Source organism: Veillonella parvula (genome assembly GCF_047241225.1).
GTDB classification, from domain to species: domain Bacteria; phylum Bacillota; class Negativicutes; order Veillonellales; family Veillonellaceae; genus Veillonella; species Veillonella parvula_O.
Genome location: NZ_JBKTIE010000002.1, coordinates 288,358 through 346,028 on the forward strand (window position 1 = coordinate 288,358; position 57,671 = coordinate 346,028).

A 57,671-nucleotide genomic window follows, 5' to 3' on the forward strand; every position below is an offset into this window, starting at 1 on the left:
AGGAGCCACGATTGTAGATGCCGCCATCTGAGCCGATACTTGTGCGATTTGTGCCTCAATGGCTGCCGTATTGATGCCTCCGCCACCACCGGTTGTAACTGTTGTAGTTTGTGGTTGAGATCGTTCCAAAATACGATCATATTCTTTTTGTGTGATTATGCCCGCTTCACGCATGCGTTGAGCCTGTTCCAGTTGAGTACTGTCTATAGATGCTGCAGTCGTAGTCGTCACAGCTGTGGCATATGATTGTGATTGGGCTTGCGCTAATTGTCCTTGCAAGGATGCTAGCTGTTGTTGTAAAGCCGATGTATCTACAGTTGCCACAGTTTGACCTTGCTGTACTTGATCGCCTACTTTCACGGCATACACGACCTGCCCCGTCAAGGTCGGCGTTATCGTCGCTTTATTAAGGGCCGTTACATTGGCATCATTATGAATCTGCAACGGCATATCCTTGTACGTTACCTCTGCGACGGATACGGTTTTCGTACCACATCCCGCAATAGCGAGTGTCATAATCATAACACCAAGGATAGCAATTACAGAGCAAAAACGATTTATTTGCATTCTGTCACTTCCTATCATATTGATTTTTATCAATACCTTAGTATATCATAAAATCAGTTAGAATTGTATGAAAGCTAATTCCTTTAATTTATGGATATAACGGAGGTTCTCATGGAAGAACGGATGGACTTTAGGATTTTAAATAATGGTAGCTTCATTCCCTCCATCGGTTATGGTACCTATAAAACAGGTACCGAAGGAGAGACTGAACAAGCTGTTGCTAATGCACTTAGCGTAGGCTATCGTTTACTCGATACGGCCGCCTATTATGGCAATGAAGAAGCCGTGGCTAAAGGAATCAGAGCATCTGGTATCAAACGAACAGATATAATCATCACTACTAAAATTTGGCACACCGATGCAGGCTACGATAATACGATGCGTGCTGTTGAAAGCTCCTTAAAGAAACTAGATACCAATTATATTGACATCATGCTCGTTCACCAACCTTTGGGCGATTACTACGGCTCTTGGCGCGCCATGGAGGAGTTATACGACCAAAATATATTGCGTGGGTTAGGTCTTTCTAACTTTTATGAAGACCGATTAATCGACTTGCTATATCACTGTAATGTAAAACCTGTAGTGAACCAAATTGAATGTCACCCATTCAACCAACGCCAAGCTCTTATACAATTGATGAGAAAGCATCAAGTTGTAGGCATGGCATGGTCTCCATTTACCCGTGATCGCCAACCGATTTTTGATCATCCTATCATCAAAAGCTTGGCTGAAAAATACGGTGTAACAAAGCATCAAATCATCTTGCGTTGGCATATTCAACGAGGCATCATTCCATTACCAAAGGCAAATAATGTAAGCCATATGGAAGCTAACTTTGATGTATTCGATTTCAAACTCACTAACATCGACATGGATGTTATGGAATTATTAGATCAACAAGACTTCTTAGAGGACCACCACACTGCACTAGGTCTTGAAAGATTATTACAACTTAAATAGAACATAAAAACAAAACCACTTATATCCTCCTTTAGGAATAGATATAAGTGGTTTATTTTAGTGCTCTTTATTTTATTATAGTTTATGTTAGTATACTTTATTTTATTTAGGTATATTAAATACGGCTTGAACAAGTATCATGTATACTACAGTGCCGGCTCCAATAGACATAAACATATTTCGTTTCCATACATGCATGCCAACGGTCACTAATAAAGCAATAAGTTCCGGTACTCCATATGGATAGGATAACACAATTGTATCTTTAAAGGTATACACAACAAGCATCCCCATAACCGCTGCAGGTAATGCCTTGCCTAAATACTGTACAAAATCTGGGGCCTTCTTACCAGGTGGGAAAATAAGAAAAGCAGAGAAACGTGTAAGTAATGTGCCCGCTACAACAATGGCAATGGTAATGACTATTTCAAAACTAGTCAAGATGTACACCTCCCCACTTATACGCTATATAACATACTACGAGCATACACCCCATAGAAGCAAGCATAAATAAGGATTTTCCCGTTAATAGAAGCATTGCTAGTGCTACAACGGCTCCAACAGCACCTAAGCCTCGAATATTATTACTTTTAGCATTAAATAACATTTCAAGGAATATAACAATAAATAAGCCAGGTAATACAAAACCAATACCTCGCAAATCTACAGATGCTAATAAATCACCGAACAATCCCCCTACAAGAGTACTCACCACCCAGAAGATATAATTAAGCCACGATACATGGAAGTAGAACCATTTTTCATCTACATCATCGGGTAACTTCGTAGATACATTAATTGCAAAGCTTTCATCACACATCCACGCAACTGTAGGAAACCATTTCCATCCCATATGCACATATCGCTGTAGTGCAGATAGACCATAGAAGAAATGGCGCCCATTGACAAACAAGGTCAACATAAAAGTATTCACTGAATCAAAGCCTGCCATTAACAGCCCAATAGTTACGAACTCCATGGAGCCTGCAAATATGGTACTAGCTAAAACAGGAGCGGTCCACCAAGGAAACCCTTGACTGGTAGCATACAAACCAAAGCCTACTCCAAGAAAAAGGAAACTAAGCCCCATGGGAATCATAATAGGAAGTGCAAAAGAAAATGCACTTCTATTTTTTATTTTATTTATAGGGAGCGCCTCCTTTCCATATCATACAAGTTTACACTGTTAATCCCCTTAATTATAAGGCACGCGTTAAAATCTCGCGAGCTACTTCTGGTGTTACATCACCATTTTCACCAAGTTGTGTCATGCCATGGTCCTCTAATTGTTTCACAATTTTATCAACTGCTTCTTCACCAAGACCATAGTCTTTCAAATGCGTAGATACGCCAAGGGACTCGAAGAATTCACGAGTTTTAGCGATAGCCTTGTCCGCTTTTTCTTCGTTTGTACCTTCTGTAATATGCCATACCCGTGTAGCATATTGTGCCAATTTTTCAAGTTTGTCTGCTTTTTTCACTTCTAACAATGCAGGTAATACGATAGCCAATGTAATACCATGGTCAAGATGGTACGCCGCAGTTAACTCATGTCCAATCAGATGAGTTGCCCAGTCTTGTGGCACGCCGGCACCAATTAAACCATTTAATGCCAATGTAGAGGCCCACACGTGGTTAGCACGAATATCGTAGTTTTCTGGATTTTCTACTGTTTCTTTGCCGATTTCAATCATAGTTTTTAAAATACCTTCGCTGAAACGATCTTGAATACGACCTTCTACAGGGTATGTTAAATACTGCTCTGTGGTATGCACAAAGGTATCGATAACGCCATTCTTAACTTGTCTTTCAGGCAAGGTGAAAGTCAATGTTGGATCAAGCATGGAGAACTTAGGGAATACTAAGCTACTGAATACAGGGTATTTACCGTCACCATAAGTAATAACTGCACCATTGTTCATTTCGGAACCAGTTGCAGGTAGTGTCATAACTGTGCCAAATGGTAATGGATTTGGTACCATGTCTACCGGAACCTCTGGCACACCAACTTTCATTACCTCAATAACGGGACCATCATAGGTAGCACCCATAACGATAAGTTTTGTAGCATCTACTACAGAACCGCCGCCTACAGCGAGAACGAAATCTACGCCATGTTCTTTAATGAAAGCTACCGCACGTTCACAAGTTTCAAGAGATGGGTTTGGCTCAATACCACCAAACTGCTCAACTTTGCGGTTACCAAGAGCTTTCACAATGCGATCAATAAGACCACTGTGCACAGCGGAGCCACCACCATAAGTAATGAGCACCTTTGCATCCTTTGGTACCAATGTATCTAATTCATCTAAACGGTCTTTACCAAATACGATATGTGTAGGGTTATAAAAATCAAAATTATACATACATCCTCCATTAATCCGACATATAGATATATGAATCCATATTAGAATTATACAAAAATATTTAAAATATAAATTTACTACCTAGCGATCACACATTCAATATAACACATTAATCAATATATTATATTGAATTGTATTATAAATGAGCTAGAATTTCACCATAGTTTTAATCTATAGCTAACTGATATGCTTTTATCATATACAAATCCCCTTCATCCATGATAGGATATAACCATTATAAGACTTGAAAGGGATGATTATATGAAATTAAAAACATTGTTAGCACCATTACTTATCGGTGCTCTTGCATTTACTATCGCTGGTTGTGGTAGTACATCAAATCAATCAACACAAACACAAAAAGAAATCAAAATAGGTGCTACATCTGGTCCTCATGCACAAGTAGCTGAAGCTGTAGCAAAAGAAGCTAAAAAACAAGGAATCGATCTTAAAGTAGTTGAATTCTCAGACTATGTAACACCTGATAAAGCCCTTGCAGATGGCGATATTCAACTGAATGCTTATCAACATGTACCATTTATGGAAAACTTTAACAAACAAAATGGTTCCAACTTAGTAGCAATCGGTAAAACAATTTTGGTGCGTATGGGCTTATATAGTAATAGCGTACACAGCGTACAAGATGTACCTGAAGGCGCTACTGTTTCTATCCCAAATGACCCTACTAATGGTGGTCGTGCATTAGCATTATTAGCTAAAGCTGGATTAATTACGTTAAAAGATGGTGTCGGCTTCAAAGCAACAGTTGCAGATATCACATCTAACCCGAAGAATATAAAGATTCAAGAACTAGAAGCAGCTCAATTACCTCGTAGTCTAGATGATGTAACAATTGCAGTTATTCCAATGAACTATGTGCAAAGTGCTGGTCTTAGTGTAGAAAAACAAGGTTTCTTCTTCGAATCTAAAGATGAACCACTAACAGTTATCGTACTTGCAGTTCGTAGTGAAGACAAAGACAACGAAACATACAAAAAAATTGCAGATATTTACAAATCTGATGCTATTAAACAATACATCGACGAAACATTCAAAGGCACTATTACAACTGCCAACTAATAAAGTTTATATCGTCACTATATAACTAAAAAGAGATGCCCCAATGATTACAATCATTGGGGCATCTCTTTTTTACTCTTCTGTATCAAATGTAACATCTAATGGTTGACGCTCTACAATATTGCGATATCGTACTTTAGGATATCCCATAAGAATGCCACCAGCTACAATTTTATCATCAGGTACACCTAATTCATCTAATAATGGTTGGTATTCAGCTTCTCCAGCATGTTCAAAGAAACCAGCCCAACAAGTACCAAGGCCTAAAGTCGGCGCATATAGCTCAGCATAAGACAAGCAAGAGTGACCACTATCATGGGTACGATGAATATCTTTTTTAGAGCCAATTGCCACTACGAGAGCCGGCGCATCGCGCAAGATATACTCCTTGCCTTTATCTACCTCTGCTTGAGCAGCACGAGCATAGAGACGCATAATCGGTACTGTTTTTGCAGCCAGATGCATCCACTCTAGAACAAGATCAGCAATACGGCGCAACGTTTGTTTATCTCGGATTACTATATACGAAATACCTTGTGTGTTAGTCGCTGTTGGCGCCATTCTTGCAACGTTTAGCACTTTGCGAATGAGCTCTACAGGGACTGGTCTATTTTGATAGTTACGAATAGAGCGACGACTACGCATGAATAGCTCAGCTTGCTCAGGCGTTAACTTAGGTTCCTTTGTAATATCGATTTGCTCCTTACGCGGTGTCATATCGCTATCAAGAGCAAGCGTTGGGCATACGGAAATACAATGCCCACAGGAGATACAACCTCCCCTGCCAGTTACAGGTCCAGCATCGGACATCACCAGCAATCCGGTCGGACAGTCAGCAACGCAAAGGCCGCATCGTGTACAGACTTCTGTATTGACGGTAAATAACATCTGAATATCCTCCAAATACTACTATAAAGTCTATTATAACATACAAAATCAAGTCATATCTAGTTTTAAACAATTATTCTAATTGTAATGGAACTAATCCCTGTTCCTATATTTGCCTTTTGGATGGGGCCCCGTTTCATTAATACAACTTGGTAAAAAAAGTAAGAATACGCTTGCTTGCTCCGTTCTTCGCAAAGTCGTTGCACAAGCGTATTCTTACTTTTTTATCACTGTATTTATAAAGATGCCCCATCCAAAAGCGTAAATAATCTAGCTAATACTTATATAGAGTCATTACAATTACACCTTGAAATAAATCATAGAAAACACTATCATTTTACACATTATAATAAACTTTATAGTAGTGGCGCCATGCCCACCGTATGGGAAGGACTAGCCAGAGGCTAATCTACTGGCTTGTCTTGATGCAAATTCAGTCAAAACTACTTAACCGCTCTCGCCTCTCCGCTCCTCTAATTATAAAAGCATATTGAGTAAATATCGAATGTAGCTTGTCATGAGGCCGCTCTGTATATTAGTAAGGTAAGTCGCTTTGCTATGGGACTAATTTACATCAGGTGTTATAAAAATGAAACTGGGTACCTCTGCAGCGACTTTACGAAGGACGGAGCAAAGAAATACCTAGTTTTCTAAAAGCTTCCCCCATCATATAAAAGCATATTGAGTAAATATCAGATGTAGCTTGTGATGGGACTGGTTAATAGCAGACGCTCAAATAATAAAAAGAGTTCCCTATGCAGCGACTTTGCGAAGAACGGAGCAAAGAGGGAACTCTTTTTATTATTTATTAAGTTGTCGCAATCTAAGTGGGCCCCATCACAAGCAACCCAAACATATTTACGCAAATGCTTTTACATATTTACTCAAATGCTTTTATAAGATTCATGTAGTCCCCTTTATGCGTAAGTCTCCAGGTCCCAAAGTCTGGTTCTGGGGATTCGTTCAGAATATTTGCCAAAGATTCCAAAAATTCTGGAATCTTTGTAGCTACAATATTGCCAGCCATTTTACCGAAGTTTTCAGAGCCCATGTGTTCTGAGCCACCGTCTACAAGGATAAATGCTACCATAGGTTTCTTATCTACTAATTTTACAGCACCATGGAAACCAATTTCACCGATTTGGTGTGTACCACAGGAGTGTGGACAGCCGGATATATGTAAACGAGGTAGTTTTCTTGTATCTATACCCTTTTCTTCAAGGTGTGCGAAGATATCTTTCAAAAGACCGTTAGAGTCTTGCATTCCAATCTGACATATAGTAGAACCAACGCAAGATACGGAACGGCGGAAATCATTTTCAGCGCTGTCATCAGTTAATTCCGCAATTTTGCGTGCTTCATCAGCTGTAAGATTAATGAAGAACAATGCTTGGTCTGGCGCAATACGTGCTTCTACTTGGTCAAGTGTCACTACATAGTCAAGGGCAGCCAACAAGTGTGCTACGTTCACATCGCCACCTGCTGGATGGTATTCTACGTAATATAAACCTTCCTGTTTTTGACGGTGAATACGATAATTTTCCACAGAATCATCACGCTTACCAGTTTTTGTAATTTCATAAGCATAATCAGCTGGATTAATAGTTAGGTGTTCTACTTCTTTTACCATAGCTAGGGTTTCTTCATAGATCTTGATGAAAGCTTCCGCCCCACCCATTTCAGCAGGCATGTAACGGGTACGAGCCTTACCACGGTTTTTGAAATTACCATGGTTAGCAAAAACCATAAGCATAGCTTTCACATGATACAAAACATCCTCAGGTGCTACATCATGTGCCACCGGAATACCAATGCGAGGATTAGGACCAATACCACCACAAGCATACACATCAAAAGTATTGTGTTTTGTTAAGTTAAAACCTAGGTCCTTGAACGTAGAATGTGGGGTACTATCAAAACCATTATCTATACCCATTTTAAATTTGCGAGGGATCTTGATATAGAACATTTGCTCCATAAGAAATTCACTAATAGCTGTTGTATATGGCGTAATATCTAAAGTTTCACGAGGATCAATGCCGCGTAAAATACTAGCCACCACATTGGGATTGTCACCGCCAGCACCACGGTTATAGATACCGTGGTCATAACATTCCTTATAGAGACTCAATATAGTATCACCATCAAGGCCATGCATTTGTAAGCATTGGCCGGTAGTGAAATGTACATGTTGCAGGTTATATTTACGAATGGAGTCCGCTAAAAACTGTATGTGCTCGCGCGTCATGCGACCACCGTTGAAGCGCCAACGGCTCATGCCAGTATTTGCACCGCGCTCAGCGTAACTACCATAAGCACCAGATTGTCCTTTATAGTCTGCAATGGATAATTCTTTCTTATAGAACTTATGTGTCATATCCTCAAACTTTGGATAATCTGCAATTAATCGATCTTTCAATTCTTGTGTAATCATACTATTACCCTCTTGGCTTATATTTATTAAGCATAATTCGTAACTTTATAACGCTTAGTATACCATATATGCATAAGTATGTTAGTAGCTAAGCTCACAATTTCAATATCGATTATTAATAATATAGTTTACAATCTGTAATAATTATCACTTTTAAAAAGGCAAAAGAAGCTGTAACCAAATGTGGTTTTACCACATTCAGCTACAGCCCCTTTTTATAATAATTATATGATTAAGTGTTGCTAGTTTTTATACGCGACCTTCGTTAGGATTATTGTATGCGTCTTTATCGATGGTTCCCATAATTTTGTCTACTACCAAAGCATTTGTTAAGGACCCAGATACGTTCAAACATGTACGTCCCATGTCAATCAATGGATCGATAGCTAGAATTGGACTAATGGAGGTGAAGTACGCTCCAAGGCCTGTACCACTAAGGGATACAGATGCCGCCATTGTAGCCGTACCTGGCACGCCTGCGATACCAACAGAACCAATAGCAATAACGATAACACTCATGATATACATAGTCATATCGAATGGAATATTGGCTACATTAGAGATGTACACCACAACAAGTGCTGGGAACACGCCGGCACAACCTTGCATGCCCGCAGTAGTACCGAAGGAAGCTACTGTATTAGCAGTTGTAGCATTTACACCAAGACGTTTTGTCAAGGTCTCTACAGTTAATGGCAATACCCCCATCGAAGAACGAGAAGTAAACGCCAATAAGAGTGGTGCTTTTGCTTTCTTGAAGTATGTAATCGGATTGTAACCAAAGCTAGTAATCAAGATCGCTTGTACAACAAACATAATCAAAAGACCAACGTAAAGTAATACTACGAACAAGCCCATATCAAGAATAGCTTGTACACCGCGTGTTGCCAATGTAGAAGCTAATAAGGCAACTACACCATATGGCATAAGACCAATAATGAAATCAGCTACCCAGGAAATCAACTGGTGAAGTTCATTAAATAGTTTTGTGAATACCTCCATAGAGTTTGTCCCTGTTTGTTTTAATAGACGAGCTACGCTACCCAAGATAATTGCAAATACAACAATGCCGATAACATTTGTTTCAGCAGCCGCTTGAATTGGATTGCTTGGGATTAGTGCTCGGAATGTATCAACCATAGGTTTGATTTCACGAATCTTCTTACCAGATTCAACAATATCAAAACCTTGACCTAAACCGAAGGCATTCCCCAAAATTAGACCGACTATAGCAGCAACGGCTACCATGCCGAGATTCGTAGAAATCATAGCAACTACTAACTTTTTGAGGTTAGCACCTGCCTCCATGTGCAAAATAACGTGAACAATAGAGATAAAAACGATAGGAATAACAAGCATGCGGATTAAGTCGATGAAACCGCCCCCTACGAGAGAGAACCACTTTGTACTTTCCTTGATGTAAACCACTTTGGATGGATCATCAGGGAAGCCTGCAATAATTTGAACCGCTATACCAAGTACGGCACCAGCAATAGTACCAATAATAACAAGATTACCGAAGGATGTGCCCTTGCGTTGCAATACATAAATACCAATTAACACGAGCACGAACACCGCGATAATACCAATACTTAGTGGATTGCTTAACATGAGGTAATCTGTAAAGAATGGAATATTCATAATACACCTCTTTAATTCATATCACAATAATAGGTTATGAACTTAGTATAGCATATATCGAAAAAAATACAAGTATAATATTTAATTTTTGGTAACATTTAATGTATTCTGTAATATATACACCAAAAAGGCGATTTTCCAGAAGAAAATCGCCTTTAGTAAATCTAGCTATTATATTATCTGTTAACTAAGATATAGGTTACTTGGATAGGACCATGAGCACCATCTACAGTTACCAATTCGATATCCGCCGTACGGGACGGACCAGAAATCAAGCAGATATTTGTAGGGAACTTAGCTGGATCGTTGTGATACCGTTCAGCCAAATGTTCCATTGTTTGTGTCATACGAGGGTTGATTGTATCAGTATACAACACAGCAATATGTGTTGTAGGCAACAAGCTAATCGCACGGCCAGAGTCCTCACCAGAAGCTTGTACTACAGTAGCAGTCTCCGCAATACCGCAGTATGGGAATGTAATACCAATATCAGCATTAGCAGTATTAGAAATACATTCTTCACGACCTTTAGCTGGATCCCATTGGAAGTATGTACGAGTGCCACCATTATTAGCTGCATCTTGTTCGAACAATTCTTTTAATTTATATTCTTCTACTTCAGGAGAGCTTGGGAATACAATTTTACCGTTTCCCCAGTCTTCGATAGCTGCAAAAATTGTTTCACCTAGTTTGTCAGGTGTAGTTTCAACAAATTTTGTACCAACACGTTGACATTGTTCCTTAAACATTGTCAAAATTTGATCCCGACTCAAATCTTGGAACATAGTTTCTTGAGGACCATGGCTATAATCAAAGCCTTCTACAAAAGCAGGGCACATTTCTTGATCACGGCCTAATGCACGAGATAAACGTGCAATAAATTGATTACGTTTAGCTACATCCATTATTTTTTCTCCTTCTTCTTGTTCTTTTCATGTTCAGCATATAAATCACGGAATTTCTTGAATTTCAAGGAACCCAACTCTTTAGACTTAGTCCAACCGTTCATAACTGGAATAGCTTGAGTCCATTCAGGCATGTTACCTTCTTTATTACTAATTAAGTTCATACCGATAGCACCAGCTTTTGTGCCAAGATCAAATAATGTTGCATTACCGAACATCTTAGCAGCTGCTGTGAAGATAGCTTCTTCTGCTTTTGGACGAGTCTTTTCAATATCAGCCATGATATGACGGTGCTCCATCAACAATTCATGCAATGGAATAGCTACTGGACAGTTTTCTGTACATGCACCGCATAATGTAGAAGCATATGGAAGATCGCCGGCTACATCGTAACCTTTGAATAATGGAGTCAATACAGCACCCATCGGACCTGGATATACAGAACCATATCCATGACCGGAAACGTGACGGTATACAGGACAGATATTCATACATGCACCACAACGGATACAACGTAGCATTTCTTGGAATGTACCACCCAAGATGCCAGAACGGCCGTTATCAATAATGATGATATGAGTTTCTTCAGGACCATCAGCTTCACCAGGACGCGCAGGACCAGTCATCATGGAGAAGTAGTTAGAAATCTTAGAACCTACTGCAGAACGGTTCAACATTTCCATCATAACATCAAGAGCTTTGAAATCAGGAACAATACGTTCTGTACCTAAGAAAATTAATTGAGTCTTAGGAATAGAACTAGCCATACGACCGTTACCTTCGTTGGAAACGATTGTACATGTACCAGATTCAGCAACTGCAAAGTTACAACCATTAACACCTACATCAGCTTTTAAGAAGCGCTCACGTACATAACCACGTACAAAGTGAGTCATTTCCGTAGGGTTTTCAGTTCCTGTATAACCTAATTTTTCAGCAAAAATTTCACGGATTTTGTTACGTTCAAAATGAAGACCTGGTACTACGATGTGAGATGGAGGACTTACTGCAGTTTGCAAAATAAATTCAGCCAAGTCAGTTTCGTTAACTTCAATACCAGCTTCTTCTAATACTTCGTTCAAACCAATTTCTTCAGTTAAGATAGTTTTGGATTTAACGATCATTTTTGCTTCGCGTTGGCGAAGGATATCTAATGCAATTTGAGTCGCTTCTTTGTCATCGAACGCAAAGTGAACTTTAGAACCAGCTTTTTCAGCATTGTCAGCAAATTGACTTACATAGTAATCCAAGTTGTTAAGTACGTGATCGCGAATTTTAGCCGCTTCAGCGCGGAAATCTAACCATTCAGGAACATCCGCAACTACTGTATTACGTTTATCATAAAACACGTCTTGTGCTTTTTTAATAGCTGCAACTTTGAAATCGTCAGCCAAACATTCTTTTATACGTGTTTTATAGGGGCGATTGTCATATATAAGTGCCATGTCGTCTCCTCCTTAACGGCAGTTTAAGATTTCAGCAATATGCATAACTTTGATACGGCGATCAATTTCGCCTTCTTTATGAAGACGATCAAGCATACCAGCGATGTTCATTAAGCACGCTTGGTCAGAACCGGAGATAACGTTGGCACCTGTGCCAGCAATTTCCAATGCTTTTTCGCGTGTCATAACTTCACTGATTTCAGGGTTTTTAACTGAGAAAGTACCGCCGAAACCACAGCAACGATCTGCACGTGGTAATTCAATCAAGTTGATATCTTTAACGTTTTTAAGGAGTTTGAAAGGAGGCTCTTTAATGCCCATCAAACGAGTTACGTGGCAAGATGTATGGTATGTAACAGATTCGTTAAAACGAGCCCCTACATCTTCAACACCTAATACGTCAGTAATAAATTGAGTGAATTCGTAAATTTTACCACTCAATCTTTCTGCGCGCGCCAACCACTCTGGTTGATCTTTTAAGAAATGATGATATTCATCGCGGATTGCAAAAGCGCAAGAACCGGACATGCTGACTACATATTCAGCGTTCTCAAAGCATTCGATTGTATTCTTAATTGCGTCCATAGCCGCGTCATTATAACCGGAGTTAGTGAACATTTGTCCACAGCATACTTGTTTCTTAGGTACTACAAGCTCACAACCTAATCTTTCAAGTACTTCTACACCAGCCATACCTACATGAGGGTAGAACATGTCAATCAAACACTGTTGGAAAAGATGAATTTTCATATTATCTTCCTCGTCTTTTCTAGTACTTAACCTAATAAAAAATTTTGATATGTATGTGTTATGGCAATTTTTAGTAGTGAATTTTTCGACTAAATTTCTGCCCTGAACATTACTTATGCTTTCAAATAAATATTCAAAAGCTCATCGCTATAATTATAAATTAATCATGTAGATATTGTCCAAAGAATTGCTATATTCGTATGTACCCTTTTATTTCTTATATCGTTATGACTTTTTGTAATAACAAACATTGAATTTTATCACATCTATTATTTCATTTATCATTTTTTCTTGTAAAAGCCCTATAAAATCTAGATTTTGCGAATGTTTATCATTTTGCATTTTTAACTACTAGAAAATCAACTTTTATCTATATTTCATTCTATATTTATATAATGGTACTCAAATTTTCAAATTCATGTAAGTTTTATCCTTATAGATTACATTTTCTTATAGTAGTGTATAAATTTAAAAAGTGTTATAATTTATTTTATATAAGTATAGTTTGAAAGGAGCCCTTTTCATGAAACTAAATAAATTATCTTTGTCTTTAGCAATTACATTGGCCCTTGGTTCTACATTCAGCATGGCTCACGCTGAAACAACTGCGACTCATATAAAATCTGAAGTATCTAATGTGGCTACTAGAGCTGAGGTATCTGCTAAAGCGGATGAACACCGTGTTGATACATCTGTTAAAAACGATGCTAAACGTATTGATACCTCCGTCAAAAATGATGCTAAACACGGTAGCACAGTTGTAAAACGTGATGCAAAACATGCTGATGCATCCGCTAAAAACGCTGCTAAACGCGCTGATACATCCGTAAAAAACGATGCTAAACGCGTTGATACTTCTGTAAAAAATGACGTTAAACGCATTGATACTTCCGTAAAAAATGATGTAAAAGAAGATGCTGCAAAGGTAGAAGGTAAAAAAGTTGTAAAAACTAAAGAAAACTTACCTACTGGTGTATACCCTGACACAAAAGATAACTGGGCTCGCGATGCTATCCAAGCAATGACACAAGCTGGTTACCTTTCTGGTTATGCTGATAATACATTCAAACCTAGTGCACAAATTACTCGTGAACAAGCAGCTGCTATTTATGGCAAAGTACTACAACACAACTTAAACGAACAAGAATTAGCAGAGATTGCAACAAAAGAATCCTCTACCTCCTACTCTGACGTGGAAGCAGATCGTTGGTCTAGCTCTGCTATCAAATTAGTTAGTGCTGCAGGCGTAATGGAAGGCACATCTAAAACAGCTTTCACACCTAGCAAAACTATGGACCGCGAACAATTCGTTGCATCTGCTGCTAGTCTAGCTAAAAAATTGAATCTTTCTACACCTGTAAAAGCAGAAAAAGTAACATTCAAGGACGAAGCTAGTATCTCCTCTGCCTACTTGGCAGATATCCAATACATGGCACAACGAGGCATCGTAGCATCTGGGGCAACAGAAAACTTTAACCCTAAACAACCTGTAACAAGAGCACAAGCTGCAACAATCTTAAATCGTATGCTTAATGGTGCTGGCCTTGCAACACCAAAACACACTACTACTGAAGCTAAAGCTGAAACAGCTGTAAAAGAAGATGCCAAAAAAGCTGATACAGCATTAGAGAAAGATACATCTAAAGTAAGTAAAGACGCTAAAAAAGATGTAGCTAAAGCTGATAAAGCTGTAAAATCTGATGCAAAAAAAGTTGAAAAAGACGTAAAAGGCAATAAAGATGCTGCAGTAGCTGAAAAAGCTGAACCTACTCGCACCATTCGCCCTGTTCGTCGCAGCACACTAAAAGCACTTGATCAAAAACAACAAGCTGCATTAGAAGACAAAGTATTTTCTGAATTAAATAAAACTTATAAAACAGAAGATGCATTCCAAAATTATGGCGTAATGTACTGGCGTGACAATCAATTACACGTAGCTTTAAAAACAGACAGCGATATTTCCACAGTAAAAGCTAACCTTGCAAACCGTGGTGATTCTACTATAAATAACTATGTTGTAGTTGAATCCTCCCAATACAGCCAAGCTGAATACGATGCAATCGATACAAACTTCCGCAACTACTACAACAAAAATGAAAAAGCAGGTACAATTCTAGCTACATTCCCTGATGTAGAAAATAACCAACTTTACGCAGTTGTATCTACAGCATCTAAAGAAACACAACAAGGAATCTCTAAATTATTCGGTTCCAAAGTAAAAATGACAGTAAAACGCTAATCGGCGTTACACTTAACCAGCCAAGGCAGCGTATACTCGACAGTACTACGCTGCTTTGTTGTATATCACTATGCATGCCAACTAATTGACTATGATGCGACGGATATAACTTTTTATGCTGGTGAAAGTTTATATTCTACGGCTATCAAGCACTAGCCTTTACCATGATTAGGAAGGATTTTTATGTACAAGAATACCCCTCACGCATTACGTGCCCTCGTACTCGGCACATTATTGACTACAACAGGCCTTGGTTTTGCTTCTGCAAACACAACCACTACAACTCATGCTCCTGCAACTACTGTTGAAGCCACTAAAATGGAAACAACTAAAGCACCAATGGCTAAAACAGATGCTACGAAGATGGAGACTACTAAAACAGAAGCGGCTAACGTTAAATCTACTAATACCGCATCACCTGCAATTGTAAACACCTCTATCGGTACACCTCAAGATATTCAAAAAATCCGCGCCCACATCTTTACAGATGTGCCTAGTGATTTTTGGGCAGCTAACTCGATTAGCACTGTAACAAAAGCAAACCTAATGAAAGGGTATTCTGATGGTACATTCCGACCTAACCAACCTATGACACGTGAAGAAGTAGCAGCGCTCTTCAACAATATTACGGATGATGGTACGGCCGCCTTTTTATCAAGTAAATTTAAAGATATTACATCTGACCGTTGGTCTGCTCTTGCTATTGAATCTGTAGCTCGCAAGAATATCATCAGCGGCTATGGTGATGACACTTATAAACCTGAGAAATATATGTCCCGTCAAGAGTTTGCGGTAGTAGCAGATAACTATATCCATTACTTAGGATATACCACTGAAGACCCAACAGTTCTTGATAATATAGCCTATGGAGACCAAAAATTTGTAGCTCCTTGGGCACAAGATGCCGTTCGCGAGCTTGCCTATCTTGGGTTCACAAACTACGCTCCAGGTACATTGTTTAACCCTGAAAAATATGTAACTCGTGCAGAAGCAGCGGAAATTGCGTACCGCATGACACAAACAGAACAAGCACTTGCCTTCCACAATACATTGTTCAAGCAACAAGTAGAAAACAAAACAGCTAATATCATCGACAAAGCATTAGGCTATGGCAATGATTTCACCAAATTCCGTCAAGACGGAGCTCTATTCTGGGAGGCAGGCCAATTACATGCATCTTTAACGGATCAAAAGAAAACTGACCTTGTTTCCAAAGCGATTACAGAGGCTCATGATCCACAGCTAGATAGAACTGTAGTCGTATCAAAAGGTAAATTAAATCAGGCCCAACTAGAGGAGTATCAATCCGATGCCATCGCCCTTTACCAACAAAAAGAACCTCAAGGAAAGATCCTTTCCATCTCCCCAAATACTGATACGAGTGCCCTTCTCATTACCGTTGATTCTATTCAAAAATCGACGTTGAAAGCATTTAAAAAGAAATTCCATGATAATGTATTCTTACAATTACCACCGGAACCGCTTACAAAGTCAGACGGAAACATTCAATTCCCATTACCACCGCGCGTAAACTATTATAACGACAAACAATAACATAGACAAAAAAGAACCGCCCCCTTAGGAGCGGTTCTTTTCACAATTAAACAGCTGTTACTATACACACATAATCGAATTTACACAGTTCGATTATTTTTTTGTTACATCATTTTCGCGGTCACGCAAGATACCAACTGGTACATATACCGTACCTGCGCTATGGATTGAATCCACATCTTGTTGCAAGATCATTACAACGGAATAATCATCTGTTGTGTAGAATTCAGTAGGCATTTTATCGATATTTACATCGCCACCTAATTTATCTTTCACATCTTGATTATTATTAATTGCATTCACCAGTTCTTTTTTATTAAGACCACCAAGATCGTACAAGGACAATTGTCGACCTGTTGTGGTGTTAAATGTGAAGCCTTTTACATAGTTTACACCATTGGCATCATGATCACGCATAGTATATGTGTGAATCAATACGCTGAAAATACCGTTTTTATCTGTTTTAACATCATAGTACATAACTACATTTGTTTTATCAGATTCTTTAGCATTTAACTTTTCTACATCATTTTGTATTTTAGAAACATACTTTTTGATGGTCGTATTGATTGCTTTTTCTACCGCAGGGCTAACAGATTTAACCTCTGGGAATACTAAATCCAAATGATCTGTAGTAGATTCCACAGGTGATACAGCAACCTCTTTACGATCCATATAACGGTCCGCATTTGGAGCTACCACTTCCACTGCATTACGATCTACTTTAGACGCTTTAGAGCGCAACGCACGATTCTGCTCAGGTGTAGCAGTACTAGAAATACGATATGTTAAATCATTACGATTTACACGTTTCGCATTTGTTTGATTTGCTTGTACATTTACAGTATCTTGCGTTACAGGTATTACTTCGCTTGCTGCGAAGGAGACTACTGGCAATGCAGCAGCCATAATGATGAGTACAGACTGTTTTAATTTCATTGTTTAACCTCTTATTGTTCTTGCTCAGCTTTCATAGCAAGAGCTTCTTCTTTATTGAACTTGTGTGTAACAACACGGCGAACAAGATAGAGACCAGCGAATATGAATGCAAGCAATCCTAACCATTGTGCTGTGCTTTCAAATTCAGGACCTACTAATTCAAGTGGAGCTTCCCCACCACCAGTTGTAACAGACAATACAATAATAACAGCTATGATTACACCAATCAAGCTTTCACCAACGATCAGACCAGAAGCAAAGAGAACACCGCGGCGATTGGATTGCTCTACATCGTAGTCAGCAAGCTCACCGGCACGCATTTTAGCACGAGCTACAAGATAACGACCTACGAAGTAGCTGATGAAAGAACCAATAATAAGCGGTACTTCTAAAGTAGGTGGTAAATAAATACCCATACCAACAGCCAACGGAGGCAATGTTAAGGTTGCAGTTGTGCTCTTGAGAATCAAGTTGACGATAATCGCCACAACACCAACGCCAACACCGATTAAGATATAGTCCCAATCCATGCTAGAGTTGAAGATACCTTGTGCAATGGTAGTCATCAAAGTCGCTTGAGGAGCAGATAATGCAGCGTTTGGATCCATTTCAGCACGTGGTAACGCACCTGTGAAACCGTATGCTTGGTAAAGCAAGTTAAGAACTGGAGCAATTGCAATGGCACCGGCTACAGAACCAAGTAACAAGGCAATTTGTTGACGCCAAGGTGTAGCACCAACGAGTTGGCCAGTTTTCAAATCTTGTAAATTATCATTAGAAATAGATGCAATCGCAATAACTACGGATGTCATAAAGATAGCCATAGCGGTAGCGAACTGAACACCTTCTTGTGTAGCAAATAAATTATTTTCCGCTGCGATAAAGTATACAACTAAGGAAGAAATAATAGTCGCTAAAATACCGATACCAGAAATTGGAGAAGCAGATGTACCGATAAGGCCTGCCATATAGCCACATGCTGCAGCTACGAAGAAGCCAATCGATAAAGCTACTACGATACCTACTACAACGAGTGTCCACATTAAACCTGCACTAATAGGTACAACAGATACGAAATCCCAGAATGTAAATACTAAGCCAATAAGAATAAGTATGAATACACCTAAAACGGATTTTGTACTCATATCTGTATCCATACGATGCAATTCACGTTCTGCGGAGCTGCTATTCATGGATTTAACAGAAATTTTCATACCTTCGATGATAGGTTTGATTAAGGTAATCAAAGTCCAAATCGCAGCAATACCAATAGCACCAGCACCGATGAAACGAACTTTAGATTTCCAAATAGCCATCGCAAACTTAGCAGTAGCACCGCCATCTGGAGCAAACATGTTAGTGAAGTAAGGCACGAAGCCAGCCCATGCGATGAGTACACCGACGAGGATAGCGATACCAGAAGCGATACCGATAAGGTAACCAGCACCTAACAACGCTGTAGAGAAGCCCAAAGGAATTTGAGTAATACCTTTGCTACCTACAGGAATCCAGAAGCTCATGCTATCACCAAGTACTTTGAAACCATTTGCACAAAGGCTAATAAGACCAGCTACAAAGCCACCGGACACAATGTCTGTCATACCGGAGCTAGATTGAGGGCCTTGTTCACCATTGTGAGATCCAACCTTCAAAATTTCTGCTGCTGCACGGCCTTCAGGATATGGTAGATCGCTATTCACTACCATGGCACGACGCAATGGAATGGTGAATAATACACCTAGAGAGCCACCACAGGCACAGAGCAAGAATGTTTGCCAGAATGGAAAGCCATTCCAATACCCAAGCATGAGTAAACCTGGCAAAATAAAGATAATGGCGGACAATGTACCAGCCGCAGAAGCCTGCGTTTGTACCATGTTATTTTCAAGAACATTAGAATCCTTGAAGAACCGTAAAATTGCCATTGAAATAATAGCTGCCGGAATGGATGACGAGAACGTCAAACCTACCTTCAAACCGAGATATACGTTAGACGCTGTAAAAATAACAGTAATCAATGCACCAAGTAGCATCCCACGTAACGTCAGTTCCGGCAGATGAAGGTCATGGCTCGTAAAGTCATGTTTCATAAGTACTTACCTCCTCTGTGAAATCATAAACTTAAAACAATATACTAAGCTACTTCCATTTTATCGTGTTAAAGCGATGATTTCAATATATATGCGACATTTATAATGTATACATATGAAAATTATAAATTTAAGTTTTCCCACAAATATCTTGAAAGGTCTATTCTGTATCCAAAATACTTTATTAAGCGTGGTAGCCCTCCAAAAGCCTCCAAAGCCACCCACCCTGCTTCGCAGGGCCGCTAAGTCGTTTTTGGAGGACCCCCACGCTAATATATACCTAATCGTTTACCCTAAGAATAGACCTTTCATTATTCACCAAATGAAATATTTAATTTATAATTTTTCTACATATAACGCATTATCAATCTTACATATAGATTGAAATCATAAAGTATGGAGAGAAGGAAAGCACAATATACTTCCCCTTTCTTATATGCGCATTATGCATATACACCTATCAATTATATGAAAATAGAAATCATTCTCTTTTATTCTGTACAAATATACAGGATTTTATATAATTAAAGTACCGACAATAGAGTCGGCATGTCTTTTAAGGAGGTTGTAAACATTATGGAAACAAGAATTGAATATGATTCAATGGGACCAGTCGAAGTCGACGCTAGACGAATTTACGGACCTCAAACGCAACGCTCGTTCAATAACTTTAAGATCGGTGACCACCGTATCCCTATTGAGCAAATCAAAGCGCTTGCGCTTGTAAAAAAAGCATGTGCTTTAACCAATGCAAAGTGTGGCGCAGTAACTGAGGAAAAAGCGAAACTCATCGCTCAAGTAGTAGATGAGATCGTGGACGGCAAATGGGATGAAGAATTTCCATTAACTGTATTCCAAACAGGTTCTGGCACACAAACGAATATGAATGTGAACGAGGTAATCGCTCACCGGGCTAAACAGTTAGATGAAAGCAATCCGCTTCATCCTAACGACGATGTAAACCGCGGCCAAAGTACAAACGATACATTTCCTACGGCAATGCATATCTGTGCGTACTTTGAAATTACAAAACGCGTAATTCCTGCATTGGATGGCCTTATCGAATCCTTTGAAAAATTGCAAAAAAAAGGGAAAGGCTTGCAAAAAGTTGGTCGTACACACCTACAAGATGCTACTTTCATCATGGTGGACCAAGAAATCAGTGCCTTTGTGGACGGTCTAAAAACTGCCAAAACTATGCTCGTTCAAAATGCTGACCACCTCCTCGACGTAGCCCTCGGCGGTACTGCCGTTGGTACAGGTGTGAACACGCCTAAAGGCTATCTAGACGTTATGGAAACTGTATTACCAGAGGTAACAGGCGCTCCATTCCGCGTGAAGAACAACAAATTCCAAGGACTTGCCCTCAAAGATGCGTTCATGATGGCTCACGGGGCACTCAATACGTTAGCTACTACACTATTCAAAATCGCTAATGATGTTCGTTTCTTAGGCTCTGGCCCTCGCTGTGGCTATGGCGAATGGCATCTTCCTGAAAACGAACCGGGCTCCTCCATCATGCCAGGCAAGGTAAATCCTACTCAATGTGAAGCTTTGACCATGGTATGCGCCCAAGTATTCGGCCACAATACAACTATGACGCTCTGTGCAGGTAGCGGTGCGTTCCAATTGAACGTATACATGCCTATCATGATCTATGACTTTGTTGAAAGCTGTCGCCTCCTCGCAGACGCTATGAACTCTTTCACAACACACTGCATCGACGGCGTAGAATTTGTACCTGAAAAACTCAACTTCTTCGTAGAACAATCTCTCATGATTGCTACATCCTTAACACCATATATTGGCTACGACAAGAGCGCTAAGGTGGTAAAAGAAGCGTACAAACGCGGTTGCTCTATTAAAGAAATCATCTTGGAAGAAAAACTCATGACCGAAGACGAATTTGCCGAAGCAGTTCGCATGAAATAAAATCTCTCACCTCTATGACATATCTGTAACATCCTCTCATACCTCAAATGAACGGAATATAAAAGGGACTGTAAACGAAATACTACTTTAAAGCATTCGTTTACAGTCCTTCTTTTAGTTAGGCAATTATTCTAAACGTAGAGTTACAAAATATCTAAATCAAATCTCACCTTTAATAAGTCGTATAAAGCTTATAATAAAATTACATAACTAGGCGTCTTGTCAAATGGAATTACATATTCTGAAAGACTTGTTAATTCGTCCAAATCATTACGACTTATAACATATAGATGAAGTCCATCATCTTTTTCAACTATATCAGCTCTCCCACCATACCATGGTCTTTTATATGATAATATCTTGCTTTTTATATCTCCATTGAGATTAAAAATCTGTAATTGATTCTCTGCAACAGCTAAACCATATTTATCAGTCACAGATATGTCAAAATACGGAACAGAAATAGGGTTTTGAATCTGAATCTTTTTTAGATTATCTAATATCGTAATATTATTTGTATCCAAGCATACTAATTTTCCATTATGAAGAAAGGACTCTTTTATTTCACTTTCATAAACAAAATATGCAAATTTTTCATCATAGTCTGCTATTTCATCTATAATACGAACAGAATAATCAATCAATGACAAAGATACTACCCCTTTATTGGTACGCATTAAAATTATGTCATCACTAAATTTATATAATTGATAAAAATAGAATTCCTTAATATTATTAAGAATAGGTATTAACTTCTTTCCACGCCAGGTCCATAACAATGAAACCATTAAGTTTATCATTTATAATCATATAATTTACACATCGCAAAGCAAAAATTATAACATTTTCTAAACTTGGACTTTTTATCTGTTTAATAGGTTCTAAGTCTATCATCTATATTCCTTCTATAGTTTTATTAGATTATAATTCAATCATTTTTACATTAAAAGTAGTCCACAATCTTTCGTCTTTATAATATCTTTTAAACTCCTACCATTTATTATTGGATTTTCTAATAACGGTAAAAAATCATTACATTCATCTAAAAGATCCTTATTTTTCCATAGTTGCCATAATGCACCATAAGTAACAATCCCATATGTAGAATCATTATAATATAGTTCTAACTCCCTGTTACATCTCAAGCCTTCAATAACTTCGTCATATAAAGAAACATCTGAACCACTCATTGATGTTTACTCCTTCCTAATTTTTCTAGTCAAACATACTTATCCTTAAGGATCTACCGATCACCTTATAAATACTGATATTAAACGCAACAGACTAATTAGTACGCTTGGCATTTTCAAGTCATTTGCTTAATCGAATATAAACCAATTACACATATAATACTTTCTCTAAAGGTTTAAAAAATGTACAGAGATTTCTCATCATATAACTCATTGGCAAAAATATCGCTAATTGTGTGACCTTCTAAGCAAGGTATCATTAAAAAAGTGTCTAAATCTGGCTCTTTAATAACACATTCATCATTAATCCAAAATTCCCAAACAACATTATTTGGAGTCACAAAGCACTCTAAACCGTTATACCTAAATTCAATCTCTTCATTCATGTCTAGATAACCTCTTATCTCTTCTAGTTTATTCATTTTCTCTCACTAATTCAGCTTTTTCATACCCCCTGCTGCTAGATTCTCATAGCAGGAGAATATCAGTTATAAAGGATAATAAAAGATTGAGTTACTTTCCTGATCATATAATGCAGATGTTTTATTATATAGTAAATACAGCACATATATATTAACTAAAGGTACAAATAAGCAAATAAGCCAAAAAATACTACTATTGGTATCCATCAAGCGTCTACATATCATAGTAATTACAGTATATGTAAGATAAATGTATAAAGTATATCTTAGAATGGATGGCTCAATAGTATAAGTTACAACAAAATTATACATAATAAAAGCTAAAAACACATTAAACATATGCCACTGACGAACAGTACTGCGTCCATAAAACCATAAACTATCTATTAAAATGCTTTTATAGATATCAACCCAAAAAGGATATGTATCCTGACGACTATAATACAACTTTAAAGTCTTGATCTGCCCATCGGTTAAATCATTTCTATTGCCCCAACACACATCAATAACTTTATTATCAAAAATAATCCCATTAGTTTCAATAGTATTATGAGCAGACCACAATTTATCGATTCCAAATGCCCAAAATAGTATCAGCCCCATCAGAAAAGGAAAGAACATCTCAGGTGTATCTACGCTCCATAGTACCTCATTCCCCAATATATAATCAGTAGTGCCTCTAAAGCTAAAATTAGAACTAGAAATAGTAATACTTTTACCCAAAAGTAAAACCATTACTAAAGAAATCATTATAATAACATTAAGCCAATTAAGAGAAGCCTTTTTATATTAATTCAACCGCATGTAATTTGTAATAAAAACAAAAAGAATATAAAGAGTATGCCCTACATAAAATAACATATTATAGTATTCTTGATTATATATTCTATCAAAAGGAAGAGAAAGCATGAAAATATTTGCTTCTATGCCCAAGAAAACTAAAATATTTATTGAAAGATAAGTTTGTACATTCATCGTAAGTGTTTTAAGCTTCCTTACATATTGAATTAACGCTATTACTTCAATCTTAAACTTACAATATTCATCAACTAAAAACTGTTTCATACTTTTAATTATCATATAGATACCAATAATGGTGAAAGTTTTTTAACAGTATTTTATATAAGCCAATATAAAACAATCACCGAAAAAAGATAGATTTCAGAACTAATGGTAAATGAATGTGCACAAATGCTACCCTCTTTTACGTCTTAAATAGTTATAAATATAGTTCCATACCACATAAAACAAAAGTGTTATGACATATGCAATAACAAAGAAATAAAAGTCTAATTCATCTTCAATCAACTCTGGATTTGTGACAAGACTATATGGAATACATATAAGTAAAAAAAGTACTAAGCCTCGCACAAAATAATTATATATTTTTAGAAATATATACTTACTCCCAACATAAAAACTATATTTTCACAACACAACTAAAAATTTTAACTCTAATATATCACAATTATTATATAAATTCATATAATAAAAAGAGGTATTGTATCTAAAATACAGTACCTCTTCTAGTTTATCCCCTATGGTCTTCTAATATTTCATAATATTTATAGTCATTAACACAACCAAGAATATAATGAAAATAGCCTGTTTTGTATTTAACAGTTCATAGGTCTCGTTAAATGTATCATTCTTAAATGCCTGTATTAGTAATTCCTCTTGTTTACTGAGTTCCAAGTATAGATCTAAATGGCATCCAATTGCCACTAGTATTGCTATTTTGAGATATCCCTTATATATATCCGCTGTCATATCGTAGATTAGAGAGATATCAAATAGCATAAGCAGAATAATACATATAAGGATTTTATATATAAAGGATTTAATATACATTAATGTATACCTATAGTGAGTTTGTCTTTCAAACTAAGCTACTCCATCAAAGAATGTAATAACCGTAATTTCTCGTGGGCAGTTGATACGGATTGGGAACCAGTGTCCTGTACCATTATTAACGTAGCATACGCTTTGTTCTTCTACATAGCGACCTTTTGTATATGGTGTGCCTGTTGGTACTAACGGCATACCCATGAATACGATTTGACCTCCGTGGGTATGTCCAGATAGAGTCAACGGAATCTTTCGTTCAATAGATTCTTCAAAGAATTCAGGGTGATGAGCTAATAGGATAACAAAGGCATAGTCTGGAATTCCAGACAAAGCTTTGTTAATCATGGCTTCCCTGTTATCCTTTTTACGATCGTTATCGTACGCAACGCCCGCAATATATACAGGTTGTTTGCCACCCATGATTTGAATATTACTATTCACGAGAATATTCATAGGTGTATTTCGTTTAAGTGCGTCAAGTACCTTATTTACATCGTGATGATACTCGTGATTTCCCAAGATAAAGTCAACCCCATCTGGGATTTGTTTTGCAAAGGTTGTCAGTCTTTCACAGACTTGCGGCAACCATGCAAGCTTATCAATAAGGTCGCCAGTGATAACAACGCGATTAGGTTTTTGTAAAAGCGCTAGTTTCAGGATTTCATCAAAGTCATCTAAATCGATACTCGGTCCTATATGAATATCACTAAGTTGTACAATTTTATAGTTTTTCAAACCAAGTGGTAGATTCGTGTAGCCAAAACTTTCATGCGTTACCACTACCTCTTGCTGACCTGCAAAGGCAGCATAGCTAGAGCCACCGATAGTAGCCAACGGCACTATTGTTGCAGCAGTTCTAAAAAAGGCGCGACGGCCTGTTCTATTTTCCTCTGGTGTTTTGCTCCAAATCTTATTGATTGTCCAATATAATAGACTAAGTATGATAAATACAGGAATCGCTAGGAATACACCAAAGAGGAATCCGTAGCTTTCAGTACGGAACATATTCATCAAAGGATAGTACATCGTACCATATAAATCCACTTGATTGAGTATATAGTATCGGATAGCCGCGAACCACGCACCGATAATGATTATATAGCCCACCCAGGCAGGCCATTTCTTTTTAGGCTTCCACAAGTTGAGGAATAGAGCCCAAAATCCTACCAATCCTATTAGAAGGATGGCAGAAAAAATGATATTAAATAGAATTCTCATTCATTGCTCCTACAAATTACTTTGCGATTTCCGTCAGTTTACCATGAGGTCCCGCCCAAGCATAGTCGGAGAACTCATCGCGCCTGATGAGCATCCAGTCCTTTGGCAATTGAGCCCGGATATCCGCAATCGATATATTATTAGCGTCCCCTGTGTACGTTAAATCACCGCGGAATGCTTTCATAAACCATTTTCGGTGAGAGAAAACATGTGTTATTTCTTTCACAAGTACTGGTTGCAAAAATAGATCAAATCCAAGGGCCTGAACTAATTCCTCAAGGCCTCGTTCTCCATCCTCAAAGGCAGATACCATTTCCACAGATGGGAATTCCCACATGGATCGTAAAAGTCCACGGTTCGGCCGTTTATGCAATAAATAATAGCCTTTATACTGCAAGATCCCCACAAATAAAGGCACCTCTACTACCTTTGTTTTCTTGATGCGCACAGGTAGTTTATCTGTATCCTTATTTTGGTATGCTTCGCACATATTTACAATAGGACATTCGCCACAGCGGGGTGTCTTTGGAATACATACGGCAGACCCAAAGTCCATCAAGGCTTGGTTAAAGTCGCCAGGTCGATCATGAGGCAAAGTCTCCTCTACGATAGCCGTAATAGCCTTTTTACCTTTAGTACTCAAAATATCATCAAAGATGCGATATAACCGAGCATAGATGCGCAGTACATTGCCATCTACAGCCACCTCTGGTTCATTGTACGCCATGGATAGCACAGCCCCTGCCGTATAAGAACCTACGCCCTTCAAGGACTCCATGGTCTTACGGTCATGAGGCACGATACCGCCGTAATTTTCAACGACGTCCTTTACGCCAAGACGCAAGTTACGAGCACGACTATAATAGCCAAGCCCTTGCCATGCGTGAACTACCTCATCTTCGGAGGCCTTTGCCAAATCCTCCAAGGTTGGAAATAGACGCATCCAGTTATCATAATAGGGTTTCATTGCCTCAATGCGGGTCTGCTGACTCATCACCTCGGAAACCCAAATCTTATAAGGGTCCCCACAACCGCGCCACGGCAACTCCCGTTTATGTACATCATACCACGCCAATAGCTGTGGCACCCACTTTGGGTTCTTTTTATCAGTCATATTACCTCAATATATTATAAATTTAGGAGTCTAGTACCACTTTCACGGCTACATACTCCCTATTTTATACTCCAATACCCACCAGATAACGATTTTAACGTTAAATTGTAACAAATCGTACATTCATTATCCATTAATATACAGATCGATGCGCGCCAAGTGTTCGCTTTCAAGAACAGTATCAACAGTGGTCAAATCCATCTTATCCACCATATTATTATCTCGTCCAAACACGATAGGTCCTTTTAATTTCTTACCTTCTAACAACATCGGCAACCATCTGCGGTCACCATCCCACATATGTTCATAAGGAATTTGATTTGGTTCTAGCCAATGAGGCTCCATTTCGTCTGTTTCCTCTACATCGCCTGTGAAAGCACGCAAGAAATACACATAACTCACGTGCGTTAAGCTTTCATCAAAAGGAAATTGAAAATCAAAAGCCGCGACACATTCTAAGTCTTCAAGATTTCCCTGAAGGCCAGATTCCTCATAGAGTTCGCGAATGGCACACTCTCGGAAGCTTTCACCATCATCAAGTTTACCACCGAAACCATTATATTTATTAGCCCCAAAACCACGCTTCTTACGCCCTAACAATATACGATTTTGTTCATCAATGGGAAATACGAGCGTCGTTGGTTTCATAGGGCCTCCTTAGTCACAAAAATAACACACTATTATTATACCATTATTTCATGTACGAATGTGCTAGTTGTGGTATGATTAAGAGTATAGAATTTCTTACAAGGGAGGAGGCACATGATGAACAAACCACTTAGATTTAATATCGAATTAGGACGGACAAAGCCCGTCAATATTCGCAATGAACAAGTGCGTTGTCCCTTCTGTGATCGTTCCAAATTAACGGATATTCTCGATACATCAGGCCATATTATATGGCTCATGAACAAGTATCCTGTATTAGAAAAAACTTGGCCTACCGTCATTATCGAAACGGAAACTGACGAAGGCGAATTTTCTACCTTACCTACAGACGAAGCCGCCCATATTCTCCAATTTGGTCTCGATAAATGGCGCGAAACTCGTCAGCGTAAAGAGTTCAAATCCGTACTGTTCTTCAAGAATCATGGCTATATGTCCGGTGGCTCTATTCGTCATCCTCACAGCCAAATCATAGGCCTTGAGAATTACGATTACCACAAAGATATTACGGCCCAAAATATGGAGGGTTGGCTCTTGCACGAGGATCAAGATGTACGCATCACCTTGTCTACCCATCCGATTATCGGGTTCTTTGAGTACAATATTCGCTTCAAACCAGATGCGCCGGTTCGTGCTGTAGCCCTTCGACTACAGCAAATTTTGCGCTATGTATTGCATAGTGTAGCAAACTTTAGCCAGTCCTATAATTACTTTGTATATAATCTTGCGGACGGCTATGATTACATCAAAGTAGTGGCGCGCTATGTAACGACGCCCCTCTATGTAGGATACAAAATACCACAAACTTGCGATGAGGGACGAGCTGCTAAAATCAAGCACGATATTACGCCTTATTTTCAAGCTACTAAATAGCTCTAACCATATACCGTACATAATTTGATATATAATTTTATATATGGTTTTAACCATACATATTTGAAAGGATTTTTATGAAAGTATTTGCCATCGGCGACCTCCATCTATCTGGCAATCCTCCCACGAAGCCGATGGATATTTTTGGTCCTCACTGGAATGATCACTGGGCCCGCATCAAAGAGCATTGGAATGCCAATGTAAGCGATGAAGACATCGTCTTTCTCGTAGGTGACATGAGCTGGGCCCTCCGCCTCGATGAAGCGGCCTGCGATTTACAAGAAATTGCATCTCTACCTGGTAAAAAATATATGATTCGCGGCAACCATGATTATTGGTGGGCATCAGCGAACAAGATGCATAATCTCATGGGCGACGCTATTACCTTTATACAAGGTCACGGCACCGCAGAACTCATCCAAACCGAAGAGGGTCCGCGCCTTATTGCATTCGGAGGAACGCGTGCCTACCTCTGTCCTGGAGACTCCCACTTCTCTCCGGAAACGGACCAATCCATTTATGATAGAGAAGTGATGCGTACTGAAGCGGCACTTCAAGAAATGGATAAAGCAATACATAAAGTACTTGAAGAACTCAGGACGGAAACAAAGGTCTGTATAACAGAATCATCCGGTTCTAAAAAGTCCTATTCACCAACACCTGATTCTATTATAGATATAGAGACTATTCCTGTAACAAAGTTATTGTTGCTACATTACCCTCCATTTAACGAATCCAACGCTCCTTCTGGATTTACGGACCTATTAGAACAATATAAAGTAGATATCTGCATCTTTGGCCACTTACACGATCAAATTTCTTTTAACCGAATTCCAAAGGAGTTTAGTACGACAAAACTAGAATTGGTATCTGCAGACTATCTAGACTTCAAGCTAAAGCAAATTATTTAAGGAGAGACCATGAGTCGCATTCACAAAGAACATTTACAAGCAGGCTATATCTTTGGTGACACCGTCAACCAAGAATATATATACTTGCCCTCTGGTGAGGTAGGCACGGATCATCCGTTAGCTGTCCTAGAAACACCAACAAAGCGCGAAGATATTACATTGGACGAAGCCGTCCATATGATTGATACCCTAACGCTAAAACGTTGTAGCCACCCTACACTAGGTAAAAAATCATTTTAATAACGCAATCAATAATGCAATTAATTGAACAAAGGAGGCTGTTTATCACAGCCTCCTTTGTTTTTTTAGTTTATACAAGAACTATTTTGTTGTCTTCCTTTTAGTTTAAAAGGTTATTTCAAGACAAGTAATTACTTCGCATTACGCTCGATATGACTACCGTAAACATCTCTGTAATCATTAGTTTGCTTATTGTCTTTATTGTTTACACGAAGTCGTTCTACCTTATGACGGTCATTGTCTTTACCGGAGATTCGATCTACACGAGTACGATCCAAGTCACGAAGACGAGCCAATTCAGGATTAAATTCGTTAATTGCACGTCCCATTTTGCCATCAATTGGAGCCCCCAATTGTAAAGCACGGTAAATAATCGCAGCATATTCATAACGAGTCATTGCGCGATCGCCTTTAAATTCGCCATCAGGATAGCCTTCAACAAGACCTTTATCAGCCAAGTCTTTTACATATTCATAAGCCCAATGATTAGCCGGTACATCAGGGAAGTTCACATCTTTCTTGTCATACTGAGGTGCCATTCCCATGGATGCCTTCATTTGTTGAATCTCTACATTTTGGGCTTTTACAATGGCCTTTAAGTCCTGAACCTCTTTAGCCAAAGCTACTCTAGAAGTAGATACACCATTTTTTTGACCTAATTTCAAAGAAACGCCGGCATTGACCATGTTTTCACCGTTACCCATGGATCCAGCTACGCTGAACATAGTGTCTTCATTTGGTCTGTAGAAAGCACCTAATGCCATCGCATTTTCACCGGCATAGTTACCGTAACCAGCCGCAAAATTCCATTTATCATCAGGATCAAAATCCAATGGATGAATAGCCGCTAATGCAGCCGCACCAGCACCAACTTTTCCTATTTTGCTATTTAATAGGTTCACACCATTACTAATACCGCTAGTAGCTTGATACAATTGGCTACCGTTAACGGCATCTTTAGATGTAGCAGATACTTCACCATCGGCTACATTAGTGATTTTATTGCCACCATTATTTAGACCTTTATTGTCCAAAGAAACATTACCAAATTTAACTTTATCTACAGATACTTTGTAATCAGTACCACCAGCAGCATTTGTGCTTGTAGTTACAGTTACATTATTACCTGCAGAAATGCTAGTATGTTTTTTAGCTTCTTTTAATGCTTCTGTGGCTAAAGTCTTATTATATTCAATACGACGTTCATGACTTTCGATACGCTCACTATGATTTTCAATTCGAGCATCATGATTATCAACACGATTATCTAAATAATCTAAACGCTTATCTTGATTGTCAATACGTTTTTCTTGATTATTCATACGTTCAGTTTGATTTTTTAATTGAATGTCATGATTTTGAATTTGATCTTCATGACGAAGTAAATCAGCATCTTGACGAAGATTTTCTTTAGTTAAACGAGTAATTTGATTATCATGATTTACAATTAATTTATTATGTTTTTCTAATTCTTGACTATGTCCATTTAAAATATCTTCATGTTTTTGTAAGACATCTGTATGATCTTTTAATTTTCGTTCATTGTCGGCAATTTTTTCTTTATTTTTATCGATTTCATTAATATTATTTTGAATTAATGTATTGTGATTATTAAGAATTCCGCCCACTGTATTTGCTACTGCATATAATTGACTACCATTTATAGCATCCGTGCTATCAGAAGATACTTTCCCAGATGCTACATTAATCACCTGACGTTCTTTACCAGATGCACCAACACTCGTAACGCCGTTACTAGCTGACCCTACCCCAGCAAAGCCGGAATAGTTAATACCATTTATATTAGCTTGTGTTTCTGTTGTGGCAGCTCTATCGGTAGATGCATTGCCTAAGAGAACACTATTTCCTTGTGTTGACGTCACATTACTGCCCAGTACATATGTATTTGCTTGCGCTACGTTATTTCTAACCCCAAAAGCGCCAGAATCAATGCCAGAGACAGAATTACTGCTACCAATTCCAACTCCACCACGTGCAGTAATCGTATTACCTGAACCTAGTGCAACAGCATTTGCAGCACCAGCATTAGCATTATTACCTACAGCAGTTGCACTCTCTTCAGCTTTTGCATTATATCCAACGGCTACTGAACGATTTCCCTTTGCTCTAGCATCATTACCATATGCTGAAGAGAAATTACCAGATGCCTCAGCATTAAAGCCAGTAGCAGTACTTGAAATACCACTAGCCTTTGTACTATTGCCAACCGCTGTAGAAGCTTCAGCAGATGCTTTAGCGGATGAACCAAAGGCATTTGAATTACGCCCTGAAGAAACTGATCCATGACCTATTGCAGTAGCATTTTCACCTTCTGCTCGTGCACTCCGACCAATAGCATTAGTATTATTAGCAGTTGCCTGTGCACTTCGTCCGATAGCTAGTGAAGTCTCACCAGATGCGGTAGAAGACTGTCCTACAGCAGTTGAATATGAACCGGATACCGTATTTCTGAAACCTACTGCTAAACTATGGTCACTGGTAACCGTATTTTCATCACCAAAGTGACGTGAATACTCTGTCGGATTTCCTTGTGCTTCTACATGTAATACAGTTCCCGTGCCTAACGCAAGTAGTATTGCCAATGATAATGCAACTTGTTTGCTTTTCATCGTTTACTATTCCTCCCTACATCTAAAATTATAAATACAACGGATAATATATTATCATTTATAATATATATTCAACAAAACTCAGCATAAAATATGTCCATTATTAAATAATGTATTATCATTATCCTTAACTATTATTGTACTTTAAATATTAAATGAAGTAAACGATTTTTTAACAAAATAGATAAAATTATCAATTTTATCGATAAATAAAAATTCTACCAAATTCATCATACTATAAATTAATAGCATAGTAACAATATAAGGAGATAAGATTTATCTTATCTCCTTATATTGGCTATATTAACTATATTCATTATATTAGCTATACTAATTATTCTAGTTATATTGTTTGCTTTAGCTATATTACTTAGAATAGCTATATTAGTTATTCTAACTATTCTAGTTATACTAGCCTATTAGCCCAAGAATCCTCCATGACCCATCGCTATACAATCTTCTTTGGTGATTTCATCATCTGCGATGAGGCGTGGCACAATTTCATCAAAAGCAGTCGGTTTGCTGAACAATACACCACCTGGTACACCAAGAATTGGTGTGCCATCTGCACAGTAAGCAATGCAAACCATGGACCCTGGTAACACTGGTAATCCATAGGTAACTACGCGATCTGCATAGCGTTTAATGGCTCCTGGGGTGAGATCATCTGGGTCAACGCTCATACCGCCAGTGCAGAAAATGATATCTGCGCCTGCTGCTTTCACCTTGTCGATAGCCGCCACGATATCGTCTGTATTATCCGTTACAATTTCGTGAGCTACCTTTGTAACACCAAATTCAGCACAACGTTCTTCAATGATTGGTGTGAAAGCATCTTTAATGCGACCTTCAAATACTTCAGAACCAGTCGTAACGATACCCATAGTTTTGCGTACGAATGGCTTCACATGTAGTAAAGGCTCGCCGTTAGCAATTTTCTTTGCCGCCTCTACTTGTTGTTCTTCTAACAACAATGGAATACAGCGCATGCCTGCTAGTTTATCACCAGCTTTCACAGGTGTATTATTAAATTTTGTTACAATAGTCAACTCACCAATGCTATTGATAGCGTGTAAGCGTTCCACATCAACCTTGAAAAGACCATCTACATCTGCAATGGCTTCAATTTTACCTTGCGCCATAGGGCCATCGTGCATGTTTTCGCCGCCTGCCATATGATACAAAACACGAGCTACATCCTCTTCGTGTAAGAACCCCTCATCTTCTGGCTCCATTACAAATACATGTTCCTTGCCAAGATCCAAGAGTTTAGGAATATCCTCTTCTGTAATTACATGTCCACGGCGGAAGGGCGTGTCTTTCACCTCACCGATGACGATTCTTACGAGATCGTGTAATAATGTTTGCCCTACGGCATCTTGTGTTCTAATAGATTTCATAATATCTCCCAAGTCATTAATAACAAAATACGTTACTGTATAACATCAAAATGTATTTAATACTATTATTCGATGTTAATATGTTTACATAGTACAGAGTAGACGCACTACTAGCATACCAACCCAACAGAGGATTAAGCCCCCTACGACTTGTACTGCACCGTACCATAATGCTTGTACATAGGATTCAGCCATCATAAGCTGTAGCATTTCAAAGGCAAAGGTTGAAAAGGTGGTAAATGCACCTAGCCCACCTACAACGAGGAAGAATCTCGCCCATTGAGGTAGATCTGGTTTTTGCATATAAAGGCCTAAGACTAGACCGATAATGAGGCAACCAACGAGGTTTACTACTACCGTACCATACGGAAACGAGCTGACCTTTGTCATCACCCATTCACCGAGAGCCATACGGCATAAGGCCCCAGTGGCGCCACCGAGAGCAACGGCTATATATTTTTCCATATTGCCTCCTCTACTCAAGATAACATACTAGATGGTATGATCACATTACTATAGCATACATGTAATACTACTTTCACAATTCGTGTAATTATCTGTAATAGCCGATAATTATCTAGTTTTCTATATTAGTCAGATGCTAATAATCTCAGTATACTATATTTAGAGAGTAGGGAAAAGGAAGGAGTCCCTATGCACCCCTCGTCTACACCACTCACGGAATTGAGAGTCAACGCGTACGAAGACCCGTTTTTACAACATCAGTATGTTTGTTTAGGTCATAAAATCGCCATTATTCGCGTATCCCTAAATATGTCTCAACAAGAATTAGCTCGTCACATTGGTATCAGTCGTAGTTATTTAAGCAAATTAGAATGTGGTACAGGAATTTCAGGCATGTCTTTGGAAATTTTATTTAAAATTGCCCAAGCCTTTCAAATCAATGTAGGTCAACTCGTAAGACTGCGTGTTGTAGATTATAAAAACTGTAATGCGCACCTAACATCACACTATAAACGACTAGAGCTTCTGAACCACACCAAAAGAACGTCTCGAAACAAAACAAGAACGAACTAATCTGATAGACTAAAAGAACAGTTAATTAAATACAACAAATGATAACTAATTTATATCAAGATGCTCGAAATACTCTAAATGAAAATTGAATTAACTATTCAAAATAACAATCAAAAAAGCTCCGTCAATGGCGGAGCTTTTCATATGTCATTATGCCTATTACATCATCATCAGCATCAGCAGGCATTACACTTCATTAAGTTTTTTATGTTGTACTTCTGCATTTGCTTTTTTAAAGATAAATGCATTGTTAATATGCTGACGCATAGCTGTTTCTGCAGCAACTTCGTCGTGACGTTCAATAGCGTCTACGATTTGATCATGTTCGTCATCACAATCATGTGTACGTACAGCATTGAAAGAACTGATGTACATGTCGCGATTAACGCGTTCACGGAAACCTGCTAGATAATCTACAATGCGTTCATTGCCAGAGTAATGAGCAATCATTGTATGGAATCGGCTATTCACATCAACACGTTCTGTGGCATCTTCAATTTCATGCATTTCTTTACAAAGAGTTCTTAGCTCTTGTACTTGCTCAGGTGTAGCATGACGAGCACATAATCTAGCACCAAGTCCTTCCATTACTTCACGAACTTGGTAAAGCGCTACGATTTCTTCTGGCGTGTCAGCTTTTACAGTAACGCCTTTCCAAGGAACGATAACTACGAGATTATCTTTAGCCAATTTGCGGAATGCCTCACGCACAGGTGTAGCACTCACTTGTAATTGTTCTGCAATCTTTACTTCGTTAAGCTTCTCTTGAGGCATCAATTCGCCTGTTAAGATAGCTGTTTTTAATGTTAAATATACTTGTTCACTGAGAGGTAATCTTTCGATAGAATCCACTGCGGACAATTTGTATTTATCTTTTGAACTTTGTCTTCCCATTACTAGCCCCTAAACCTTGCTAACCATTCGTGCTTTCAGACTTTCAAAGAACGGTTAAAATGAGTATAATATAGTATACAACATATCTTAGACAGTATGTTGTGCGAAATTAAGTACATACATTACAATTATAGAACTCATCATTAAGACTGTCAATTTAACTATAGATAATAGCTATATCTCATTTTTGAAAGTAAGGAAGTATACTATGAGCCGTTGTTTGATTATCATCAACCCTGTCTCAGGAGGCGGTGCAGCGCGCCGTTACGCCCTCGATTTACAATGGAAATTGAGCACCTTGTTCGAAACGATTGAGGTTAAATTCACCAGAGGTGAAGGCGATGCTACACGTTTCGCTAAGAACGCTTGTGAGCGCGGGTTTGATGCCGTATTCTGCATGGGTGGTGACGGCACTGTTAACGAAACCGTTAATGGTATTGCCCAAGGTGGATTCTCCTGTACCTTTGGGTTTATCCCCGTTGGTACAGTAAATGATATGTCTCGTGCGCTCGGCATTCACCAAAATCCAACACAAGCTATCAGGCGTATCGATATCAATGAAACTCGAACCATTGATATCGGCCGTTGTAATGATCGGTATTTCTGCAATAATATTGCAGCTGGTGTTATTCCTAAGGTTGTGGATGAAGTTACGCCAAAGGAAAAAAGCATACTCGGCCCTCTTGCGTATTTCTTGCGAGCAGGCCAAGCGTTGTTCACTACAAAGGACTACACGTACCGCATCAAAACAGAGAACGACGATTTCATCTGCAAATCCCCTCTCGTTTTAGCCCTACTTACCAATGTAGTCTCTAGCTTTGAACGTTTTATGCCAGAAGCCTCTGTAGATGATGGTTATATGCGTATCATCATCTTCAAGGAATATTTTATCCTCGATATTCTCAGCGTATTACCACTCATTATCAGTGGTGCCATCTATAATTCTCGTTATACAACGACATTAACGGTGAAAAAAGCTCATATCGAACTTCTATCTGACGTCGATGATTTATCGACTAATATGGATGGTGATGCAGGTCCGGATATGCCTGTGGATATTGAAGTATTGCCACGCGTACTCAAAGTATTTGCACCTGCAAAGCACAAAAAGAAAAAAGCCTTAAATCTGCCTAAACTACCACATATATAATAAGTAATTGGTAACACAAAAGCTCTCTATCAACGGATAGAGAGCTTTTGTGTTTATTAATTTATAAGAATCTATGCGCATTAGTCCACAATGATTGCATCATGCAAGCGGAAGCTATAAATGTAACATGCTTTCACGGGCATTCCCGTCAATCGCTGCAAGGCCTCTTTATAGAGGTCCATTTGGATTTTATAGCGCTTAATGAGTTCTTCTCCGGATGTAACGCGATCCGTTTTGTAATCTACGAGAACCCATTCGCCATCCTCTTCAAAGGCCGTATCAATAATACCTTGAAGGAACAGATTTTCCCCGTCCTCTAAAGTATCGTATACGCGTTTTCCTTCAAAGAGCATGCTAAACGGCAACTCTCGTTCGATACGTTTTGCATTGATAAGGCGCTTACCAAGATCAGAGTTGAAAAATTTATACAAACTTGTATCGCTTAATAAATTCCGTTCTTCCTCTGTAAAAGTCCCTTTCGCCACCAATGCATCGAGTTCTTTCGTCAAAGAAGCTTGCGTATACTTCACAAGAGGTAGCCATTGCATAGCCTCATGCATCAAGGTACCCCATTGAGCACCGGTCAATACATCATCTTCAGACTGTAATGCTTGTGGCTTTCGACCGAATACGGAGTTTGCTAGGGCATCTGCTGAAACTTCTACCGTTGCAATCGGTTCATTCAAAGTATCAATAGTTCCTGCTTCAAGTTCTCGTTCTTGGAATCGTCGCTTCAATTCACTAACAGAAATTTTAGCAGTACGTCGTGTAGCATCGTTGTATGGATAGATATAGTTAAAACGGTCCACGATTTTCTGCGGTAATTCTACGGAATTAACAGCTTTTAAGTCCCGCACCTTATTGATTGTTGTCTCGTCAATATCCGCTTTGTAATTGAGATCACCATAGAGAGAACCATCATGAATTTCAACCTTTAAACGACACTGTTTATCAGGCAAATCAAAATAGGTGGGGCCTTCGTACTCGATGGCTACGCGCAATGGATTACCGCCATCTAAATGACGAGCAAAGCCCATAATCATCCAGTCTAGATAGGTATTAGCTTGTGTAATAATATCTGTCGGTAACTGTTGAGTTTCTACGGAAGCCGCATTTTTAATGAGCTCACCTATGGTGCTTAACACACCTTTAGAATTTTTAAAGCCTTTAATAAAGCCTATCATGAACAGCTTATCTCGTGCCCGTGTCAAGGCAACATAGAGAATGCGCTGCTCCTCCGCCTTGAGGGCCGCTTCTTTTACGTCTTTCACATAAAACCAAGGCATGGTCGGGAAGGACACTCGAATATCTGGGAAATACCCTTTCAAACCAAGACCTGCATTTTTATCGATAAGAAGCTCTGAACGCAAGTCCATCATGTTGAATCTTTTTTGTACACCAGATAGGAACACTACAGGGAATTCAAGGCCCTTACTCTTATGGATGGTCATAAGGCGCACCACATTGTCTGCCTCGCTCACCACATTGGCAAGAGGCATATCTTGGTTGCTGTCGCGTAAGCTTTCCACAAAGCGCAAGAACCTAAAGAGCCCACGAAAGCCAGAGGCTTCATAGCCCTTGGCTCTATCGTATAAGGCGAGTACATTGGCGCGGCGAACGAGGCCATTCGGCATAGCCCCTACATAGTTTACATAGTCTTGAGATTCGTAAATATCCCATAACAAATCGGTCACACCGTGACGACGTGACAGGGTGCGCCATCTTTCCATATGACCAATAAAGTCTAATAAACGCTCATCTTGAGCCTCTTGTGCATAGGCTGGCATAAGAGACCATAAGGAGCCCTCACCAGACAGGCGCAATGCACCTAGTTCGTTGGCATCAAGACCTACCAGGCCAGAGTGCAACACGGCAGCCATCGGCAAATCTTGTTCAGGATTATCTATGATAGATAACAACGCCAATAAGAGTTGAATCTCTTGTGCTTCAAAATAACCGTCTCGCTCATTTACAACCGCAGGAATCCCCGCTTGGCGCATGGCTTCTACGGCACGCGTCCCCCAGCCCGCCAAGGATCTACGCAAAATAGCAAAGTCTCGCCACTCGATTTGACGGAATGTGCCATCTGGATTTTGCACCTGCTTCTTAGCAGCATGAATTTCCTTGATTTTTTGAATGATGAAGTCTAGCTCACGCTCGTTGTTTTCAGGGTCATCCCCTTCGTCCTCGTCGCTTTCACTAGCGCTAAGCGCATCCTTACTCACATCTAAGAGCTGTAATTCCACGTCACCTCCAACCCAATCCTCTGGCGCATCCTCTACGATGCGGCCAGGAATGAGCGATTCAGCCTCTGTGTAATTGAGCTCTGCCGCTTCTTCCGTCATGATTTGATAGAACAAAAAGTTCGTAGCAGCCAAAATATTTGCGTCAGATCGGAAGTTTTTCGCCAAGTCGATACGTCGTTCTACCGCATCAGTACCACCGTAAGTATTGTACTTCTCCATAAATAGAGAACTGTCGGCCATACGGAAGCTATAAATGGCCTGCTTCACGTCCCCCACGTAAAACCTATTATCGACGCGAGAAATCAAGTTGATAATCGTCTCTTGAACGCCATTCGTATCTTGGTATTCATCGACCATGATTTCTTTGAAAGTATCTTGCAGTTCCTTTGCCACTTCAGATGGCTGAGGGTCATTCTCTGTGCCAGGTTCAACGAGAAGGGCCAAGCATAGATGCTCAAGATCGCTGAAATCCATGATGCCTTGCTCTTGCTTCATGTCTCTATAAGCTTTATGAAAAGCAATCGTCAGCTCTACAAGACCTTCTATGATTGGATATTGAGCCTTAAACTGCTCTTGCAAGGTAGCTTCCGGAACGGTGAATATAGCGGTTTCCATGGCTTTGAGGTCATCTTTATTTTGACCACCCAAAGATTTAAACTCTGCTACCAAAATAGGGTCATAAGCTTGTGCCTCTTTTGAACCCATACGGAATTGATCCTTAATAAAGGTATCCATATGCTTACAAGCATCGCCCATATCATTCCAAGATTGAGCTGCTGAAAGCATACTTAGTGCAGCCAGTTGATTATCGTATATATTTTGCCACTTATGAGGACCTACGGGATCAAGTAAAATTTGCTCCATCCGCTCTAACCGCTCCCGAATACGGTCGATAACAGCTAAATGATTAGACCACATATATTGTCCCCACATCGTATTACTAGGGTTTATAGTCATGGCCTCTTTATAAGGCTCTAAGGCTTTCCTTAGCCATCCATCAGGATTAGCAAGGGACATGGCGTAGTTATATAGGGACATAATCTTTGCCGTTAAGCCCGCATCGGATTTATCGTCGCTGAAGAAGTCCGCTAGCTCATAGATGTTATAAAGACCCTCTTCATAGGATTTAGTTAATAAATCAGCCAGTACCTCTTGTTGTAGCAATGCCATTTCTGCTTCATTGCCGATACGAGCCGTTGGATTAATATCGAGCTTGTAGAAATAGGACCGGATTACCCATTGGCAAAAGGAGTGCAATGTAGAAATATGAGCAGACGTCAATAGATTGAGCTGTCGTTCAAGGCGTTCTTGCATTGCTGCATCCTCAATGGATTCCATGGCTTTAGCCAAGGCAAGCCCAATACGAGCACTCATCTCTTGAGCTGCAGCCTTTGTGAAAGTTACAACCATGAGTTCTTGAACCGATAACGGATTATCCATATCTTTAAGACGCGTAATAATACGCTCTACGAGAACTGCCGTTTTACCAGAGCCGGCCGCAGCCGCAACAAGTAAGGTCTGATTATCTAAGGAGGAGTCCTTAGGAGCTATAATGGCAGACTCCTGCTCTGGCGTCCATTTAACCCCCATGGTTTTCACCTCCTTCGCTACTATTATTTCCGTCATTATTGTTATTTTTTTCGTTGCTGTTATTTCTGTCGTTACAGTTGTTTCCGTTGTTTCCGTCGCTTAAGACCTCTTTCATCCGTTCTAATGCATCATCTTCGGACAATCTAGACAAATAATTATATCGATTACGGCTAGAGTCAAAGCGACATACCGTTCTGTAATCGCAGAATGTACAAGGTCTAAGGCCATTTAATTGATATGGCTTAATCGGAAACTGCCCGTCCCCAATGTGACGGCCTGTCTCAGCCATCACGTGATTTGTATAGCGGCACATTACGTCAAATTCGCCTGTAGACTTAACCTTCCGCAAATCTCTGCTGGAAATGGTTTGGTCTTTTTTCGTAGCAATCGGCACATAAGGCCCTCGCTTAGAACCATAGGACAAAAACTTATTGTCAATATGCGTCAACAGCTCTATATCATCGGAGAAGTACCCACTGTTTTGCCAAGCATCGCTTTCATTAGCCAACGAAAGGGCATCTTCATAAGATATAGGCGCATCAGCAGGGATTTTCGGGTTCTTCACGTAAGAGTAAACCACCGCCGCAGGGGACATAGATCCGCCATGTGTTTTACCGTAAGCGGACTCCAAAGCCAACAGATAGGTCATGAGTTGCAGTTTAAGGCCATAATACACATCTTGGGCCGTCACATGAGCGCCACCCGATTTGTAGTCGATAACCATGCCATACGTTTGACCATCCCGTGTATATTCGTCGATGCGGTCAATTTGTCCGATGAGGCGCAAGTAACGGTCTTCACCAAGAGGGACCCGAATAGGATCCCAGCCACCTTGACGACCAAAGTCTTGCTCTAAATACTTCGTATCAAAATCGCTGCGCTTAGACCACTCTATGAGGCGGTCTACCGTCACATGTAATGTTCTCTGTACACGCTGTTCAATGGCCTTTTGGTAGGCATCGCTCGTTTCTTCACCTAGCTGATTTTCTTGCAAGATTTCGTCTGCCACAGTACGGCATAGATTTTCTTGTTCCTCTTCGTCGAGGTCACGCCATTGTTTGTTATTTTCTAGTAGATAATTACCTAAGCGCTCTAAATTAGCATGCAAGAACGTACCGATTTCAGGAGCTCCAAAGGAGCGTACTGGACGCGGTTCTAGTTTCAAACCATATTGGGCATAGAACTTAAACGGACATTGTTGGTATCGTTCAAGGCGTGTCACAGAACCAGACATGTAGCCTTTAGACAAGAACAGCCCATTCACTAAATCCTGCGTTATGACAGGCACATCGTTATTATCTCGAATGCCACGTGACACCTCCGCTAAACGAGGACGATAAGTTTCGCTTTCACGAGCCCAGTTATAGAGTCCCCACCAAAGAGGATTGACCTCATAACCACTAAAGAGAGCCCCCCAACGCTCAGATAGCAATGACAGACTTTGGAGTGGGCGCCACACGTAATCTGCCTCTGTATCAGGTGCAATGGAGAGAGGAATATCTACTGCCTGATCTACGTACCCAAGAGATTCTAATCGCTTTACAACGAGGGATGGCTCAAGACCTGTTCCATCCTCACCAGAGCCCGCATAGGACAAGGTCAACGAATCGGATGCCCGTGTCATGGCGAGATATAATAGAAAATTCTCGTTGAAAGCCTTCGGCAAGGCCCCTTCTGCTAAGGTAATGCCTGCATCGGCCAATTCTTGACGCTCCTTATCCTTGATGAGGCCTTCATCTCCCATACTTTGAGGGAATACGCCTTGGTTGAGGCCCATTACGAACACCTTAGGCCACCACTGGCTGTAACCACGTTCGATAGTGGTAATCACCACATGGTCTAAAGACGGCGGAATCATAGAGTAGTTTACATCGCTAAGGCCTTCTTCGAGGAGGAGCATCATCTCATCCAGAGTCAATATTTCATCCTTCATGACCATAGAAATTTCGTCTATAAAGGAAAGAACCGCATTATACATCTGTTCATGACTAGCTTTGGATTCTTGATCACCTATAGTTTCTGCGTCCTTCGCCCATTCATAGAGCCGCTCTGGCACTTGTAAGATTTCTAATAAACCATAAAGTTGTGTACCCCACTCAGCCCCTGTATGACCCTCCGCATTAGCAGCAAAGTCAAACCATGGAGATAATATATCCATAATAGTTTCTCTTGCTTTGTTAACACGTGCTCTGCGTGGTGCATCTACGTAGCTCTCTTCATCTTGCCCCTCATGAAAGCCTCGTAAGTACGGCCAGCTTTCACGTTCCCATTTATAATGGTCGATACCAAACTCGAGAACATAGTTCTCTAACTCATCTACAGCCTCACGAGTAAGCGGCATCAAGTCTGTCTTGAGCAAGAGGAACATGCTGTCCCGACTATAGTTATAACGCACGATATCAAAGAGAGCCGACAATAGCTCACCTAATGGATGGTTTTTCATAGGCCGCTGACGGTCGATAAAGTGCGGAATGCCGTAGCGAGCAAAAACCTTTTCTAAAGTGTCACCATAGGTTTCAGACTCGCGGAGCATGATACATACATCTCGGTAACGAGCCTCTTCAGATGATTCTATATAGGCTAAAATACGACGAGCCACCGCATCGGCTTCGCGTTCCCTGTTATAGCCTCGAATAAGCGGAATCGTTGCATCTGTAGTATTTTTCTTACTAGGGCTAGCAAAATAATTAGCCTCTAGCTCTTGAACGATTTGAGGGCCTCGTTTCCCATCAAAGCCAACCCAGTTGATACTAGAGCCATAACGAGCAACTAAGGTGTCGTAAATCTCTAAAGGGCGGCTGAAAAGATGCTCCCCTCGACGAGCTAAATTTAACGCCTTTGGGGCCATCGGTAAATCGATAGTAATAACGGCTTCCTTTGCCAAGTCAAACAAGGTATAAATCAACTCGTAGTGTGTGGGCGTAAACCAATGAAAACCATCGATAAAGACGTGGCTATTCTCCATGAGAGGAGATTGTGGCAAAGCCTCTACGATTTCCATGATAGGATCGATGTCGCGCTCCCCATGATGACTGAGTTCCTCTTCATAAGCAGACATACAGATAGCTAGCTCGCGTAATTTCTTTTGTAATACATTATTTTTAACAGATTCTGCCCCTCGTTCTAGGTCAGCAGGGCCTACACGAAAGGCGCGGAATTCAGAAAAGAGCTGTTGCAATACGGAGGAAAACTCAGGCCGCTTTGTAGCCTGTTCTAACAGCCCCAGTTCCTTTTGCTTTCGTTTCATTACAAGGCGCAACAACATAGACCGGCCAAAGCTTGATAAACTTGATTGACCAGCCCCTTTTGAGCCTATCGATTGATATACCTGATAACCCAAACGCCCAAAGCCTACGACACGAACCGTAGTAAAGCCTTTTTCAGGCATAAATTCAGCTAGCTCCCGTTCTACCCGATAGGTGGCAGGTTCAGGAACAAGTAAAATTATTGGTTCCCCTGGACAATCTGTCATGACCTGACGTATGCGCTCATATACGGCACGTGTCTTGCCTGATCCAGCCCGTCCATAATAGACGCTAATACTCATGAGACCTCCCTAGTGAAACTTTCACCATCTCAATTGATGTAATTCACAAATGTATATTGCTCATATCATTTAACGCATTAGATATAACACTACACAAATTAGTTGTAGCACTATACGAATTAGATATAGCATTAAACGAAATTTTTCGATATAATAAATTACTATACTGATTATTATTATATAGTAATATGACATTCTATGGCTAATTGTACAATATTTGACTCATCTGATTATATTTATTTATAATTAAGATAATATTTTATATTTTATTTACAATTAGCATGAATTCCTATATAATACAAGTTAGTATCTGTGTTATTTGTAAAATCATGTATTTAGGAGTAAATTATTATGAACAAAAAACATTTAGCAACTGCTTTTGCAGTATTTGCAGCTACAACAATGTCTTTCTCTGCTTTTGCTGCAACTATCGATGCTAATGCACGCGCTTATGAACGTGCTTCAGCAGAGCAATATTCTTATCCTGCACCACAAGCGGCTACGCCAGCTTACCAAACTAGTTATGCCACAAGTGCACCACGTCCTGGTTACAAACCATTGCCAGCAGTGCCTTATACAGCAGGCGATATGGCTCAACAAATGCCTGTATCTAAAGAATTAGGTGATCCAATCTTTGTGGCACCTCAAACAACAGCTGTAGGTCTTCAAATCATGGATCCTATCCCTACTGAAGCCCAACCTGTATACCAAGAAACTGTAAACTCCGTAACAGCTAATGGCAACGGCAGCTCCTACGTTTCTCGCTACAAAGCTAACCAATTGAATGCGTTTGACTTATTGTTAAATGGCAAAACTTATACATATGACTTGCCTGCATACACTAATGGCTACCAAGTTAAAACTGCTAGCTCTTACAACCGTGCTGGCAACGGTGTTGCGAATGTATTCTCTACAAACGTAATCACTGAAGCAGTTGTAAATAACAACTCTTTGCGCATCACTGTAAACATGACTCAACCAACAGCTGTGGCAGCCGCTAAATTGCGTTCCATGCAACAATCTGGTCAAGTAGCAAGTGGTGAAGTAGCTGCATTGTTCGCTTACAATGAAAGCTATGATGGTGTAAAACAAGCAGCTCATTACGATATCTTCAACAACAACGGTCGTTACATTGTTGTTAAATCCGGTGCTGTAACTGTACCAAATGGTGCGCAACACCCTTACGCAACTGCATTATTCGCAGTAACTGAAGACACTGTAGCAGCTGTAACCGTATCTGGCAACACTGCTGAAGCTTCTGATTTAGTAAAAGGCACTGCATACGCAATTGCACAATCTGCTAAGGTGTCCAATAACAAAGTATCTACTAAATCTAAAAAATAATTCGTTACGAATTTATTTTTATCTGGTGAAAGCCCCCAACTTTCACTAGCACAAAAGACTATAAATCACTAACTCCCCCAATGAGGCAACTCATTAGGGGAGTTTTTATGTTCTTTATATTACGTTGTATTATAATCCCGTTCCAGTTCTATTATAGCTCCGTTATAATCGCGTAAAGACCTCTAATGCCTTATACGCCATTAATCGATAACCACGCTCGTTGGGATGAACCTCTCCGGCAAAGACAATTTGTCCAATTTGATCTGCTTCAAACAAGGTAGTATAGAAATCTATAACTTTAATATTATGCGCCTCTGCGTAAGCTTTTAGCTGTTCATTAACCTCTCGTACAACCAGATCCAATCCGTCCATATCGCTATCAATTTGAGTTTCTAAACCGATGATTACCGTCCCTTTTGTACTAGCTAGCTCAATAGCTTTGACCAAAGTCTTGTACACATAGGTACTATCTCGACCTTGTAAAATATCGTTAGTGCCACACATCAAGAAAATATGACGTGTTGGATCGGATACAGCAGTAACCGCCCAATTTTCAATATTATAAATCATACCCTGTACGGAGCAGCCATCTTCACCGTAGTTTGTAAAATTAACACCCTCTATGGATGCATCACAGATTTCGACCCAACCGCGTCCATAGGGCACATCATAGCCACGCGTAATGCTATCGCCAAAACAGATGATTCCCATCTTCACCCCTCCCTCCTGTACTATGACTTAATCATATAATAAAAGAATACCATACACAATATACATATTAATTACAAAAAAGGATCCGTTTTGATCTGCCCTCCAATTAGACGCAATTTTTAGAAGAGCAATTCATGTACGGATCCATTTATATTATTTAAGACGAATAAAGAATAATGCACATGCACCAATAATAGGAGCTATAGCGATAGACATCAAAGACATTTGGTAGCTACCCGTCATGACAAGGACATTGCCCAAGAGAAGTGGTGCCAAGAGTGCACCAATTTGGTTAAACAAGTTTACAAAGCCCGCTGTAGTACCGCGCAAATGAGGTGCTGCAGATTGAACTACGAGAGCATTGGTCAACGCACTATGCATGAAGGCCCCAATACCAAGAATCGGACCTGTTATAAAGAGCATATTTGGATTTGACGTGCTTGCAAACAAAATTAAAGCTGGCCCAAACAAGAACATAACGAGAGCCGCTAAATGGTTCTTCTTAATTGGTAAGATATCAGATAAAATACCGATCGTTGGTTTCGCAATTAGCGCAGCCGTACCGAACACGCTCATGACCTGGCCTGCATAGATAGCCGTTACACCTAATTGTTTAACCATGTATAAGTTCGCCCATTGTGTTACGCCCCAAGTCGTACCTGTTGCGAAGAATCCCGCAATCGCCAAGCAACGAATGTTACGGTTAGAAACGATATGCTTCAAGTTTTCTACTAAAGACGTTTGTCCTACGCCAAGCTTAGCAGCCGCTTCGGAAGCCTCTGCTTCTCGTTGTGCGAGAATTTCTGCACTCGGCTTACGCACCGTGAAGTAACATAATACGAGTACTACCAACGGCAAGATGGCTGTAGCAAGGAATGCAGTTTGCCAACCGTAATGTGTAGCCACATAAGGTGCGTAAAGGTTTACCGTAGTAATACCAAAGGAGGTACAACTCATGAAGATACCTACGGCCGCACCCCGTTGGTTCGGACCGAAGTGATCGCCGATAGCACTCAAACAAGAAGCTTGTACAGGACCAGACATAACGCCTAACAAGAAGCGCAAGCCCCAAGCCATGTTATAGTCTGTAATGGTACTCATCAAAGCCGTTACAGCAGCCATACCAATCAAACTAAACAAGATAGTACGTCTATAACCGATTCTATCGGCTAAAATACCGCCTGGTAATACCGTTAACGCATAACCAAAGTAAAAGGCCGAAATATGTTGAGACCCCATTTTAGCTGTAAAATGCAATGCCTCATTGAGGATAGGCATAACAGATGCCCAAGACAAGCGCATAACAAAGCTCAACAAGAACGTGAGCCACACGCTAAGGAGAATTAATATTTGAGTTCGCGAGAAACTAAGTCGATTCATACGAGCTCCTTTCTACAGAATATCTAATAAATATATCGATAGCATATCATAGTGAGTAAAGATTGGCTACATAAAACTATTCTCTCTATCGTCAATTCTCATTTGCTTTCACCTATGCTATACTGAAAGCAATAAAGAGTCTTTGTTGTTAATATTCATAGTATAATTTAGTATCTCCAGCAATATAACTATAGATGCTAAAAATATTACTAATCTGTAATTACCCGCATAGGAGATTGTATTATGTTTTTCTTTAATGATATTCAGCCCATAGGCAATAATACTGAAAACTCTTTCGACTCTATCAAACAAATTGATGCTAATGGAAATGAATTTTGGTATGCACGAGATTTACAAGCTATTTTAGAATATACAAAATGGGATAACTTCTTAAATGTTATTGAAAAAGCCAAAATAGCTTGTCAAAATAGCGAATTATCTATTTCCGACCATTTTGCCGACGTCGGGAAAATAGTACATGTTGGGGTTGCTAATAGAGAGATACAAGATATTGTATTATCTAGATATGCTTGTTACCTGATAGCGATGAATGGCGATTCAAAAAAATCGGTTATCGCACAGGCCCAAACCTATTTTGCAGTTAAAACTCATGAACGTGAAATGCAAGAACAATTTATATCCTTGTCCGAGGATGAACGTCGATTACTAATCAGGCAAGATATAAAGGAACATAATACAGCATTATCAGAAGCAGCCAATAATGCAGGAGTTGAAACACCTCAGGACTTTGCTAAATTCCATAACTCAGGCTATCAAGGTTTATATGGTGGCTTAGGTAACAAGGAAATCCATAAGCGAAAAGGGCTGAAACCTTCACAAAAAATATTAGATCATATGGGAAGTGAGGAATTAGCGGCCAATTTGTTTAGATTAACACAAACAGAAGGCAAATTACGTCGCGATAATATTCAAGGTAAAGAAAATGCAAACATAGCGCATCGAGAAGTCGGTGCAAAAGTGCGTCAAACAATTAAAGAATTAGGTGGTACTATGCCTGAAGACCTACCTACTCCACCAAAAAGTATTAAACAATTAGAAAAAGAACAGAAAAAGTTAGAAAAAAAATAATCTCTTTCCCCATACAATTGCCATTAAAAACATTTGCTATACTGGCATATATATCAAAAAGCAATAGACTTACTTGTATCAAATGTTATAAACCATTGCCAAAACTTAAAGAAAAACTTCATGTATATACGAAAGATAATTTTGATAAATCTATCTATCAATGCTTTTATAGTCAATATATTATCAAAGCGTATCTTTATTAATTACTCATATAAATAAGATATAAATTCATGTTAAAAGCACCCCGCCATCAACATTTAACTAACGACATTGGTCAACGTGATTTACATGACCACCTTATGCAAGTCATTGCAATCATGAGAATTTCCAAAAACTGGAGTGATTTTATGAATAATTTTGAGAAGGTATTTGTTAACTTTGTTCAAGATAAGATAGATTTTGACAGTACATTTTAGTGTTAGTTTATAGAATATAAATAAAATGCCCCCATTACATACTGCATACAATGGGGGCAAATTATTTTATTCTTTTGGTGGCAAAATGGTGGCAAAATTGTGTTATAATTCGTTACAATTCGTTATAATTCCAACTCCATAATATCATTATAAACCTTTATTTTTACTGTGTTTGTTGTGGTTCGTTACAATTTGTTATAATCTGTGATAGTTGTATGTATTGGTGGCGGAGAGGGTGGGATTCGAACCCACGGCCCCTTGCGGAGTCACTGGTTTTCAAGACCAGCTCCTTAAACCACTCGGACACCTCTCCATAACGGTACTATTATATCAAATTGACCTAATAATAAGCAATAACGTAATACGTAAAGAAGCAATAATATAATACATAAGCAAGCAAAAAAGCCGACTTGCAGCCAGCTTTTTCATTTGTATTTAACATTTAGTATTGCCCTAATCTTTTAGTTATTTGTCATATATGCTAGAATAGGTCTTTTTTCCACATGCCTATGATAGCAATGATGGAACACACCACGGAAATACCTACTACTTCGTAGAATCCATTCGGATCATCCTGGAACGGCAACGCCACATTCGTTCCCCACAGACTGAATATGATTGTGGGCACCGCCAAAGTAATCGTAAGGGCCGCCAACATTTTCATAACCATGTTGAGGTTGTTAGAGATGATAGATGTGAAGGCGTTCATCATGTTCATCAAGATATTGGAATACATTTCAACCATCTCGATGGCCTGTTTATTCTCGATGATAACGTCCTCTAGTAAATCTTCATCCTCTTCGTACATCTTGAGCAAATGTCTATAAGTGCTGTGACCACGCAAGCGCAATAGGCGTTCCATAACAGTTCCATTCGTACGCAACGCAGAGGTAAAGTATGTCATGGATTTCTGTAATTCCAATAGTTGGAAGAAGTCTTTATTCTTCGTTGTATGACGCAACTGAACTTCAATATCGTCGGTACGGCGATTAATTTGTTGCAAATAACGTAAGAACAATGTGGCTGTACGGTACAAGATTTGGAACAAGAACCGCGTCTTTTTATATGTATAGAATGTAGACAGTTGGTTTGAAATGAACGGATACAACACCTCGGATTCTTCAAGACATACAGTAATGAAGAAGTCAGGCGTCAAAAAGATACCGAGCGGCACCGTATCGTACATATCATTACCGCGAATCGCAGGAATGTTGATAACCACGAAAATATAGTTGTCCTCTAACTCCACGTGAGAACGTTCTTCCATATCGAGGGCGGTCTTTAAAACGTCCGTTGGAATTTCCGTCAAAATATTGATGAGGGACAACTCATCGGGGTCTGGGTTCACCAAATTTACCCAAGAACCTTTTGTGGCATCTGATACAGTGCAGTCCGAAACTAACTCTTCTTCTATGTGTTTGTACACCGTGATCATGCTATCCCTCCTTTCAACGAACATATAGTAATCATCTAATAAATTATATACTATTTTATAGCTATTATTCAATTCAATTGTGAAAGTTTTGTTTATGTAGTATATACATAAATCACTTTATGTCTATTAACAATGCACAATTGTATATGTTAAAAGCATCTCAAAACATCCTTTTATCAAATCTACCAAAAAATCTAGCGAGCACATAGATTAATAAAGCTGCTAAACTAAAAAATCCACCAAAAGATTAAACCACTAAAACTTACAGTGAGTAAGTATGCAAACAAATAATCAGCAATATATCATTAGGTTAAATCTTATAAAAATAACCTCTATACTAGCTTATCGCTAATATAGAGGTTATTTGTTTTATCCTACTCTGTCAAATCAGAATCATGTCATTTGTTATATTTCTGCATTAATCTATAAGATTACTTTCACCAAATTAACGGCGCAAGATACGAATAGAGTTCAAAATACAAAGAATGGATACGCCAGTATCACCGAATACCGCCCACCACATGGATGCATAGCCCATAAGGCCTAGCGCCATGATAAGAATTTTAACGGCAATAGCGAATACTACATTTTGCCAAGCAACACGCAATGTTGCTTTGGACAAGTCTAGGATATGTGCAATGGCAGTCAAGGATGGACGCATGAACACAACATCTGCCGCCTCGATAGCCGCATCAGCACCACTACCCATCGCGCCACCTACATCAGCACCTGCAAGTACTGGAGCATCGTTGATGCCATCCCCTACGAACATAGTTGGACCATATTCAGAGCGAATATCTTGTACAACAGACAATTTATCTTGAGGCAACAACTGAGCACGTACAGCACTTACGCCAGTTTCTTTAGCAATGTAATTTGCACTTGCTTCAGCATCACCTGTAAGCATAACAGTTTTAATATCTTGACCATTAAGATTAGCAATCGCTTCAGCAGAGTCTGGGCGAGCTTCATCGGCGATGATGATACGACCTAAGTATGTATTACCTTCTGCGACAAGAACTTCTGTGCCATATTCAGCAGCTTCTGTTGGATAGCCTTGCACATTATAGCGTTCCATAAGACGACGGTTACCAATAAGTACTTGTTGACCATCTGCCATACCTACCATACCTTCACCAGCTAACTCTTGAACGAAATCAGAAGGTTCCACTGTAAGGCCTTGATCTTTTGCTTCAGACACGATGCTTGTTGCGATTGGATGTGTAGAAACGGCTTCGATAGCTGCCGCCATGGATAACAATTGACTGGAACTTACATGAGAGCCTACAGTTTCTACGCTGTGAACTTTGAACTCACCAGATGTGATAGTACCAGTTTTATCAAGAGCTACTGCTTTCACATTAGCCAACGCCTCGATAACTCGACCACCTTTTAATAAGATACCGTGTTTAGACGCATTGCCGATACCGGAGAAGAATGCAAGTGGCACGCTAAGCACCAATGCACATGGGCAAGAAATAACGAGGAATGTTAAGGCTGTGTAGATCCATTTATGCCATTCACCAGTAATAAGGGATGGGATGATAGCTACAGCCAATGCAAAAGCTACAACGATTGGTGTGTATACGCGAGCAAAACGAGTAATGAAACGGTCGATTTTAGGTTTAGAGGATGCTGCATTTTCCACGGCATCAAGAATTTTAGTAACCATGGATTCTTCAAGAACCTTATCTACACGCATTGTAATGCGACCAGATTCGTTGATACAACCAGACATAAGTTGAGTGCCAGGTACGGCGCGAACAGGTACAGGTTCACCTGTTACAGGTGCTGTATTAACGCGTGTTTCACCTTCAAGCACTGTGCCGTCTAGAGGAATTAAATCGCCAGGACGAACTTCGATAGTCCAGCCTACTTCAACCTTTTCAGGAGCCATAACTACGATTTCACCACCGCAGTCTGTATCTACAACGCGCACCTCTTGAGGACGCATATCAACAGCGTTCATGATTTCTGTACGACTACGATCAGTTGCTTTTTCTTCGAAGAACTCACCGATACGGTAGAACAAGATAACGCCTACGGCCTCAGGCAATGCATCGATAGCAATAGCACCCAATGTAGCGATAGACATCAAGAAGTTCTCGTCGAACACTTGGCCTTTTAAGATATTGCGACCTGCGATGCGCAATACTGGGAACGCAAGAAGAATATACGCAACATAGTAAATTGGAGTTTCAATACTCTCTGGTAAGCTGATGGATGGGACAAAGGATGACAAAACATCATAAATCATAAATAACAAGCCTGCTACGATGACTGCAATTGTTACAGCATCACCATCACGATCCTGGTCAGGACCATGATCATCCATAGCCGCTTTGGATTTACGTTCATAATCTGCTACGGTTATGCCCTCTTCGATGGCATCACAAATGTCTTGAATGTCACGTTTAAGAGCTTCACGGTCTTCCCAAGAGCCGGTTAATTTTAATTGATGTGTAGCAAGTGTGAAATTGGCAGTCTCTACCACATCCATTTTACAGATACGATCTTCAATTTTTGCTGCGCAGTTCGGACAGTTCAAATCCTTCAATAACAATGTTTCTTCCATGATATCTCCTTTGATAATAGTGAACGCTTCTATCCTGTATTGTAAGTTAATAGGTAATATTTTTCTAATACTTATTAGACATATCTTGTTTCATATCTTGTTATATATGTTCCTAAACATTTTTCATCAGATATTTTTATTTATATGAATACCTGTTCATATGTTTATATTACATCAAAGGAGATTAAATGTCAATACAAAATCATATTCAACATATATCAAATTTTATTTACTTTAGTTCTAACTATATTCACCTTATATCAAATTTCGTTCTACCAGGAATTTATGTGCTACATCAGCTGGTAGTTGATGTTCCGTTTCAACGGCGTAATTCATCTTCGCCATCTCTTGATCTGTAATCGTATGATTCAAACTTTCTAATACAGGGCGCAGTTCAGGATGAGCAATCAATACTTCGCTACGTACCACATTGCCAGACATATAAGATGGATATAAATGTTTATCATCTTGTAACACCGTAATCGGTGCGATACTTAATTGACCATCAGTCGTGAATATCGGCATTACATCCACCTCATCACGACTAATAGCCGTATATTTTAGCCCTATATCCATATCTTTAGTAGCTTTAAATCTCATGCCATACACGCGTTGTAATCCAGCATAGCCATCTTCACGTCCAAAGAAATCATATTCCCCTCCTAATGTTAGGGATGGTGCTATACGAGCAAGATCAGAATACGTTTTTACGCCATAACTCTGAGCAATTTCATTACGCACCCCTATGCCATAGGTATTATTAAAACCGTACATGCCGACCCACTCAAAATTATATTTCTCTTTATAGGCCTGTGAAAGCTCATTAAATAGACTTTCATCATACGTATCCGTACGTTTTAGCACAGCAGACCAAGCTGTACCAGTATATTCAGGATATATATCAAATTGGCCAGAAAGCATAGCTGGTTGAATATTTGATGTACCACCACCGACACCTTCTGTAACCTCTACGGTTAAATCAGTCTTCTTCTCGATCAATTCTTTTAAAACATTCCCCAAAATAAGCTGTTCCGTCATGGGTTTCGTTGCAATATGAATAACATCGGTCTTCACATGACGGCAATACATAGCCCAACCACCTATACCCATCGCAATTATCATCATCATCGAAACAAATATAATCGTATAGCGCTTCATATGAGGGCTAATACGCGTTACTCTTTCACCTAAAGAAAAGAGAGCATCAACGGTAATGGCTAATAGGGCAATCAGTAGACTGCCTGCAATTGTCAAAGCACTTTGATTCGTTGTAATCCCCCTATAAATCGCTACACCTAAGCCACCAGCACCAATAAAGGACGCAATACCTGTCAAGGCAATGGTCATAACGAGCATGGTCCGTATACCAGCCATAATAGTCGGCATAGCCAAAGGAATCTCTATATTCCACAAACGTTGAATCCGCGTGAGCCCTAATGCAATCCCCGCTTCACACATGGCTTGATCAATCTGGTTAAGACCAGTAAATGTATTTCGTACCATCGGTAATAAAGCATATATAACCAATGCAATGATAGCCGTCGTATTACCAACACCTGATACGTACAACAAAAGGCCTAACATCGATATAGATGGAATTGTATATAGGAAATTAACCACTACCATAACTGGCGCAGCTAGCCGTTTATATTCGTATATAAACACACCCAATAAGCCACCGATGATGGTAGCAATAACAGAAGCTAATACTGAAATTTCTATATGCTCCCATAATAGCTGGAGGAAAAAATCATAGCGATTTATAAGTAATGATATGACATCATGCATTACATACACCGCCTTTCTAAGTCAAAAACACGAAAAATTATATAGGTATATTAGAGTCAACAAAACTAAAGAAATCTTTATAAAGCTATATTTACCCATGATACTATTGTATACCTAATTATTTCTTAACTCTAGTCTATTTACCATACACAGTAAAAGCCATCATTTATATTTATATATCATACAAGTTTAGCTCTTTAATATATCTGAAAGGAATAACAGTTCCTTGTACAGATAGAATTTGTAATTGCTCACTAATCATATCAACAGCTCCTATAAGTTCCGTATATTTTCGTTTGTTGTAGTAAACGATTCGTACCCACTCCCCACAACGTACAGATTGTAAAACTGTATTTAACTCGTCTATTTGATCCTCTGATAACTCTGCCCGATTTTCTTTTGGCTTTGCTACAGCGGCTAATAACGCTTCAAATCCCCTCAATGCCGCAAAGGGCATAAATTGTTTTGCTCGCTGTAACCGAGACATGCGATGTTTCATTAATGTATACCTCCCCTTACGCGACTAATGTATTTCCAATGTATCCATTATAATATCTATTCCCCATTATGACCGCCTACCAAGGTATTTCTAAAGCGCATGGTTCCTTCCTCTTGTAAGCTCGATGCACGCAAAATAGAATTCTTACCAAACTGTTTCTTAATGGATAGCATAGCCTCTTGTACCTGTCGCTCTTTTTCCTCTTCATTTGTAGTAAGAGTGCTAAATAGGTCCACCTCTTGAGGTATGGCGGATCGATTGACTAAATCCTCAAAGCTGACCCCTATACGCCGTATGAGCTCATTCTTATGGCAATGCTGCTCGTATAATTTAATAACCGCCGTCGTCAAGGTCTGTAGAGAATCTGTATACTGCTTAAGCTTTTTAGAACCTCCTGTAGAGCGCATCATTTCATTAGCATAGCCGATATGAACATAGATATGATTTGTAACCCCTTTAATTTGTAAAAGCTCTAACACCAAGGACTCTACCATTTCACGCATAGGCACGCATGCCTCTTCATAGGTATAATTGCGCAACAAAATCTGACTGTGCGAGATAGAGTGCTTAATGGGGCGATACGCATGGATATCCGCAATCGTACAAGGCTCACGGCCCCAAGCATGGTCAATGATGAGCTCTGCATTAATGCCAAACTCCTTGTACAACTTCGCTTCTGGAATCATGGTAATACCATGTAAATCATAAGCACCATACTTATGCAAACGATTAGCTATGCCCTTACCAATCTGCCATATATCGGTCAAGGGCTGATGATACCAAATTTTCTCTTTAAAAAGGCTTTCATCAAGATAACCTATAAAATCAGGTGCATGTTTCGCCAAAATATCGAGGGCAATCTTGGCGAGAAACAAATTCGTTCCAATCCCAACGGTGGCATAAATCTTCGTTGCCGCTAGCACCGCATCAAGCAACATCTGTGCCAACTGACGAGGCGTCTTTTTATATAATGGCAAATAAGGCGTGATATCGATGAAATACTCGTCGATAGAGTACACATGTACATCTTCGGGCGCCACATACTTGAGCAAGGTTCCATAAATCTCAGCAGATACCTGCATATACCGCTTCATATGTGGCTTCACCGTCAAATACTCAATATGCGGTGGAATCTGAAATAATCGGCTGCGATTTTTAACACCTAACTTTTTTAAGGCTGGAGAAATAGCCAACGTAATAGCCCCCTTGCCACGAGAACCATCGGCCACCACCAAAGGTGTTGTAAACGGATCCAGTCCCAAATCGGCGCATTCTACAGATGCGTAAAAACACTTCAAATCAATACACATATACAGCCGATCCGTATCACCTGAACCCATACAAACACCCCCTAAACCGCTAAACAACGGGCTTTTACAAAAAACAGAACACAAAAATTTCTATGATTAGTATAACAAAAACCGAGAGTATTTTCAAACATATGTTTGTTTTTATAACAGTAAATTTTGAACATAAAAAATAAAAAGAGTACCTACTATTAGACATCAAATCTAATAGTAGGTACTCTTAAGTACGCATATAACTTAACCCAATATGGTTTCTTTAGGACTTGTATAATAAACTAAACCCTTTTCACTACTATAATCCATGCTAGACTCTTTGCGGCTACAAAAGTGACCTCTAAGGTCTATAGAAATCTTTCT

The 57,671-nt window shown here is 39.4% G+C and carries 45 protein-coding genes and 1 tRNA gene (2 of these 46 only partly in view); 12 read left to right on the plus strand and 34 right to left on the minus strand.

Annotated features, from left to right (window positions below; translation table 11 throughout):
* A protein-coding gene (locus tag ACLRYO_RS04805) for an efflux RND transporter periplasmic adaptor subunit (RefSeq protein WP_156697300.1) crosses the window boundary here: on the minus strand, window positions 1-567 show its 5' portion. The gene continues 549 nt to the left of window position 1, outside the view; the window shows 567 of its 1,116 coding nt (coding positions 1-567); the start codon lies at window positions 565-567; its stop codon lies beyond the left edge, outside the window.
* 111 nt (window positions 568-678) lie between these two features.
* Between ACLRYO_RS04805 and ACLRYO_RS04810 the strand changes: the two genes are divergently transcribed.
* The gene (locus tag ACLRYO_RS04810; protein WP_101928528.1) at window positions 679-1,530 is read left to right on the plus strand and encodes an aldo/keto reductase; all 852 of its coding nucleotides are present in this window, start codon (window positions 679-681) and stop codon (window positions 1,528-1,530) included.
* Between the two features lie 102 nt (window positions 1,531-1,632).
* On the opposite strand, the gene ACLRYO_RS04815 is transcribed toward ACLRYO_RS04810, so the two are convergent.
* The 3 genes from ACLRYO_RS04815 to ACLRYO_RS04825 form a co-directional block, all read right to left on the minus strand.
* Entirely contained in the window at window positions 1,633-1,971 is a 339-nt protein-coding gene (locus ACLRYO_RS04815; protein WP_101928529.1) for a branched-chain amino acid transporter permease, read from the minus strand.
* Window positions 1,964-2,629, minus strand: coding sequence for an AzlC family ABC transporter permease (locus tag ACLRYO_RS04820; RefSeq protein ID WP_278457309.1), 666 nt, complete (start codon window positions 2,627-2,629; stop codon window positions 1,964-1,966). Before ACLRYO_RS04820 ends, ACLRYO_RS04815 begins: the two co-directional genes overlap by 8 nt.
* A 100-nt stretch (window positions 2,630-2,729) precedes the next feature.
* Entirely contained in the window at window positions 2,730-3,896 is a 1,167-nt protein-coding gene (locus ACLRYO_RS04825; protein ID WP_278457311.1) for an iron-containing alcohol dehydrogenase, read from the minus strand.
* A 261-nt stretch (window positions 3,897-4,157) separates the two neighbouring features.
* Between ACLRYO_RS04825 and ACLRYO_RS04830 the strand changes: the two genes are divergently transcribed.
* Complete coding sequence (locus tag ACLRYO_RS04830) at window positions 4,158-4,976, plus strand: MetQ/NlpA family ABC transporter substrate-binding protein (RefSeq protein WP_278457312.1); 819 nt, start codon at window positions 4,158-4,160, stop codon at window positions 4,974-4,976.
* Between the two features lie 72 nt (window positions 4,977-5,048).
* On the opposite strand, the gene ACLRYO_RS04835 is transcribed toward ACLRYO_RS04830, so the two are convergent.
* The 6 genes from ACLRYO_RS04835 to ACLRYO_RS04860 form a co-directional block, all read right to left on the minus strand.
* Complete coding sequence (locus ACLRYO_RS04835) at window positions 5,049-5,864, minus strand: nitroreductase family protein (protein ID WP_004694890.1); 816 nt, start codon at window positions 5,862-5,864, stop codon at window positions 5,049-5,051.
* Window positions 5,865-6,744: 880 nt separating this feature from the next.
* Window positions 6,745-8,298: a nitrite/sulfite reductase gene (locus ACLRYO_RS04840; protein ID WP_278457314.1), complete on the minus strand. Its 1,554-nt coding sequence runs from the start codon at window positions 8,296-8,298 to the stop codon at window positions 6,745-6,747.
* Between the two features lie 249 nt (window positions 8,299-8,547).
* Window positions 8,548-9,939 carry a cation:dicarboxylate symporter family transporter gene (locus tag ACLRYO_RS04845; protein ID WP_004694886.1) on the minus strand — a complete coding sequence of 464 codons (1,392 nt, stop codon included), beginning with the start codon at window positions 9,937-9,939 and terminating at the stop codon, window positions 8,548-8,550.
* Between the two features lie 176 nt (window positions 9,940-10,115).
* Window positions 10,116-10,844: a LutC/YkgG family protein gene (locus ACLRYO_RS04850; protein ID WP_004698205.1), complete on the minus strand. Its 729-nt coding sequence runs from the start codon at window positions 10,842-10,844 to the stop codon at window positions 10,116-10,118.
* A complete protein-coding gene (locus ACLRYO_RS04855; RefSeq protein ID WP_004694882.1) occupies window positions 10,844-12,289 on the minus strand; it encodes a LutB/LldF family L-lactate oxidation iron-sulfur protein in 1,446 nt (481 codons plus the stop codon). Before ACLRYO_RS04855 ends, ACLRYO_RS04850 begins: the two co-directional genes overlap by 1 nt.
* A gap of 12 nt (window positions 12,290-12,301) precedes the next feature.
* Window positions 12,302-13,039 (minus strand): (Fe-S)-binding protein, encoded by a 738-nt coding sequence (locus ACLRYO_RS04860; protein ID WP_004698263.1) that lies wholly within the window; start codon window positions 13,037-13,039, stop codon window positions 12,302-12,304.
* 523 nt (window positions 13,040-13,562) lie between these two features.
* On the opposite strand from ACLRYO_RS04860, the gene ACLRYO_RS04865 reads away from it, so the two are divergent.
* Both ACLRYO_RS04865 and ACLRYO_RS04870 read left to right on the plus strand, forming a co-directional pair.
* Window positions 13,563-15,278, plus strand: a complete 1,716-nt coding sequence (locus tag ACLRYO_RS04865) for an S-layer homology domain-containing protein (protein ID WP_155085874.1) — start codon at window positions 13,563-13,565, stop codon at window positions 15,276-15,278.
* 183 nt (window positions 15,279-15,461) lie between these two features.
* Entirely contained in the window at window positions 15,462-16,832 is a 1,371-nt protein-coding gene (locus ACLRYO_RS04870; protein ID WP_004698262.1) for an S-layer homology domain-containing protein, read from the plus strand.
* Window positions 16,833-16,925: 93 nt separating this feature from the next.
* Here the strand turns inward: ACLRYO_RS04870 and ACLRYO_RS04875 are convergent, their stop codons facing one another.
* Complete coding sequence (locus ACLRYO_RS04875; protein WP_004698216.1) at window positions 16,926-17,771, minus strand: hypothetical protein; 846 nt, start codon at window positions 17,769-17,771, stop codon at window positions 16,926-16,928.
* A gap of 11 nt (window positions 17,772-17,782) precedes the next feature.
* Window positions 17,783-19,861, minus strand: a complete 2,079-nt coding sequence (locus tag ACLRYO_RS04880; RefSeq protein ID WP_105087185.1) for an OPT family oligopeptide transporter — start codon at window positions 19,859-19,861, stop codon at window positions 17,783-17,785.
* A 576-nt stretch (window positions 19,862-20,437) separates the two neighbouring features.
* Between ACLRYO_RS04880 and ACLRYO_RS04885 the strand changes: the two genes are divergently transcribed.
* Window positions 20,438-21,793, plus strand: a complete 1,356-nt coding sequence (locus ACLRYO_RS04885; RefSeq protein ID WP_012864881.1) for a class II fumarate hydratase — start codon at window positions 20,438-20,440, stop codon at window positions 21,791-21,793.
* Window positions 21,794-21,984: 191 nt separating this feature from the next.
* Here the strand turns inward: ACLRYO_RS04885 and ACLRYO_RS04890 are convergent, their stop codons facing one another.
* From ACLRYO_RS04890 to ACLRYO_RS04920, 7 genes are all read right to left on the minus strand, one after another.
* A complete protein-coding gene (locus tag ACLRYO_RS04890; protein WP_412191668.1) occupies window positions 21,985-22,470 on the minus strand; it encodes a hypothetical protein in 486 nt (161 codons plus the stop codon).
* A gap of 261 nt (window positions 22,471-22,731) precedes the next feature.
* The gene (locus tag ACLRYO_RS04895) at window positions 22,732-22,983 is read right to left on the minus strand and encodes a hypothetical protein (RefSeq protein WP_105087186.1); all 252 of its coding nucleotides are present in this window, start codon (window positions 22,981-22,983) and stop codon (window positions 22,732-22,734) included.
* Window positions 22,984-23,159: 176 nt separating this feature from the next.
* A complete protein-coding gene (locus tag ACLRYO_RS04900) occupies window positions 23,160-23,405 on the minus strand; it encodes a hypothetical protein (protein WP_232054987.1) in 246 nt (81 codons plus the stop codon).
* Window positions 23,406-23,471: 66 nt separating this feature from the next.
* Complete coding sequence (locus tag ACLRYO_RS04905) at window positions 23,472-24,155, minus strand: hypothetical protein (protein WP_278457321.1); 684 nt, start codon at window positions 24,153-24,155, stop codon at window positions 23,472-23,474.
* Between the two features lie 1,134 nt (window positions 24,156-25,289).
* On the minus strand, window positions 25,290-26,471 hold the full coding sequence (locus ACLRYO_RS04910) for a metallophosphoesterase (RefSeq protein ID WP_278457322.1): 1,182 nt from the start codon (window positions 26,469-26,471) through the stop codon (window positions 25,290-25,292).
* A gap of 16 nt (window positions 26,472-26,487) precedes the next feature.
* Window positions 26,488-27,585, minus strand: coding sequence for an A/G-specific adenine glycosylase (mutY, locus tag ACLRYO_RS04915; protein ID WP_278457324.1), 1,098 nt, complete (start codon window positions 27,583-27,585; stop codon window positions 26,488-26,490).
* A gap of 126 nt (window positions 27,586-27,711) precedes the next feature.
* The gene (locus tag ACLRYO_RS04920; RefSeq protein WP_119562611.1) at window positions 27,712-28,233 is read right to left on the minus strand and encodes an 8-oxo-dGTP diphosphatase; all 522 of its coding nucleotides are present in this window, start codon (window positions 28,231-28,233) and stop codon (window positions 27,712-27,714) included.
* Between the two features lie 117 nt (window positions 28,234-28,350).
* Here ACLRYO_RS04920 and ACLRYO_RS04925 point away from each other — a divergent pair, with 117 nt between their 5' ends.
* From ACLRYO_RS04925 to ACLRYO_RS04935, 3 genes are all read left to right on the plus strand, one after another.
* A complete protein-coding gene (locus ACLRYO_RS04925; RefSeq protein WP_316073918.1) occupies window positions 28,351-29,124 on the plus strand; it encodes a DUF4931 domain-containing protein in 774 nt (257 codons plus the stop codon).
* A gap of 77 nt (window positions 29,125-29,201) precedes the next feature.
* A complete protein-coding gene (locus tag ACLRYO_RS04930) occupies window positions 29,202-30,035 on the plus strand; it encodes a metallophosphoesterase (RefSeq protein WP_119562612.1) in 834 nt (277 codons plus the stop codon).
* A 9-nt stretch (window positions 30,036-30,044) separates the two neighbouring features.
* Window positions 30,045-30,275, plus strand: coding sequence for a hypothetical protein (locus ACLRYO_RS04935; protein WP_008602207.1), 231 nt, complete (start codon window positions 30,045-30,047; stop codon window positions 30,273-30,275).
* A gap of 131 nt (window positions 30,276-30,406) precedes the next feature.
* On the opposite strand, the gene ACLRYO_RS04940 is transcribed toward ACLRYO_RS04935, so the two are convergent.
* The 3 genes from ACLRYO_RS04940 to crcB form a co-directional block, all read right to left on the minus strand.
* Entirely contained in the window at window positions 30,407-32,905 is a 2,499-nt protein-coding gene (locus ACLRYO_RS04940; protein ID WP_278457327.1) for an S-layer homology domain-containing protein, read from the minus strand.
* A 419-nt stretch (window positions 32,906-33,324) separates the two neighbouring features.
* Complete coding sequence (locus ACLRYO_RS04945; RefSeq protein WP_278457328.1) at window positions 33,325-34,305, minus strand: molybdopterin-binding protein; 981 nt, start codon at window positions 34,303-34,305, stop codon at window positions 33,325-33,327.
* 84 nt (window positions 34,306-34,389) lie between these two features.
* Window positions 34,390-34,770 (minus strand): fluoride efflux transporter CrcB, encoded by a 381-nt coding sequence (gene crcB / locus ACLRYO_RS04950; RefSeq protein ID WP_058948166.1) that lies wholly within the window; start codon window positions 34,768-34,770, stop codon window positions 34,390-34,392.
* Window positions 34,771-34,959: 189 nt separating this feature from the next.
* On the opposite strand from crcB, the gene ACLRYO_RS04955 reads away from it, so the two are divergent.
* Entirely contained in the window at window positions 34,960-35,343 is a 384-nt protein-coding gene (locus tag ACLRYO_RS04955; protein WP_058948167.1) for a helix-turn-helix domain-containing protein, read from the plus strand.
* 186 nt (window positions 35,344-35,529) lie between these two features.
* On the opposite strand, the gene ACLRYO_RS04960 is transcribed toward ACLRYO_RS04955, so the two are convergent.
* The gene (locus ACLRYO_RS04960; RefSeq protein ID WP_004694848.1) at window positions 35,530-36,237 is read right to left on the minus strand and encodes a GntR family transcriptional regulator; all 708 of its coding nucleotides are present in this window, start codon (window positions 36,235-36,237) and stop codon (window positions 35,530-35,532) included.
* Window positions 36,238-36,445: 208 nt separating this feature from the next.
* Here ACLRYO_RS04960 and ACLRYO_RS04965 point away from each other — a divergent pair, with 208 nt between their 5' ends.
* On the plus strand, window positions 36,446-37,387 hold the full coding sequence (locus tag ACLRYO_RS04965; RefSeq protein WP_008602199.1) for a diacylglycerol/lipid kinase family protein: 942 nt from the start codon (window positions 36,446-36,448) through the stop codon (window positions 37,385-37,387).
* Window positions 37,388-37,467: 80 nt separating this feature from the next.
* Here ACLRYO_RS04965 and addA read toward each other — a convergent pair whose 3' ends face one another.
* A complete protein-coding gene (addA, locus tag ACLRYO_RS04970; RefSeq protein WP_278457330.1) occupies window positions 37,468-41,223 on the minus strand; it encodes a helicase-exonuclease AddAB subunit AddA in 3,756 nt (1,251 codons plus the stop codon).
* Window positions 41,213-44,770 (minus strand): PD-(D/E)XK nuclease family protein, encoded by a 3,558-nt coding sequence (locus ACLRYO_RS04975; RefSeq protein ID WP_413084696.1) that lies wholly within the window; start codon window positions 44,768-44,770, stop codon window positions 41,213-41,215. Before ACLRYO_RS04975 ends, addA begins: the two co-directional genes overlap by 11 nt.
* Before the next feature lie 351 nt (window positions 44,771-45,121).
* On the opposite strand from ACLRYO_RS04975, the gene ACLRYO_RS04980 reads away from it, so the two are divergent.
* A complete protein-coding gene (locus tag ACLRYO_RS04980) occupies window positions 45,122-46,114 on the plus strand; it encodes a hypothetical protein (RefSeq protein ID WP_004694840.1) in 993 nt (330 codons plus the stop codon).
* Window positions 46,115-46,276: 162 nt separating this feature from the next.
* Here ACLRYO_RS04980 and ACLRYO_RS04985 read toward each other — a convergent pair whose 3' ends face one another.
* Both ACLRYO_RS04985 and ACLRYO_RS04990 read right to left on the minus strand, forming a co-directional pair.
* Window positions 46,277-46,825 (minus strand): SGNH/GDSL hydrolase family protein, encoded by a 549-nt coding sequence (locus ACLRYO_RS04985; RefSeq protein WP_077707759.1) that lies wholly within the window; start codon window positions 46,823-46,825, stop codon window positions 46,277-46,279.
* A gap of 153 nt (window positions 46,826-46,978) precedes the next feature.
* Complete coding sequence (locus ACLRYO_RS04990; protein WP_077707760.1) at window positions 46,979-48,205, minus strand: MFS transporter; 1,227 nt, start codon at window positions 48,203-48,205, stop codon at window positions 46,979-46,981.
* A gap of 243 nt (window positions 48,206-48,448) precedes the next feature.
* On the opposite strand from ACLRYO_RS04990, the gene dinD reads away from it, so the two are divergent.
* On the plus strand, window positions 48,449-49,294 hold the full coding sequence (gene dinD, locus ACLRYO_RS04995; RefSeq protein WP_119562616.1) for a DNA damage-inducible protein D: 846 nt from the start codon (window positions 48,449-48,451) through the stop codon (window positions 49,292-49,294).
* A 640-nt stretch (window positions 49,295-49,934) separates the two neighbouring features.
* Here dinD and ACLRYO_RS05000 read toward each other — a convergent pair.
* From ACLRYO_RS05000 to ACLRYO_RS05030, 7 genes are all read right to left on the minus strand, one after another.
* Window positions 49,935-50,023: transfer RNA gene (locus ACLRYO_RS05000), tRNA-Ser, on the minus strand.
* A gap of 168 nt (window positions 50,024-50,191) precedes the next feature.
* A complete protein-coding gene (locus ACLRYO_RS05005; protein ID WP_004694714.1) occupies window positions 50,192-51,145 on the minus strand; it encodes a magnesium transporter CorA family protein in 954 nt (317 codons plus the stop codon).
* A 445-nt stretch (window positions 51,146-51,590) separates the two neighbouring features.
* Window positions 51,591-53,720: a heavy metal translocating P-type ATPase gene (locus tag ACLRYO_RS05010; protein WP_004698110.1), complete on the minus strand. Its 2,130-nt coding sequence runs from the start codon at window positions 53,718-53,720 to the stop codon at window positions 51,591-51,593.
* Between the two features lie 255 nt (window positions 53,721-53,975).
* Complete coding sequence (locus ACLRYO_RS05015; protein ID WP_156697309.1) at window positions 53,976-55,508, minus strand: glycine betaine ABC transporter substrate-binding protein; 1,533 nt, start codon at window positions 55,506-55,508, stop codon at window positions 53,976-53,978.
* A 172-nt stretch (window positions 55,509-55,680) separates the two neighbouring features.
* On the minus strand, window positions 55,681-56,007 hold the full coding sequence (locus tag ACLRYO_RS05020) for a YolD-like family protein (protein WP_004694706.1): 327 nt from the start codon (window positions 56,005-56,007) through the stop codon (window positions 55,681-55,683).
* 56 nt (window positions 56,008-56,063) lie between these two features.
* The gene (locus ACLRYO_RS05025; RefSeq protein ID WP_156697310.1) at window positions 56,064-57,347 is read right to left on the minus strand and encodes a DNA repair protein; all 1,284 of its coding nucleotides are present in this window, start codon (window positions 57,345-57,347) and stop codon (window positions 56,064-56,066) included.
* 204 nt (window positions 57,348-57,551) lie between these two features.
* On the minus strand, window positions 57,552-57,671 hold the final stretch of the coding sequence (locus ACLRYO_RS05030; protein WP_101928549.1) for a DUF3969 family protein. It continues 639 nt past the right edge of the window; the window shows 120 of its 759 coding nt (coding positions 640-759); its start codon lies beyond the right edge, outside the window — the gene reads right to left on this strand; the stop codon is at window positions 57,552-57,554.

Bases quoted from the DNA above. Each gene is read 5' to 3' on its own strand.
- ACLRYO_RS04975 (WP_413084696.1), bottom strand. From the start codon at position 44,770: ATGAGTATTAGCGTCTATTATGGACGGGCTGGATCAGGCAAGACACGT.
- ACLRYO_RS04965 (WP_008602199.1), top strand. From the start codon at position 36,446: ATGAGCCGTTGTTTGATTATCATCAACCCTGTCTCAGGAGGCGGTGCA.
- ACLRYO_RS04830 (WP_278457312.1), top strand. From the start codon at position 4,158: ATGAAATTAAAAACATTGTTAGCACCATTACTTATCGGTGCTCTTGCA.
- ACLRYO_RS04855 (WP_004694882.1), bottom strand. From the start codon at position 12,289: ATGGCACTTATATATGACAATCGCCCCTATAAAACACGTATAAAAGAA.
- ACLRYO_RS05015 (WP_156697309.1), bottom strand. From the start codon at position 55,508: ATGCATGATGTCATATCATTACTTATAAATCGCTATGATTTTTTCCTC.
- ACLRYO_RS04890 (WP_412191668.1), bottom strand. From the start codon at position 22,470: ATGCGTACCAATAAAGGGGTAGTATCTTTGTCATTGATTGATTATTCT.
- ACLRYO_RS04945 (WP_278457328.1), bottom strand. From the start codon at position 34,305: ATGAAATCTATTAGAACACAAGATGCCGTAGGGCAAACATTATTACAC.
- ACLRYO_RS04865 (WP_155085874.1), top strand. From the start codon at position 13,563: ATGAAACTAAATAAATTATCTTTGTCTTTAGCAATTACATTGGCCCTT.
- ACLRYO_RS04840 (WP_278457314.1), bottom strand. From the start codon at position 8,298: ATGATTACACAAGAATTGAAAGATCGATTAATTGCAGATTATCCAAAG.
- ACLRYO_RS04980 (WP_004694840.1), top strand. From the start codon at position 45,122: ATGAACAAAAAACATTTAGCAACTGCTTTTGCAGTATTTGCAGCTACA.
- addA (WP_278457330.1), bottom strand. From the start codon at position 41,223: ATGGGGGTTAAATGGACGCCAGAGCAGGAGTCTGCCATTATAGCTCCT.
- ACLRYO_RS04885 (WP_012864881.1), top strand. From the start codon at position 20,438: ATGGAAACAAGAATTGAATATGATTCAATGGGACCAGTCGAAGTCGAC.
- ACLRYO_RS04935 (WP_008602207.1), top strand. From the start codon at position 30,045: ATGAGTCGCATTCACAAAGAACATTTACAAGCAGGCTATATCTTTGGT.
- ACLRYO_RS05005 (WP_004694714.1), bottom strand. From the start codon at position 51,145: ATGATCACGGTGTACAAACACATAGAAGAAGAGTTAGTTTCGGACTGC.
- ACLRYO_RS04955 (WP_058948167.1), top strand. From the start codon at position 34,960: ATGCACCCCTCGTCTACACCACTCACGGAATTGAGAGTCAACGCGTAC.
- ACLRYO_RS04875 (WP_004698216.1), bottom strand. From the start codon at position 17,771: ATGAAATTAAAACAGTCTGTACTCATCATTATGGCTGCTGCATTGCCA.
- ACLRYO_RS04835 (WP_004694890.1), bottom strand. From the start codon at position 5,864: ATGTTATTTACCGTCAATACAGAAGTCTGTACACGATGCGGCCTTTGC.
- ACLRYO_RS04940 (WP_278457327.1), bottom strand. From the start codon at position 32,905: ATGAAAAGCAAACAAGTTGCATTATCATTGGCAATACTACTTGCGTTA.
- ACLRYO_RS04810 (WP_101928528.1), top strand. From the start codon at position 679: ATGGAAGAACGGATGGACTTTAGGATTTTAAATAATGGTAGCTTCATT.
- dinD (WP_119562616.1), top strand. From the start codon at position 48,449: ATGTTTTTCTTTAATGATATTCAGCCCATAGGCAATAATACTGAAAAC.
- ACLRYO_RS04820 (WP_278457309.1), bottom strand. From the start codon at position 2,629: ATGATTCCCATGGGGCTTAGTTTCCTTTTTCTTGGAGTAGGCTTTGGT.
- ACLRYO_RS04900 (WP_232054987.1), bottom strand. From the start codon at position 23,405: ATGAATAAACTAGAAGAGATAAGAGGTTATCTAGACATGAATGAAGAG.
- ACLRYO_RS04845 (WP_004694886.1), bottom strand. From the start codon at position 9,939: ATGAATATTCCATTCTTTACAGATTACCTCATGTTAAGCAATCCACTA.
- ACLRYO_RS05020 (WP_004694706.1), bottom strand. From the start codon at position 56,007: ATGAAACATCGCATGTCTCGGTTACAGCGAGCAAAACAATTTATGCCC.
- mutY (WP_278457324.1), bottom strand. From the start codon at position 27,585: ATGACTGATAAAAAGAACCCAAAGTGGGTGCCACAGCTATTGGCGTGG.
- ACLRYO_RS05010 (WP_004698110.1), bottom strand. From the start codon at position 53,720: ATGGAAGAAACATTGTTATTGAAGGATTTGAACTGTCCGAACTGCGCA.
- ACLRYO_RS04850 (WP_004698205.1), bottom strand. From the start codon at position 10,844: ATGGATGTAGCTAAACGTAATCAATTTATTGCACGTTTATCTCGTGCA.
- ACLRYO_RS04860 (WP_004698263.1), bottom strand. From the start codon at position 13,039: ATGAAAATTCATCTTTTCCAACAGTGTTTGATTGACATGTTCTACCCT.
- ACLRYO_RS04905 (WP_278457321.1), bottom strand. From the start codon at position 24,155: ATGATTTCTTTAGTAATGGTTTTACTTTTGGGTAAAAGTATTACTATT.
- ACLRYO_RS04990 (WP_077707760.1), bottom strand. From the start codon at position 48,205: ATGAATCGACTTAGTTTCTCGCGAACTCAAATATTAATTCTCCTTAGC.
- ACLRYO_RS04825 (WP_278457311.1), bottom strand. From the start codon at position 3,896: ATGTATAATTTTGATTTTTATAACCCTACACATATCGTATTTGGTAAA.
- ACLRYO_RS04895 (WP_105087186.1), bottom strand. From the start codon at position 22,983: ATGAGTGGTTCAGATGTTTCTTTATATGACGAAGTTATTGAAGGCTTG.
- ACLRYO_RS04910 (WP_278457322.1), bottom strand. From the start codon at position 26,471: ATGAGAATTCTATTTAATATCATTTTTTCTGCCATCCTTCTAATAGGA.
- ACLRYO_RS04985 (WP_077707759.1), bottom strand. From the start codon at position 46,825: ATGGGAATCATCTGTTTTGGCGATAGCATTACGCGTGGCTATGATGTG.
- ACLRYO_RS04930 (WP_119562612.1), top strand. From the start codon at position 29,202: ATGAAAGTATTTGCCATCGGCGACCTCCATCTATCTGGCAATCCTCCC.
- ACLRYO_RS04870 (WP_004698262.1), top strand. From the start codon at position 15,462: ATGTACAAGAATACCCCTCACGCATTACGTGCCCTCGTACTCGGCACA.
- ACLRYO_RS04925 (WP_316073918.1), top strand. From the start codon at position 28,351: ATGAACAAACCACTTAGATTTAATATCGAATTAGGACGGACAAAGCCC.
- ACLRYO_RS05025 (WP_156697310.1), bottom strand. From the start codon at position 57,347: ATGGGTTCAGGTGATACGGATCGGCTGTATATGTGTATTGATTTGAAG.
- crcB (WP_058948166.1), bottom strand. From the start codon at position 34,770: ATGGAAAAATATATAGCCGTTGCTCTCGGTGGCGCCACTGGGGCCTTA.
- ACLRYO_RS04880 (WP_105087185.1), bottom strand. From the start codon at position 19,861: ATGAAACATGACTTTACGAGCCATGACCTTCATCTGCCGGAACTGACG.
- ACLRYO_RS04920 (WP_119562611.1), bottom strand. From the start codon at position 28,233: ATGAAACCAACGACGCTCGTATTTCCCATTGATGAACAAAATCGTATA.
- ACLRYO_RS04960 (WP_004694848.1), bottom strand. From the start codon at position 36,237: ATGGGAAGACAAAGTTCAAAAGATAAATACAAATTGTCCGCAGTGGAT.